Annotated in this window: 37 protein-coding genes, 2 tRNA genes and 2 pseudogenes; 30 read left to right on the forward strand and 11 right to left on the reverse strand. The window is 32.7% G+C overall.

Annotated features, from left to right (window positions below; genetic code table 11):
• Window positions 1-50: 50 nt before the first annotated feature.
• Window positions 51-881 (reverse strand): bifunctional 2-polyprenyl-6-hydroxyphenol methylase/3-demethylubiquinol 3-O-methyltransferase UbiG, encoded by an 831-nt coding sequence (locus F0000_RS18125; protein ID WP_149626145.1) that lies wholly within the window; start codon window positions 879-881, stop codon window positions 51-53.
• A 1,059-nt stretch (window positions 882-1,940) separates the two neighbouring features.
• Here F0000_RS18125 and F0000_RS18130 point away from each other — a divergent pair.
• The 4 genes and pseudogenes from F0000_RS18130 to F0000_RS18145 all read left to right on the forward strand — a co-directional run bounded on the left by F0000_RS18130 (window position 1,941) and on the right by F0000_RS18145 (window position 5,423).
• On the forward strand, window positions 1,941-3,281 hold the full coding sequence (locus F0000_RS18130; RefSeq protein ID WP_255452798.1) for a hypothetical protein: 1,341 nt from the start codon (window positions 1,941-1,943) through the stop codon (window positions 3,279-3,281).
• 354 nt (window positions 3,282-3,635) lie between these two features.
• Window positions 3,636-3,971 (forward strand): annotated as a pseudogene (trxA, locus tag F0000_RS18135) (thioredoxin); the annotation flags it as partial.
• A gap of 362 nt (window positions 3,972-4,333) precedes the next feature.
• Complete coding sequence (locus F0000_RS18140) at window positions 4,334-5,263, forward strand: DUF58 domain-containing protein (protein WP_149626147.1); 930 nt, start codon at window positions 4,334-4,336, stop codon at window positions 5,261-5,263.
• 86 nt (window positions 5,264-5,349) lie between these two features.
• Window positions 5,350-5,423, forward strand: a tRNA-Asp gene (locus tag F0000_RS18145).
• 604 nt (window positions 5,424-6,027) lie between these two features.
• On the opposite strand, the gene F0000_RS18155 is transcribed toward F0000_RS18145, so the two are convergent.
• Window positions 6,028-6,528: a DUF456 domain-containing protein gene (locus F0000_RS18155; RefSeq protein ID WP_149626148.1), complete on the reverse strand. Its 501-nt coding sequence runs from the start codon at window positions 6,526-6,528 to the stop codon at window positions 6,028-6,030.
• A gap of 499 nt (window positions 6,529-7,027) precedes the next feature.
• Between F0000_RS18155 and F0000_RS18160 the strand changes: the two genes are divergently transcribed.
• Both F0000_RS18160 and F0000_RS18165 read left to right on the forward strand, forming a co-directional pair.
• Complete coding sequence (locus F0000_RS18160; RefSeq protein WP_149626149.1) at window positions 7,028-8,824, forward strand: M56 family metallopeptidase; 1,797 nt, start codon at window positions 7,028-7,030, stop codon at window positions 8,822-8,824.
• A 122-nt stretch (window positions 8,825-8,946) separates the two neighbouring features.
• Window positions 8,947-9,315, forward strand: a complete 369-nt coding sequence (locus tag F0000_RS18165) for a BlaI/MecI/CopY family transcriptional regulator (RefSeq protein WP_149626150.1) — start codon at window positions 8,947-8,949, stop codon at window positions 9,313-9,315.
• 199 nt (window positions 9,316-9,514) lie between these two features.
• Here F0000_RS18165 and F0000_RS18170 read toward each other — a convergent pair whose 3' ends face one another.
• The 4 genes from F0000_RS18170 to F0000_RS18185 form a co-directional block, all read right to left on the reverse strand.
• Window positions 9,515-11,752 (reverse strand): Ig-like domain-containing protein, encoded by a 2,238-nt coding sequence (locus tag F0000_RS18170; RefSeq protein WP_149626151.1) that lies wholly within the window; start codon window positions 11,750-11,752, stop codon window positions 9,515-9,517.
• A 154-nt stretch (window positions 11,753-11,906) separates the two neighbouring features.
• The gene (locus tag F0000_RS18175) at window positions 11,907-13,769 is read right to left on the reverse strand and encodes an RICIN domain-containing protein (protein ID WP_149626152.1); all 1,863 of its coding nucleotides are present in this window, start codon (window positions 13,767-13,769) and stop codon (window positions 11,907-11,909) included.
• A gap of 976 nt (window positions 13,770-14,745) precedes the next feature.
• On the reverse strand, window positions 14,746-17,271 hold the full coding sequence (locus tag F0000_RS18180) for an RICIN domain-containing protein (RefSeq protein ID WP_149626153.1): 2,526 nt from the start codon (window positions 17,269-17,271) through the stop codon (window positions 14,746-14,748).
• A 103-nt stretch (window positions 17,272-17,374) separates the two neighbouring features.
• On the reverse strand, window positions 17,375-20,347 hold the full coding sequence (locus F0000_RS18185; protein ID WP_149626154.1) for an RICIN domain-containing protein: 2,973 nt from the start codon (window positions 20,345-20,347) through the stop codon (window positions 17,375-17,377).
• Window positions 20,348-20,942: 595 nt separating this feature from the next.
• On the opposite strand from F0000_RS18185, the gene F0000_RS18190 reads away from it, so the two are divergent.
• From F0000_RS18190 to F0000_RS18245, 12 genes are all read left to right on the forward strand, one after another.
• Window positions 20,943-22,676, forward strand: coding sequence for a lipopolysaccharide assembly protein LapB (locus tag F0000_RS18190; protein WP_149626155.1), 1,734 nt, complete (start codon window positions 20,943-20,945; stop codon window positions 22,674-22,676).
• Between the two features lie 98 nt (window positions 22,677-22,774).
• Window positions 22,775-23,254 carry a hypothetical protein gene (locus F0000_RS18195; RefSeq protein WP_149626156.1) on the forward strand — a complete coding sequence of 160 codons (480 nt, stop codon included), beginning with the start codon at window positions 22,775-22,777 and terminating at the stop codon, window positions 23,252-23,254.
• A 48-nt stretch (window positions 23,255-23,302) separates the two neighbouring features.
• Entirely contained in the window at window positions 23,303-23,860 is a 558-nt protein-coding gene (gene ruvC / locus F0000_RS18200) for a crossover junction endodeoxyribonuclease RuvC (protein ID WP_149626157.1), read from the forward strand.
• 388 nt (window positions 23,861-24,248) lie between these two features.
• Window positions 24,249-25,385, forward strand: coding sequence for a radical SAM family heme chaperone HemW (gene hemW / locus F0000_RS18205; RefSeq protein ID WP_149626158.1), 1,137 nt, complete (start codon window positions 24,249-24,251; stop codon window positions 25,383-25,385).
• Between the two features lie 29 nt (window positions 25,386-25,414).
• A complete protein-coding gene (locus F0000_RS18210; RefSeq protein WP_149626159.1) occupies window positions 25,415-26,203 on the forward strand; it encodes a class I SAM-dependent methyltransferase in 789 nt (262 codons plus the stop codon).
• 6 nt (window positions 26,204-26,209) lie between these two features.
• Complete coding sequence (locus F0000_RS18215; RefSeq protein WP_149626160.1) at window positions 26,210-26,962, forward strand: cyclase family protein; 753 nt, start codon at window positions 26,210-26,212, stop codon at window positions 26,960-26,962.
• 52 nt (window positions 26,963-27,014) lie between these two features.
• Complete coding sequence (locus F0000_RS18220; RefSeq protein ID WP_149626161.1) at window positions 27,015-27,371, forward strand: DUF4260 domain-containing protein; 357 nt, start codon at window positions 27,015-27,017, stop codon at window positions 27,369-27,371.
• A 1-nt stretch (window position 27,372) separates the two neighbouring features.
• Window positions 27,373-27,987, forward strand: coding sequence for a DUF4230 domain-containing protein (locus tag F0000_RS18225; protein ID WP_149626162.1), 615 nt, complete (start codon window positions 27,373-27,375; stop codon window positions 27,985-27,987).
• On the forward strand, window positions 27,988-28,395 hold the full coding sequence (locus tag F0000_RS18230; RefSeq protein WP_149626163.1) for a GNAT family N-acetyltransferase: 408 nt from the start codon (window positions 27,988-27,990) through the stop codon (window positions 28,393-28,395).
• Between the two features lie 6 nt (window positions 28,396-28,401).
• On the forward strand, window positions 28,402-28,761 hold the full coding sequence (locus F0000_RS18235) for an MmcQ/YjbR family DNA-binding protein (RefSeq protein WP_149626164.1): 360 nt from the start codon (window positions 28,402-28,404) through the stop codon (window positions 28,759-28,761).
• Between the two features lie 55 nt (window positions 28,762-28,816).
• Window positions 28,817-30,586 (forward strand): DNA mismatch repair protein MutS, encoded by a 1,770-nt coding sequence (locus tag F0000_RS18240; protein ID WP_149626165.1) that lies wholly within the window; start codon window positions 28,817-28,819, stop codon window positions 30,584-30,586.
• 269 nt (window positions 30,587-30,855) lie between these two features.
• Window positions 30,856-32,883: a carbohydrate-binding protein gene (locus tag F0000_RS18245; RefSeq protein ID WP_149626166.1), complete on the forward strand. Its 2,028-nt coding sequence runs from the start codon at window positions 30,856-30,858 to the stop codon at window positions 32,881-32,883.
• A 295-nt stretch (window positions 32,884-33,178) separates the two neighbouring features.
• On the opposite strand, the gene F0000_RS18250 is transcribed toward F0000_RS18245, so the two are convergent.
• The 3 genes from F0000_RS18250 to F0000_RS18260 all read right to left on the reverse strand — a co-directional run bounded on the left by F0000_RS18250 (window position 33,179) and on the right by F0000_RS18260 (window position 36,797).
• The gene (locus F0000_RS18250; RefSeq protein WP_149626167.1) at window positions 33,179-34,279 is read right to left on the reverse strand and encodes a DUF4407 domain-containing protein; all 1,101 of its coding nucleotides are present in this window, start codon (window positions 34,277-34,279) and stop codon (window positions 33,179-33,181) included.
• Window positions 34,280-34,413: 134 nt separating this feature from the next.
• Window positions 34,414-36,429, reverse strand: coding sequence for a M56 family metallopeptidase (locus F0000_RS18255; RefSeq protein ID WP_149626168.1), 2,016 nt, complete (start codon window positions 36,427-36,429; stop codon window positions 34,414-34,416).
• Window positions 36,426-36,797: a BlaI/MecI/CopY family transcriptional regulator gene (locus F0000_RS18260; protein ID WP_149626169.1), complete on the reverse strand. Its 372-nt coding sequence runs from the start codon at window positions 36,795-36,797 to the stop codon at window positions 36,426-36,428. Before F0000_RS18260 ends, F0000_RS18255 begins: the two co-directional genes overlap by 4 nt.
• A gap of 224 nt (window positions 36,798-37,021) precedes the next feature.
• Between F0000_RS18260 and F0000_RS18265 the strand changes: the two genes are divergently transcribed.
• From F0000_RS18265 to F0000_RS18300, 8 genes are all read left to right on the forward strand, one after another.
• Window positions 37,022-37,927 (forward strand): hypothetical protein, encoded by a 906-nt coding sequence (locus F0000_RS18265; RefSeq protein WP_149626170.1) that lies wholly within the window; start codon window positions 37,022-37,024, stop codon window positions 37,925-37,927.
• Window positions 37,928-37,934: 7 nt separating this feature from the next.
• Window positions 37,935-38,576: a hypothetical protein gene (locus F0000_RS18270; protein WP_149626171.1), complete on the forward strand. Its 642-nt coding sequence runs from the start codon at window positions 37,935-37,937 to the stop codon at window positions 38,574-38,576.
• A gap of 99 nt (window positions 38,577-38,675) precedes the next feature.
• The gene (locus F0000_RS18275; RefSeq protein ID WP_149626172.1) at window positions 38,676-38,861 is read left to right on the forward strand and encodes a hypothetical protein; all 186 of its coding nucleotides are present in this window, start codon (window positions 38,676-38,678) and stop codon (window positions 38,859-38,861) included.
• The gene (locus F0000_RS18280) at window positions 38,858-39,514 is read left to right on the forward strand and encodes a hypothetical protein (RefSeq protein ID WP_149626173.1); all 657 of its coding nucleotides are present in this window, start codon (window positions 38,858-38,860) and stop codon (window positions 39,512-39,514) included. Before F0000_RS18275 ends, F0000_RS18280 begins: the two co-directional genes overlap by 4 nt.
• Window positions 39,515-39,670: 156 nt before the next feature.
• Window positions 39,671-40,666 (forward strand): hypothetical protein, encoded by a 996-nt coding sequence (locus tag F0000_RS18285; protein WP_149626174.1) that lies wholly within the window; start codon window positions 39,671-39,673, stop codon window positions 40,664-40,666.
• Window positions 40,667-40,726: 60 nt separating this feature from the next.
• Entirely contained in the window at window positions 40,727-41,500 is a 774-nt protein-coding gene (locus F0000_RS18290) for a hypothetical protein (RefSeq protein ID WP_149626175.1), read from the forward strand.
• Window positions 41,500-42,489, forward strand: coding sequence for a hypothetical protein (locus F0000_RS18295; RefSeq protein WP_149626176.1), 990 nt, complete (start codon window positions 41,500-41,502; stop codon window positions 42,487-42,489). The genes F0000_RS18290 and F0000_RS18295 overlap by 1 nt, the downstream gene beginning before the upstream one ends.
• A 1-nt stretch (window position 42,490) precedes the next feature.
• A complete protein-coding gene (locus F0000_RS18300) occupies window positions 42,491-44,776 on the forward strand; it encodes a S8 family serine peptidase (protein ID WP_149626177.1) in 2,286 nt (761 codons plus the stop codon).
• 47 nt (window positions 44,777-44,823) lie between these two features.
• Here the strand turns inward: F0000_RS18300 and F0000_RS18305 are convergent, their stop codons facing one another.
• Window positions 44,824-46,227 carry a dipeptidase gene (locus tag F0000_RS18305; RefSeq protein WP_149626178.1) on the reverse strand — a complete coding sequence of 468 codons (1,404 nt, stop codon included), beginning with the start codon at window positions 46,225-46,227 and terminating at the stop codon, window positions 44,824-44,826.
• Between the two features lie 172 nt (window positions 46,228-46,399).
• Between F0000_RS18305 and F0000_RS18310 the strand changes: the two genes are divergently transcribed.
• Complete coding sequence (locus F0000_RS18310) at window positions 46,400-46,897, forward strand: hypothetical protein (RefSeq protein ID WP_149626179.1); 498 nt, start codon at window positions 46,400-46,402, stop codon at window positions 46,895-46,897.
• A gap of 155 nt (window positions 46,898-47,052) precedes the next feature.
• Window positions 47,053-47,134: transfer RNA gene (locus F0000_RS18315), tRNA-Leu, on the forward strand.
• A gap of 246 nt (window positions 47,135-47,380) precedes the next feature.
• On the opposite strand, the pseudogene F0000_RS18320 reads toward F0000_RS18315, so the two are convergent.
• Window positions 47,381-47,533, reverse strand: a pseudogene (locus F0000_RS18320) (recombinase); the annotation flags it as partial.
• Between the two features lie 308 nt (window positions 47,534-47,841).
• On the opposite strand from F0000_RS18320, the gene F0000_RS18325 reads away from it, so the two are divergent.
• Both F0000_RS18325 and F0000_RS18330 read left to right on the forward strand, forming a co-directional pair.
• The gene (locus F0000_RS18325; protein WP_149626180.1) at window positions 47,842-48,045 is read left to right on the forward strand and encodes a hypothetical protein; all 204 of its coding nucleotides are present in this window, start codon (window positions 47,842-47,844) and stop codon (window positions 48,043-48,045) included.
• Window positions 48,046-48,050: 5 nt separating this feature from the next.
• Window positions 48,051-50,084, forward strand: a complete 2,034-nt coding sequence (locus tag F0000_RS18330; RefSeq protein WP_149626181.1) for a hypothetical protein — start codon at window positions 48,051-48,053, stop codon at window positions 50,082-50,084.
• The last annotated feature ends 1,061 nt before the right edge of the window (window positions 50,085-51,145 follow it).

Raw genomic sequence — 51,145 nt, forward strand, 5'->3', positions numbered from 1 at the left:
AAGTAGTTTATCTTTTTTTAGAGCACAATAATATTTCTCCTTGTTCCTCATCAGTTATCTTTTCTCTGTACTGCAATCATCATATGCGGGCTAAAGGATAAGAGGTTACTGTCATTCTCTGTTACCTCTATAAGTTCTAGTAATGTTTTTCGCCCGTTATCATTCCACATATTAGTAAAATAATCTTTATCCAACCAAACCATTCCTTCTACTGCATATATATTAATATGGATTAAATCTTGATCTGTAAACTCTTTTTTTAGTTCTTCAGGTTTATGGTAATATGCTTCTGCCAAAAGCCAGGGAAACTCCTGCGGTGGATTGTGGATTCCGGTTATAAGTTCTTCTTTACACATTTCAAAAAATGGTTTTTTATGAATGAGTCCATTTAAAAGACCTACCAGAGTTGATGCTGTATAATTAATTGCAAAACCCAAAATAATTCCGCCATTCTTAAGAACACGCTTCGCTTCTTTTATAGTTTTGTCTCTATCCTCTTTTTTCTGAAGATGATACAGCGGTCCGTGAAGAATTATTAAATCTGCAAAATTATCCGGGAACTCCAGTTTTCGAGATTCACCCAAGTAAACAGAAAACGTATTATTCAGTTTAGCAGCTCTCTTTTGAGCTATTTTTATATGTTTAGAAACTGGTTCTACCAAATGTACCTCGTGCCCTTTTTCAGCCAACCACTCAGAATACTTACCAGTTCCTCCTCCAACATCAATTATTTTTGAACATGAAAAAGGAATATATTTCTCTATGAGTGTTTTAATTCTTTCAAATTCAAACACACCCATTCCTTGATCAAGCCTGGTTTCTTCTGATGCATTACTATAAAACAATTCTATATCTTTACTTATTAATTGTTTATTATTCATTTTTAATATTTAATTTATTATCGATTATTACATTTTGAAATGCTGAATTCATTTGCATGTGATGAATTAACTGACTTATACGATTTGTGATTAAAAAATTCGTATAAATTCATTGAATTATTTTTTCTTTATGCAAGGCAAAAAAATCAAGCATAGCTATAGCTACGGTTTATTTTTTAAACGAAGTAGAAAGGAAAAAGAAACGATGAATATGCGAAATTTTTAGTTATAAATCGTATTATTACCTAATCCCTCTCCAAAAAAACAACAAAATAACTCCAAATATCGTCAAAGGCTTTTCTAATTATAAAAAATATTCATTCCTGATAAGACACCGGTTGATTCTGTTTCATAGCAGTATTCAAAAAAATTGGATATAACCTTATATATCTTAAAAATCAGAAGATTTTAACACATGAATTACTCACCTTGTTGAGCACTTATCTTTTTAAAAAAGATGTAGATATATTTAGATACAATGTAACAGATTGTAAAGATAGAAATTCCACATAATTCTTTCCCGATTTATTTACTCCAAATATTAATTAGATAAGGAAGTGGTTTTAAACTTTTCTTCAATTCGCTATAAAAATGCTCTTTTTGACAGAATCAAAAAAGTTTGAATCACTTCGAAATTTTATTTATTCTGTTTTTTAATTCTAACAAAATTAAATAAACCTTTCTTTAAAAAAGATACCTGAAATTGCAGGTTTTGATATATTAGTCCAAAATAAAAAAACATACTATGTTAGATATCTAACACTTATAATGCTGTTTTTTTAACATTAAACTAAATAAGTTGTTAATTAATTACGAAATTCTCTTTTTTATAATTTTATTTAGACATTTCAATTCTTCCCTAAACACCTGTAAAACAAGACCTTTAAGACCTACAAGCATTTTAAATCAACACATTTTACAGGTATTTTGAAAATTCTCCTCTGTAAGTATGAAATATTCCTGTCGTCTCAATACCCATCAGATAATATTTATTATATCTAAAAATGATTGGCCAATTGTTTTTTTTAAATACATACAAAAATTTAAAAATCACAAATCATGAAAAATTTAAAAATCACACTCTTAAGCATCTTTGCTGCCTCACTATTTACAGCCTGTAGCACTGATGATTCTGTAGCAACAGAAGACCTACCAGTAGCAGAAAAATCTTTCAACTCACAAACTTTTAGATCCTTGAAAGAAGCCAAACTACTATTAAGAAGTATCAAACAAGACGGCGGAGTTCCATTTAATGTATTTAATCCTGCACTTAGATTTACCTCAGAACAAAACGTATTTCTACCTAGTGTATTAGGAATTGATTATAGAATAGACAGATCTGTAGTTCCAGCAGGACCTACTGCAAGATTTCCTATGTTTCAGGGTTGGGAAACACTACCTGATGGAAACCGCAGAAAATTATATTATGTAATCACAGAGGCTTCTAATAAAAAAATGGCTAAAAAACTTGGTGTTATTTTTGCGCCCAGAATGGCTGAGGCAATAGGATCTGGTGGTGAGCAAAACGCATATTGGACTCGTCGCGGACGACTTGTTTTTGAAGGTTCAGTAGATTTTTCACCTAAACGATCGCTAGTAGCGGGAGGACAAGACGGATTATTATTCGGTTTTCCACCAGCAGAGGCTAATCCTGGAGCAATTGCAGATGCTAAGTGGTCTTCATATGTAGTTTTACCTAGTGGAGTCGTTATTAATGCGCAACCAGTAGCTAATAGCACAGGTATTCATGATAGAATCCCTCACCCTGATGGAAATGGCCCTGAACAGGAAGATGACTTAAATAACCCTAACTTAGCAATCGATCAAGCATCTGTTGTAATGCAACTATTAGATGGATGGCAAGATGGCAAACCTTACTACTTCCATATTGTTACTGATACTTCAGACCCAGGACCTGCCACTATCGAACTAGGTGTTTTTGCTCCAAGATTGGCTGAGCTACCAACATTTGGCTTGTTCCCAGGAGGATCTATGTTACCTTTTAGCCCAACTGCTAATGGGAGAACAACAGATACAGATGGTTTTGGAGTACAAGGTTTAAACACCGCTTCACTAAGTAACAGACAAGTACAAGACCCTACTAATACCTTCCCTATTGATCCTAGCGATGAGCGATATGCTCCGATGTGGGACGCTCATATTACTGAATTTACAATCCCAGAAGCAGATCGTCCAATTTTAAGAAGTTTTGATCAGATAAATGAACTTTTAACAGATGGAACTTTAATCCCTTTTAGAGGAAATGCAAACCCAAACCCTTTAGCAAACTCATTATCTGATTTGTTAACTGCAACTGGAGCAATCATTAACTGCCCGGTAATTACACAACCAAATGCAAGTGTAATTGGTACTCAAATTGGATTACCAAGAAATCGATAATCAGAAGTTTAAATAAAATAATTTAGGCCTTTTTACAGATCGCTTAATTTTTAAAAAAAGCTTAGTAAACATGTTTACTAAGCTTTTTTTGTACATCCATATTTTATAATATAGCCGAAATAAAATTTATATAGCCTAAAATTTTTGCTTTTTTCATCTAATTTATTGCACAAAATTCTATTCAAAAAGAACCCAGAAAGCAATAGATATAGCATTCAATTCATCCCCAAAAAAAATAATATTATATTTGAATATCAGAAAACTTGATCTCTTTATAGTCAAAACAAATATCAGGATTGTAAGCTTTGGAATAATTATTGACTAATTTTGTGAAATTAAAATAAACAAAAAGAATTTAAAACAATAAATATGGCACTAGAAATAACAGATGCTACTTTTGATGAAGTAGTCCTCAAAAGTGATAAACCTGTACTTGTTGACTTTTGGGCAGCTTGGTGTGGACCTTGTAGAATGGTTGGCCCTATCATAGAACAAATAAGTGATGAATACAACGGGAAAGCAGTAGTAGGAAAAGTAGACGTTGACGCAAATCAAGAATTTGCAGCAAAATATGGAGTAAGAAATATCCCTACAGTATTAGTTTTCCAAAATGGAGAAGTTGTAGGTCGCCAAGTAGGTGTTTCTCCTAAGAATACATATGCAGAAGCACTAGACCAATTATTAAAATAGTCTAAACAAATTATAAGAAAAGGCTTGACTTAACTGTCAAGCCTTTTTTGTTCCGCCTAATAACAAAATTTTTAGATCAATATTTCTAACTCGTTATAATTTTTATAATTCTCTATAAAACATTCTTTTGCATATAAAATCACTTTTTTATTATTCTATAGTGATGTTATGTAACACAAAAAATCTTCTTCTTGGTAAGATTAAAAACATTAAGATCAGTTTTTGTCTAAAAATATTCAGTATAGAAGGTAGTCTCGTTTTATTTAAAACATAACTACAAAAGAACAATTTAAAATTGGTAATTTTAAAGACATAATATAATGTATACGACGTTTACATTTTGTACCTAAAACCAAAGGGAAATGAATATCCAAAATGAAATCAATAAAACCAAAGGGTTTACTAATTTAGAATTACTGGCAAAACAAGTTGTTGAAGGGTTTATTTCTGGGATGCACAAAAGTCCTTTTCATGGGTTTTCCTCAGAATTTGCAGAGCACAAAGTCTACAATAATGGAGAAAGCACCAAACATATTGACTGGAAATTATATGCTAAAACCGATAAACTTTTCACCAAGAGATATGAAGAAGAAACAAATCTAAGATGTCATATTATTATTGACAACTCCTCTTCTATGCATTATCCCGTAATAAAAGAACATCACCTGGGATCCTTAAATAAAATTAGTTTCTCTGTTCTGGCAACTGCCTGTCTGATGAATATCTTAAAAAAGCAAAGAGATGCAATTGGACTTAGCATATATAGTGATGCATACGACTACTACGCCCCAGAGAAAGGAAGCGAAAGACACCACCAGATGCTGGTCAGTAAATTAAGTGATATTGTCACAAATACACCAGATACTAAGCATACAGATACTTATACTTTTTTACATCAGGTTGCAGAAAAAATTCATCGTAGATCCTTAATATTTTTGTTTACTGATATGTTTCAGTCCTCGTCCAGCCCCGAAAAATTATTTGAAGCATTAAGACATCTTAAGTACAATAAGCACGAAGTAATACTATTTCACACTTTTGATAGTAGTAAAGAAGTTCATTTTGATTTTGATAATCGTCCGGCACGTTTTATTGATGTAGAAACTAATGAATTTGTAAACCTATATGCCGACAACATTAAAGAAAATTACCAAAAAGCAGTTGCAGAATATTTTCATGATCTTAAAATGAAATGCTCCCAATATAGAATAAAATATGTAGAGGCAGATATCACAAAAGATTTTGATAAAATACTTACAACATATCTAGTTGAAAGACAGAAATTTGTATAAACCCAAAAAAATTAAATCAAAAAAAACCTAAAAAACATTTGTGAGTATTAAAATGAGACGTATATTTGCATCCGCAATAAGGCAATGGTCTGGTAGTTCAGTTGGTTAGAATACCTGCCTGTCACGCAGGGGGTCGCGGGTTCGAGTCCCGTCCAGACCGCAAAATTGCAAAAGCTTCAACTAACATTGAAGCTTTTTTTGCAATTAACAAAGTTGTGTTGTCCTACGTCTATTACGTAGGTGGTTTGTAGTAAACCAATGAGAAGCTTTTCCTGAAAATGGAGAGGCTTTTTTTAATTCAAGAATTCGCAATAATTGAAGATCCTTTTTATGGGATCAAACTCAATTGTTGTGATTATGCAAATATTCTTGTTAGCCTAAAGAGGAAAAATTCTACATTTTTGACACCTGTAAACACTTTTATTTTAGCATTAAATACTTCTACTAGTACATTTCTTAATAATTTGTAGTAAAAAACTTACTTTATTTGCATTTATTGTTTTTTTAAAACGTTAAAAAGCTTTTTTTTTGGATAAAATACACTTTTTTGTTTGGTAGAGTGAAAAATACTCGTATCTTTACAGTGTAATAATGAAATAGTTCTTTCATTTCCCCCAAGATGAAAGTTATTATAAAAAGTGAGTTTTAAGTTTAGAATAAGCCCCTAAATTAAGATGATTTGTGTGAAGAAAAAGAGCGTGGAGACGCTCTTTTTTGTTTCAATACATTACAACAAAAAAATAATGCCTTATACTCCACTAGTCTTATAAAAATTCTCCCCAGTTCTTCCAGGCCTTCTGCACATATAAAATAATAAAACCAATAGATACTATAAATTTTAGAAAAGTTCCTGCAAGAAAACCTATAAAAGACCCGAAAGCCGCTTTTAAGGCTTTTGAAGAATCATTATTGTCCTTTATTAATTCTCCAAGAAAAGCACCTGCAAATGGACCTATTATTATCCCAAAAGGTCCTAAAAAGATCAACCCTACAATAAGCCCTATAGAACTTCCGATCATACCATACTTAGTTCCTCCAAATCTTTTGGCACCTATTGCCGGCACAAGATAATCCAGTACCCAGACAAGTATTGATATTCCTAAAGTAATCCCTAAAAAAGTCCAATTCTGAGGAATAGCGTTTGTAAAATGAAGTACCAACAATCCAATCCAGGAAGTAAATGGTCCTGGTAATACCGGAAGAAAACTTCCTATAATACCAATAACACATAAAACAAAACCAAAAATTAATAATACTAAATCCATATCTACATAATTAGACTACTATAATCACATTTTGTTACTCAAAACAACATAAAAAAAGTAATACCATTCTCGTTTTATCCTTCATTATTTATTGGCTCATTTTCAATTTTACAATATAAACCCGAGTTTCGATTATTAATATAATACGATTTATAACTAAAAATTTCGCATATTCATCGTTTCTTTTTCCTTTCTACTTCGTTTAAAAAATAAACCGTAGCTATAGCTATGCTTGATTTTTTTGCCTTGCATAAAGAAAAAATAATTCAATGAATTTATACGAATTTTTTAATCACAAATCGTATAAAAGATTAAAAACCTCAAACTAATGCGCTTGGGATTAATCGAAACTCAGGTTGTAAGTGGTTAACAAAATTTTATTTTTTTTCAACTAAATAATTAGTTAATTCAAAAAAAATAGTATATTTGCAATTCAACTAATTATTTAGTTGCACAAATAAGAGCCCTATTAGATTTATCAATATTTTAGAAAAATAATATGATTCATTATTTACTCCAAACATTAATATTTCAATTATTATTTTTGATCATATATGATCTATTACATAAAAAAGACACCTTTTTTACCTTGAATAGATTCTATCTTATTATCACACCTCTGCTATCTCTATTATTACCATATATCAAAATAGAAACTTTAAAGACCAGGACTTCTGAAGTCTATATCACCCAAATAGAAAACATCATTTCCTTAACTGCTACTCCTGAAAGCATTACTACGCTACGTATTATTGAAAACACAGGAGCTTCTATAAACTGGTGGTCGGTCTGTTATTATACAGGAATAGGCATAAGCCTTCTATTACTGATTCTTAGACTTCATAAACTTCATGTCCTGAGTAATATCTCAATAAAGACACTTACGGGGAAAAACAAAGTAATCATTCTTAGTAATAGTGCTCAGGCATTCTCTTTTTGGAATACTATTTTTCTTGGTGATTTGTTAAACGAAAAAGAAAAAGCACAAATAGTATCGCATGAATTAGTACACATTAACCAGAAGCATTCTTTAGATCATCTCCTATTTGAACTATTAAAAATAATACTCTGGTGGAATCCTCTGATCTATATCTATCAATCCAGAATGACTTTACTACATGAATATATTGCCGATGAGGTTGCTTCTAATAATTCAGATAAAAAAACATATATACAACAATTACTAAATACAGCTTTTCAAACTCAAAAAATCACATTTGTCAATCATTTCTTTAATCAATCATTAATCAAAAAACGAATACTTATGTTACAAAAAACTAAATCTCAGTCTACTGCCAAATTTAAATACCTGCTTCTTATACCATTAATCACAGGAATACTTATATATACTTCTTGCGAAAAAGAGGTTAATTCAACCAACGCAAAAGATACAATTAATGTAAATAAACGCGTATCCGATGAAGATCCCGAATCTATCTGTATTAATACCTATTCTGTGCACGACGAAAGTCTTGATAATTACTTAAAAATAACTACAGGATCATCTGCAGAAGTATTAATTAGCGTTGTTTCTATAAAGACTTCAGAAATAATAAGAAGAGCGCGTATCAAAAAAAATAAAACACATCGAATACAAAACATACCCGAAGGAATTTATCGCGTTGATGTTGTATATGGCGAAAACTATATAGAACAGGAAATCAATGGTTCCTGTACAGGTTCTTTTGCCAAAGAAATACTATCCGAAACCGGAGAAGATACTCTTGATTATAATGTTATAATTACAGATAAAGGCAAAAATGTACCATCATATAACTTAGCATTGGATCTAATCCTTCAGGAAGAAAAGGAACAACTTTCTAGTGACAATAATTCTAAAATAAAAGAAAAAATAGTGACAGGGCACACATCCTCTGATGATCAAAACAAAAGTTTGGCAGAGCCTCTTTGCGCGAATCAAAACCAAGCCTGGTATGATTATTCCCTAAATAATTATTTAAAAATCAATAATGGGAAAAGCGCAGAAATAATTATTACTATTATTTCTAAAGAGACTTCACAAAAAACACGAATTGTGCATCTGACCAAAAATTCTAGTTATTTTATCAGGAATATTCCTCAAGGAGTCTATAATTTGGATATTGATTATGGCGAAGGGTATGTAGAAAACATGGTAGACGGAAAATGTATTCCTTCTTTTGAAAACAAATTATTACGCGAAGAAGGAACAGATTCGCTCAACTTTAAAACTAGCACTATTAATGGTAGCTTTAACATTCAATCCTATGCTATGGACATAGACCTATCAGACGCGCAAAATCCTACGGAGAAATAATAACTAATACGATGTCTCAAAATATTTTAGAAATATTACGAAATGAACTATAACAGCTAAATTGATTTAATCGAACTGTTCTATGGCGATTTCTATATGATATACCAGAAAATAAAAAACAAATGAAACAACTGACAAAGGCAGAAGAAGAAGTGATGCAACTTTTATGGGAGTTAAAAGAAAGTAATGTAGCCTCTATCATAGATAAAATGTCAGAGCCAAAACCTGCCTATAACACGATATCAACGATTATTAGAATTCTGGAAAACAAACAATTTGTATCTCATCGCAAAAAAGGCAAAGGATATATTTATTTTCCACTAGTCAAAAAAGAAGAATATAGTAATCAATCTCTTAATAAATTAATGAATAACTATTTTAATGGATCCTTCAGGAATATGGTTTCTTTCTTTGTAAAAAAGAACGATATGAATATCAAAGACCTAGAAACTATCCTTAAAGAAATTAATAAAGATGAGCCTGATAGTTGATTAAAGCCAGCACCTTTGTTTTCTGCAAAAAATTCTTATCAGAATTTCACTCTTGGGATTAATCGAAACTAGGTTTGTATGACCAAAAATGAACTGATAAAAAAAACAGCCAAACGAGACTACTTCGTTTGGCTGTTTTAAAAATAAATATTATACCATTTATCTTTTGAATCTGCTGCAGATTCAAACAATAATTGTTTTACTGTTTTATCATTCTCATGGTTTGTTTTCCTGCAATAGATATAATATACATCCCTGAAGAGAACGAAGCAACTGGAATTATTTCTTGCTCTGACCTTGCTTTTAGGCTAAGAACTTCTTTTCCCAAAAGGTTATAAATTTCAATTCTATCTCCTTTTGCTACACCACTTACAGTTACAAAATCGCGTATTGGGTTTGGATACAAACTAATATTATTATCGGCCTGGATTTCATTCCCTGATGCTCTTCCAGAGGTATACGTAACGACGAGTTTTGCTGATGGATTACCTCTGTTCTCTTTTGAAGCAAATGCGAAATCATTACCAGAGGTTGCTCTGAGTAAAAGAGACAATGTATTCCCCGAAATCTCATTCGCCCGAAGATCAATAGTTTCTGTTGCACTCAGTGCATATGTCTTATTAGCAGTACCTAATAGAGCTCCGGCATTAGGTTTGTTACTATTTGACAAATTGGTTTCACTCCAATTATCAGAGGTACCACGATGCACAGTAAGGTTCCCACTTCCGGCATCACTCGTAATGGTTAATTTTAATTGAGCATCAGTAATAGTGCCATTGATCTCAGAAAGGTCAAACATCAGATAACCTTCTCTAGTACCAGCTTCTATTCTTACCAAATCATTATTTTGATTAGTTCCTCTTTGCATATAACTATCCTGTACAGGAGACAATGTAACTTTTTGTGAGGTACCTCCTCCTCCATTACCACCTATTCTCTTCAATAGTATCTTATCCAAATTCCATTGCCAGGGATTAGACCCAGAAGCGACTAACCGTACGATATGCGTTCCTGAGCTCAAATTACTAATTGTACTTGAAGATACTAATGCAGAATACTGATCCCAATTCCCATTATTTCTCACATTGTCTGTTGCAACTACAGTACCGTCAATTAATAATTGAACCTGTGCATTATCCGAAGGAGTTGATATCTGATAAGTGATGCTATACTTACCAGCAGTACCTACATTAATACTATACTCTGACCAATCACCACTATTTACATAATTAACACCAATGGCTGTAGCATTCATACCTAATCCAGATCCTCCAGCACTAGCATCATTAAATGTACCACTTGTCTTTGTAAAAGTTTCTGCTTCTATTACAATATCTCCACCTGATGGAGGTGGGGGTGGAGTATCACCTTTTACAGAGATATTACTAGTGGCTTTTTTATTACCATCCTGAGTGGTCACCGTAATTATTGCTGAACCTTTTGATACTCCAGTCACGAGTCCATTTGAGTTTACTCTGGCTACTGTATTATTATTAGAGGACCAGGTTACGGTTTTATTACTAGCGTTATTAGGGCGTACAGTAGCATCTAAATCTCTGGTTTCACCAACATTTAATGTCACATTCTTATCTGATATATTTACTTCTGTAACTGTAACAGTATTACCACCGCCATTGTCGTTTTCTAACTTATATGTATGTACCCAATCTATCAACCCGGTATTCTTGCTATTATCTTTTAAAGAAGCTTTGGAAGGAAGCCCTATCCCCCAAGTAAATGTTTCTGTGTCAAAAAACATATACTGGTCTTCGTTAAAATCTCCTTTGGGAGTCGTAGTACGTACTTTTTTTCCATTTAAGTAAAAAATTATGGTTCTACTATCTTTCCACCAAACACCATAGGTATAATACGTATCCCCTACAGGAGGAGAGAGATCTGTTTTTTCCCAGGGAGTAAATTGGTCATTTTCAAAACCTCCGGGAAAATAGTGAGTATTTGTTTTCATATGGGTGTTATGTGACTTATATCTTGATGCAGATGGCGCTCCAAAATTCTCTATCACATCAATTTCAGTCTTACTCCCCTGAAACCAAAATGAAGTAGTCATAGACAACTTAGAACATTTTACCCTAGCTTCAGAATAATAGCCCTTTTTCATGGCTTTAGTATTAGACGTAGTACACGCTGCCCATACCCAATCACCTTTTTGATTTTCAAATCGAACCGTGGATTTCAACCTTAAATCTCCTCCGGATACCGATACATTTGCCTCATTGAATTTACTTGGTGATCGACCACTCCAATACGGATGTTTTGGTTGCCACTTACTCCTATCCAGAGAATTTCCATTAAATTCATCAGTGAGAGCTTCTACTGTAACCCATTTTTTCCCGTTAGGAGGAGTGGGCTGTGCGAACGATTGTTGATATCCAATACATAATAGTATTGTAACCAATAATTTAGTTATATTTCTCATAATTAAGATACATTAATAATTATCTACTAATTTATAGTATTGTAACCAATAATTTAGTTATGTTTCTCATAATTAAGATACATTAATAATTATCTACTAATTTATAGTTCTAAATTTCTAGTCCTTCTAAAAATTTAGCGTGGTCAATATGTTGTTATCTTTTAATAACAGGAATTTTTGTTTTTCCAGAGACTGATATGATATACATTCCCGGAGAAAGTAAATCAGTAGAAATAACTTCTTTATCAGCAGTAGCCTTAATATGAAATACTACATTTCCTAAAACATCGTATACATTAACAATGTCTCCTTTTGCTACACCTGTTACCTCCATCATATCCTGAACTGGATTAGGATATACCTGAACCGTATTTCCTTTTATCAATTCATCATCAAAAGATCTATTGTTTATAGGCTCTATTTTCCATTTTTGGTTTTTATTACCAGCTTTAAACTCCCAAACTTGAATATTGGCATCAATTGCTCCTCCTGCTCTATCCAAAGCTAATTCGGTACAATGCATCGGTTTTAAACTATAAACACCACTACCATTTCTAGCAATTTTCCATTTTTGATGCATCTTACTCGCAGCTGTCCATGTAGTCACATTTTCTCCATTAGCACATTTTGCATTTGGAACTTGCAAATACCTATTAGTTCCCACATTTTTTATAGTATAGACATTATCTTCCAGATGACTAAAGCTCCATCTCTGATCATTAAAACTTAATGGATCGTGCATGACAGCGCTATGTCTTTCTATACTTCTTGACAAAATACGCTGATTACTTTCTGATGAAATAATGAAAAATGTTCCATTTGCTATTAATTGGTCATCGGGTACACTTAACTTGACATGAACATTATTGACCTCATCATCATCCAACGCTTGTTGCCAGGTAGTTCTTACTGGGCGAATATGTGCTTTATAGCCATATCCATTCCCAACAGCTGGTGCTGATGGCAGACTCACAGTGATTTCTTTTGTTCCGGAGCCTCTTGGGACAGTAACCTTATTGCTGGCTACCCACTCATTATTTTTCCAAAAACTTACAACTATATCTCTATTGACTGATGCTGTATACTTCATATTAAAAGTATATGATTTTTTAGGGGTAATCGTTATCTTTGGATTATTAAAAGATACAGTATCATCTAGAGAAGGTCCACTGGTGCCTTCTACCAATTTATAGGTTCTTACCCAGTCAACTTGCATGGTGTTTTTAGAATTGTCATTCAGGTTTGCTACTTTGGGTAACCCTATATTAGGTACTCCAGCTTGAGCAAATGGAAAAACTTCTGTATCAAAAATCATTTTTAGATTTTCTGTAAGTGGCACTCGAGGAACAATTTTCATCACTTGTTGACCATCATAGTAGAATAACAATTCAGTTGGACTTTTCCACCAGAAACCATACGTATGAAATCCATCTCTACCGCGAGTTGGCATTTTCCATTCTGCGGCCAGGTTACGTTTTCCTGCATGAGGCCCGTAATAATGGGTATTTGCATGATACTGAAACGGAAGATCATCCTGACGGTTTGCTCTCGATGGATTACCGATATGTTCAATTACATCTATTTCTGAAAACTGACCTACTCTAAACCAAAAAGACGATGTCATAGATAGTGAAGAGGCTTTAAACCGTGCCTCATAATAATAACCTGGCTTTGCTGTTTTTCCTTTGGATACACAGGCTGCTGAATTTACCCAGATATCTTTTAATGGATTATCGACTCTAGATGGGTTCTTTAATAATGTAGATCTTAATTTTAGGTATCCTCCTTCTACAAAGGCATTTCCTCTTTTGAATCTACTTGGAGGTCTACCGGACCAATGTGGATGATAATCATCCCATTTACTGGCATCTAATGAATTGCCATTGAACTCATCAGAAAGAACCTGAACTTTTTCCCATTTCTTACCATTAGGAGGAACAGGAGTTTGTGCTTGTATTTTTAGAAACCCTGCACAAAGGATTGTAAAAACGATTACATAAAGCTGCTTTTTTTTCATGATTTAATTTGTGTTAGATATAAATTTATAGTTGAGTTTTTAAATTTTTAAATCATTCAGCTAATTCTAATTAGTAATAAATCTAATTATCAATAGCTTAACCGGTTGGATGAATTTAGTATTCATAATGATTAGACTAGAATTTCAAGAAATAAGAGCTAATTCTTATACAGTTTTACTTCATTCCTTTTTCGCCAAAACTTGTTGTCTACTTATTAGTATCTAGTAAATCTATTGTTCTGCCTTTATAAAAATCCAGATTCTGTAACAAATACGATATTCATTTTTTATGATACTTCTTTTATAAGGGTCATAAATATCCATAATCCCGTTTTAGTCAATAGTTATTTTATACTTTATAAAAGTGCCCCAAAACTTCCTTTAGCTAATTTCTCAGGCTTACTTCCCATAGACCAAAAATTAATAATTACAGAAGCCTCGGAACACTTTATTTTTATTCTTGTTATTTTTATATGATAACTGAAGAAATTATTATTTAAAAAAAAATCGGATTTGTAGTTTTTTTGATTTGATAGTGATACGATTTGTGATTAAAAAATTCGTATAAATTCATTGAATTATTTTTTCTTTATGCAAGGCAAAAAAATCAAGCATAGCTATAGCTACGGTTTATTTTTTAAACGAAGTAGAAAGGAAAAAGAAACGATGAATATGCGAAATTTTTAGTTATAAATCGTATGATTCATTGAATGTCATTTTATGATCAAAAAAACCAAAGGTCTTAGCAAATTACCTCGGGGCAAGCCCACGAGGCATTTACTGAAAAAAACATTTTGATTTCGATGCAAGCCTCGGAGCATTTAACTCTCGATTATCGAGTAATACCATTTCTCAAATGAAAATATCTGCTAAAATCATTTCTTTTTGTTTCATACTTCGAATTAAAAAATAATTTGATTCAGTTTACGGTGATTTCACCTAAGAACTGGTATAAACCTATTCTTTTCTTATTCTTCTATTTTTTAACAAATCTTATTTTTTCTTTTCCTGGTACAGAAATAATATAAAGTCCGGATTCGAGATCTGAAATATTCAAAATTTCTTCAGAACTATCCGCAATATTATGTATATTGACTTTACCTAATATATCATAAACCAATAGTCTATCTCCAGATGATATCCCTTTGACAGTTATCATATTTTTAGCTGGATTAGGATAAACTCTTACGACATCTTCTTTGGTAATATCTCCTTCAATTGCTCTATTACCAGCAGGGATTACTTTCCATTTTTGATTCTTATTACTTTTGTTAAAATTCCAAATAATTGTATTGGCACCATCACCTCCTCCATCTCTATCCAATCCTTTATCCTGGCAATGCAAAGGTTTAAATCCATAAATTTTATTACCATTAGAAATTATTTTCCATTTCTGATGATCACCAATTACAGAAGGCCCGGTTGCCACATTTTCTCCATTTTCGCATTTTTCAAAAGGAACTTCTAGATATCTATTTGTCTTCTGATTTTTGATGGTGTATATATTATCCTCAAGGTGAGTGAATACCCAACGCTGATCTATATTATTACCAGGGTCTATCATTTTTACATTATGATTTTCCTGAGCATTAGACAAAAGCCTTTGATTAGAAGTAGTAGAAACTATGGTATATACTCCATCAGAAATTAGCTGACTGTCTACAGGAGGATTGACAATGATCGCCTTATCTAATCTATCAACTGATAAAATCAGAGAACTAATTCTACCTCCATTATCAGGAAACTTAATGGTAATTGTATTATTTGTTTTTAAAAGTTCAGCATCAAAAGGAATATCTATTGTTCCAAAAAAATCTTTTCTGTTTCTTTGATCATATCCTTTCCAATTAGAAGGTATATCTATACTTGTTCCATTTACTTTAATAACTGGTGTTTTAGATCTGTTGTGTTTTCTTCCTATAGCCATTTTTAATGATGCAAAACCCTCACCTGTTTTAACATTATTAAAAACAAAAGAAATCTCAGCATTTTTATTGATTTTCTGAAGATACTTTTTAGAGTAATAATTTGTATTATGAAGGGTATTATTAAATGACAAAGCCTTAGAAAATGTATATTCTAACACTACAGTTTCAGATTCTATTAATTCAATAGCATCCAGCATACTGTTATTTTGGGTTACCTTATACTTTGGATCAGCATTATCAAATATTTTTAAACTTTTAATTTTTAATTTCTGAAAACCTGATATATCAGACAGCATATTCAATGACAATTTATGTGTTTTACTGTCTAAGTTATTTAGAGCTATATACACTTTATTATCGTCAATAAAACCATGTGTTTGTATATCTGGGTTATTACTTTTTACGAATATTCTTTTTCCTTTTACATCTGACCATAATTTATAGAATTTGATTTTTTCTGTAAAAGTCCAATCTCCCAGGATCGGTTTATTAGGATTATTTGTAGGTGTAATAGAGAGCGGTCTCCACAATGCAGGCGTATAAGGCTGATAATTGTTTGATGCTGTTAGACTAAACGTTGATTTAGGAGTTATAAATGGTATCGTAATCGCTATTCTATTCTCTCTATCCAGTAAATTGAATAAAATACTATTGATTGATTTTATAGAGATTGCACTTTTGGCCTTACTATAGTTATCACCATATCCTTTTTCGATACCTCCATATTCGGTGATCGCGTGAGGTTTGACAACCCCCCATTTCTTAAAGCTATATGTTTCCATTAAGTCTAAAATAGCCTCAGAATTACTCCCGGAACGTTTATTATCTTGTCCGGTAACATTGATCCCATCGTATAAGTGTACCGAAAAAGCATCTATATTTTTTCCGGCCACATCCATAAACATTTTCATACGGCTATTCCAATGACTAAAATCTCCTAACTCCATAGAAGGCCAGGCACTGGCATATCCAATAACTTTCATTTTTGCCAGTTCGGGTGTTTCATCAATTTTTTTACCAATTGCTCCAAACCACTCTGCCATTCTTACCCTCACTTTTTGAGCATCTGGTTGTTCTGAACTAAAAACATCATCTCCAGAACGTATAAAAGGCTCATTCATGGGCTCATAAAATTCTGGTCTCCCAGAATCATTTGTTACATTTTTATAGTATTCTACGGTCCAGTTTGCTGCTTTATTTTTGTCCAGATTATATCTGAATACATTTTTTGGATGATCCGTCGCCACAGAACGATTCACTTTTCTAACTCTCGTATTATTAGAGTTAGAAAAAGCGGGATACCTACCTACCGATCCTGTCTTACTTTTTGCATATGCAAAAGGACTCCAAAACCCTCTTCCGGGTGATACGTTAAATTCTTTAAAAAATTTCGCTACGTCTGCATCATTTCCTCCTCCACTATGCAGTGTAAAAAATTTAGTTCGATCAAGGCTTGATACATTTCCTATATATCGTTGTGTAGACACATCTATATCAATTTGTACTTGTGCGTTTACAGATTGCATTAAAATTATAATGATCCCACACGTAATGATTTGTTGTAAAATTCTCATGGTTAAGTTTAATCATTAGATGATTATCTGATTATTAATTACTAAAATCCAACTAATTATTGAAATTTTTATTAGCTTTTGGATATTCTAAATTCCAATATTTCTAGTTTTTAACGAATCTTATTTTTTCTTTTCCCGGTACAGAAATAATATAAAGTCCGGATTCCAGATTTGAAATATCTAATACTTCCCTAGTTTCATCTACAACATTATTATGAATAACTTTTCCTAATAAGTCATAAACCAATAAGTAATCTCCAGATGATAATCCTTCAACGGTTATGATGTTTTCAGCTGGATTAGGATACACTTTTACGATACTTTCTTCGGTAATACCATCTTCAAAAGCTCTATTTCCAGTAGGAATTACTTTCCATTTTTGATTTGCATTATTTTTATTAAAAGTCCAGGTTATAACGTTAGCATTGTTTTTCCCTTCTGTTCTATCTAATGCTTGTTCCTGGCAATGAAGGGGTTTAAATCCATAGATATTATTACCATTAGAAACTATCTTCCATTTTTGGTGATCACTTGTAGCAGAAGTCCAGGTAGTCACATTCTCTCCGTTTTTACATTTTGCATATGGAACTTCTAAAAATCTATTTGTTTTTTTGTTTTTAATCGTGTAAATATCATCATTCAGGTGTGTAAAAATCCAATCCTGATTACTATTAGTAGTAGGGTCGCTCATTCTGGCATTATGCGTTTCTCCAGCCAGAGATAAAAGATTTTGATTGACAGTTGTAGACTTTATATTATAAATTCCGTCAGCAATCAATTGTGTACTTTGAGCCTCAATGGTAATATCATTGACCTGATCTCTATTCAGGGCATCATTCCATGTTCCTCCTACAGGTCTGATATGTGTTTTTAAAACATATCCAGTTCCTAATTCTGGTACAGATGGTAATGTTACTGTTATTGATTTGATTCCCGAACCTGCCGAAACCGTTTCTTTCTTACTACTTAACCATCCTGTAGAAGACCAGAACTCTACGACAATTTCTCTATTTATGGAAGCTTCATATGCTACTTGAAAAGTATATGAAATCTTTGGATTAATAGAAGAAGGTGCATTTCTAAAAGCTACTTCATCATTCTCTCCTGTTGGAGGATTAGTAGTACCATTACAGTTTTCTCCCGGAAGACCATAACAAGTCCCTGATGGTCCAGAAGTAATTGGCCAATTAACACCTGTTTTAAATTTGGGTGCTCCAAACTCATATGCCCCTGCATCTGGCTTTGATCCTTTATAACCATCAGTATATCCTGCTATTACTCTACCATAGTTAATCGCCCTAGCTCCTGATTTTAATTGATAATCATTCTTATTCCAATTTACAAAAGAAGCTTTACTCACTAAGTTATTTTGTTTATTAGATTGAGGCTCCCAAGTGCTTTCGCTTTCCTGGTTTCCTTGTTGATCTACGGCCTCTTTGTCTGTGATATTATTCCACACCTGTACATTACTAAATCTTGTTCCTGCCTTATGCCATGCTCCCATAGTGGCCGAACCTTTTGCAAAAGTGTTGTTATAAATTTTGAGGTTGGTTCCGTTCCAATTGATTTGAATGTTAGTCCATTTTGTATTCCAAACTACATTATTATAAACATCCCAGTTTTTTGAGTCATTGTCTAGATAAATTCCTGTTCCTTTAAACCTACCATTTCTTGCTTGCGAGTCGTGAAAAGTATTATGATGAATACTTGATTTCGTTGCTCTCGCATTGGTAGTATATAGTAATCCGCCATCATCGGCTACAAAATTATTCAGGCTGATATCATTGTAAGCAAATTCACCACCATCAACGTATGCCTGGATAATATCTTTTCCTGATCTGGTGAGTGTATTGTTTCTATACGATCCTCTTTTTGCTCCACGAGTGTTTAATACACAATCATAATTTCCTAAATAATTAAAATCGTGAACATAAGAATTCAACAATTTGTTATCATCTCCTTTGTCATATACTCCATTACCAGCACCCCAGGCGATTTCACATCGTTCTATTGTGTTTTTATTACCAGTAATCAATACACTCTGTCTTCTGGAGTCAAATCCATTAATCACACCTAATGTATGATTCCCATAAAAACTAGATACTCTGGATAACTTATTGTTATTACCACTAATATCTATGGATCCACCAAAAACAGCTAAGTTCTCAATATGGATATAGTTTTTATTCAATTTAATGGTCTGGGTTCTTCTTCTAAAACGAATAGAATTAGTCGCCGGTGCACCGCCTCCATCAATTTGCACATAGAGTGTTTTGTTATTTTTATCATAAAACCACTCATTTTTATAATCCAGGGCTTCTTTAATCCCCTGAAGGAAAAACTCACCTTTTTTAACTCCATGGCCCGTATATCCAGGGTGATGTCTCAGTTGAATCCAATTCTGTGCTCTTTGTAATTTGAAATCAATTCTATTAGGAGATGAATTGGTTATAAAATCTGTCCACGCTAAAAAACCTGCTCCTCCATAAAAATGAATAGAACCCCCGTTTTTCCATTTATTAGCATAAGGAATCTTTTTGGCATGACCATTTGATTGACTACCATTATAATTCATCCAGGTTTTTCCACCACCAGCAGCTCCTCTGTTACAGGCTGGTAAATAATCGCGTTCAAATAAGTTTTGAGGTACATTATTTGGCCACCTTGCAAGATCCATAAGATTGTCATTATGAAGCGCCATATTATCCTGACCTAAGTCCCAATTGACAGTTGCCTTATAAATATTACCTTGATCAACGGTCCAGTTGTTAACAGCTTGCATAGCTGTAATAATTACTTTTTCTCCTGTTTTAGCTCTATAAACTATTGGATTACCGGGTGTTCCTGATCTTGCAGGTTCTAATAACTCTTCGTAAGTTCCTGCACCGATGATGACAATATCTCCAGCTCGGGCAACGGATGAGGCTTTTTTGATGGTCTTATATGGACTCGTTTCAGAACCAGAATTAGAATCTTTTCCATTTTTTGATACATAAATGTTTTTAGCATCAACAGTCGTACAGAAGAATAGAAAAGTAATAAAAAATAAGTGAATTCGATTTTTAAAAAATTTCATGATAAATAGGTGAGTTTGTTTAGTGTTTAGTTTTCTAAAATTTGGGCAATTAAAATCCTTCCCTTTGAACTAAATAGTATAGAACAAGGAATATAAAGTACAATGGAAAAATTGATAAAAACAGATAGATTTTACATACAAAAGAGATAATACAATACTTTTTAGAATACAATCATTCTAAAACAGGATTGAAATACTCTAATACATTTTTCACTCCTGTGCTATATTCAAAAATTGAATGCATAACAAAGAATAAATTCTTTAAGACAAAGAGAAAAAATAGGTTTATTAAAAACGTATCTGTTATAGTTAGTTAAGCTAAATAGGTTCTGTTTTCATAAAAATTGAAGAATTTAAAGTTGGTTTGTGTCTAATAATAGTTTTTTTTATGCTAAAAAAACAATTTTTTAGATAGAAAATTGTTTTAGTGTTGAGTAATAAATATATGTGTAAATTTGCAACAAATGCCAGATAAGCTACTAAAACCAAGGGGTACATTAGGGGTACATTTTAAAAAACAGGGGTACATATAGCATACTGGCAAAAAAAATTACAGATTTTTAATTTTTTAATTCATTAATTGACCCAAATCACAATGAAACCTAACAAAATAAAAGTCCTTTGTTTTTTGTGCTTTTGTTTGTTTTATAGCAATCAAGTTTTCCCTGCCCAGGAACAAAAAAAAGAAGGTCTAAAAAAACAGATCGATAGTCTTTCTGCTATCGCAGGTAATGACCTAATTGGCAATGGTGACTTACTTAAAAAACTTATTAATCTTTCTGAAGAAGCAAACTACCCATTGGGTACAGTAAAAAACTTACTCAATCTGGGAATTTATTATGCAAACAACTCTATGATTGATAGCTCTAATGCAGTCTACGACAGGAGTGAGTTAATCGCAAAAAAACATCCTGATCTGGAATACACACTGTCTTATGTTTATAACAATAAGGCAGTTAATCTTACCAATCAAAATTTTCACTATCAAGCCTTAAAATATTTTCATAAAGCCCATGCTATCAATCTGAAATATATTGATAAAAAAATGGCAATAATTGCTAAAATGAATATGTTAGGATGTCATTTGGAACTAGGCGAACCCGATAAAGTTCTCATATATTCAAAAGAGCTCATCAAAGATTCTACCGTTATCAATCAAGAAGACTTACAAGAAAGATTATACGCTAATCTTGCTAAAGCCCATTTTCAGAAAAAAGAATATCTAAAAGCTATTGATTGGTGGGATGCAAACCTGAAGATTGTTAGAAAAAACAATAACAAAGGCGAAATAAGTTATATACTTTCAAAAATAGCAGAATCCTATATACATATAGGAAATCACAAAAAAGCATTAGAAAAAGTCATAGAAGGTCAGAAAATTCTTGAAAACGAACCGACACTAAGGTCTTACAAAGCCACGAATGAATTAATACTAGGTAAAGTGTATGCTTCTATTGGCCAACCCAAAAAAGCTGTTATCCATTTTAAGAATTCTATCGCACAAGACCCTTATGATCCAATCGATGTTGCTCTGGCCTACAAAAATCTCGGTAATTCTTACAAAGCACTAGATGATTTACGTGCTTCTTCTGAATCTTATAAACTTTATGGCTCCATAATCGATAGCTTATACACTATAAGAAATAAGGATATATCAAAAATATCAGAAGGCAAAATTGAACTTATAGAAGAAGAATATAGAAATAGCCTTCTTAAGAGAGACTATGATATCCTTACCTACAAAAACGAAAAGCAAAAATGGTATATTATATCACTCTCTATTGGTCTAAGCAGTCTGTTACTTGTAGTAATATCAATCGTTTTATACAAAAAGTATGATTCTCGTACAAAACAGGTAGAAGAACTTAGAGAAAAGGAAAAGAAAATATTAAGAAATAATCTAAAAAACAGAGAAGAAGAGTTTTTGGCAACTATGATATCCGTAAATGAAAGACTCAATAAATTATCTTCTATAAAACAATATCTCTCTACTGCCATTAAATATGAGAATAAAATTGAAATTTTAGAAGTAGAAAAACAATTAGAACAATTTATTACTTCTACTTCTGATCTCAATATCCTAAAGGATAGGATCGAATCTAAATATCCGGGAATTACTTCAAAAATTAACACCTTATACCCAGATCTTTCTATTAATGATATAAGGCACTGCCTTCTGGTCAATCTTAATATGTCTATAAAAGAATCCGCCCAGCTCCTTAATGTTTCTACCCATGCAGTAAAAATGGCAAGAAAAAGAGTAAAGAAAAAAATTGATATTCCAGAAGACGTATCATTAAAAGATCATTTACAAGCTGTTATCTTATAAAACTAAAGATAAAAACTTTGAATTCATACACATCTATATACATTATCTTGTATTTTTACATTTGGAAAAATTATATGCTTGACGGCTAAAAATCGTCTATGAATACTAGAATTTGGTTAATTTATATAGGAATTTTTACATTATATTCTTGTGATACTATAATAGTAAAAAAGGAAAGCCGTGAAGCTATCCTGAAGGAAAAATGGAAAGAAATTGATAAAAATGAAGTTGGAGAACCTCCCTTGTTTACATCTTGTGAGAATATGTCTCAAGAAAAATTACAAGAGTGTTTTAATTCTATAATTATAGATCATATCGGAAGTTTTATAACAGAAAAGACGATCCTTGTAAAGGAAAACATTAGTGATACTATTTGGTTATCTTTATTAATTGATAAGAAGGGGGACATAATACTTGAAGATTTTCAAATTCCAGAGTACTTAAAAAAACAGGTGCCCGATTTCAAAGATTTAATAGATAAAGGAATTAATACTTTACCAGCGCTAAAACCTGCCCATAAGAGAGGATATCCTACTAATGCAAAATATAGATTACCTATTATACTCCGTTCTAATTGATGATTTGCTACTATAGAATTCATTAGCTTTGTAGAAATTTATTGCTATTTGGAAAACGAAAAAATTATATTGGGTATTGATCCCGGAACAAGTATTATGGGATTTGGACTTATTAAGGTTGTAAAAAAGAAGATGTCATTCTTACAACTTAACGAGTTACAACTTAGCAAGTATGATGATCATTATCTGAAGCTAAAATTAATTTTTGAACGTACAGTAGAACTCATAGATACGTATCATCCTGATGAAATTGCTATTGAAGCACCTTTTTTTGGAAAAAATGTACAATCTATGCTCAAATTAGGACGTGCCCAAGGGGTCGCTATGGCGGCAGGATTAAGCCGGGAAATACCTATTACAGAATATTCTCCAAAAAAAATAAAAATGTCTATTACCGGGAATGGCAATGCTAGTAAAGAACAAGTAGCTAAGATGCTCCAAAATCTGTTGCAATTAAAAAAACTACCAAAAAATCTGGATTCTACAGATGGATTGGCTGCAGCTGTATGCCACTTTTATAATATGGGAAGGGCCGATATTGTAGGAAAAAGTTATACAGGTTGGGCTTCTTTCGTAAAGCAGAATGAGAAACGACTAAAGAAATAATACCTATTAATCGATAAGTCATGTTTTAGAATTAATATCTCTGTAATTTAACCTAATCTGAACGCTCTCATAAAAAAAACATTTTTGCTTAAGCGAAAAACAGCAGTTCATTATAACTTTTTTTGTGACATCAATAAAACAAACTACCTCGAGGTAAGTCTAGGAGTCATTTGTTGAAAATATTTAAATTTCGATGCAAACCCCGGAACATGTAAATCTCGATTATCGAGTAAAAAAAAACAATTTTATCAAAATAATACAAGTTGATATTAGTATTCATCCTTATTGCGCTTTACATTCATAGAATATTCTATATTTTTACCTGATAAAAGAAGTTTTGTTCTAAAAAAGCGATACTACCTTATTTTCTCATATAAATAAAACTAATTTGTCTGGTATCTATATCCATATTCCGTATTGCAAGCAAGCCTGTCATTATTGTGATTTTCACTTTTCTACTACCTTAAAAAATAAAGATCAAATGGTTTTTGCTTTATGCAATGAAATCAAATTACGCAGATCAGAAATTGATGATTATGAAGTAATAGAAACTATTTATTTTGGTGGAGGAACTCCAAGCATTTTATCGACAGCTGCACTAAAGTTTATTATTGATACTATTTATGAAAACTACCTGGTATCTGATACTGCAGAAATCACAGTAGAAGCCAATCCTGATGATCTTACAGAAGAAACAATAACTGCGCTATCAAACACTCAGATAAATCGTTTAAGTATTGGCATACAATCTTTTTTTGATGTAGATCTAAAACTTATGAATCGAGCTCACAATGCCGGGGAAGCATTAAGATGTTTATCGATTGCAGCTCAATATTTTGAAAATATATCCATTGATCTGATTTATGGAATCCCGGGAATGACCTCAGAACGATGGACAAAAAACCTAAAAATAGCATTGGATTCTGGAATCCCTCACATTTCTAGTTATGCCTTAACAGTAGAGCCTGATACTGCTTTGTTTTCTTTTATAGAAAAAGGAATTATTGCTCCGGTCGAAGATACACTTGCCAAAGAACATTTTGATATTCTTGTTACAACCATGGAGGGCGCAGGTTTTGAACACTATGAATTCTCTAATTTTGGAAAAACAGGATATTTTAGTAAAAATAATACTGCTTATTGGCAAGGCAAACACTATCTCGGCATTGGCCCCTCTGCGCATTCTTATAACGGAAATCAGCGTAGTTGGAACATAAATAATAATAGTAAATACCTTAAAGCTTTACAGCAAGATGAGCTTCCTGTAGAGATAGAAGAACTGTCGACTACAGATAAATATAATGAATATGTAATGACAAGATTACGAACTACATGGGGACTTTCTTTACAAGAAACAGAAAATAACTTTGGAGATACTTACAAAAAACATTTGCTCAATCAAGCTCAAAAACATCTTGATGAACAGCTACTTTTTCTCGATGGAGATACACTTAGTGTCACCAAAAAAGGAAAGTTTTTAAGTGATGGTATTGCAAGTGACCTTTTCTTGTTAAATTTAAAGTAATTATTTACAATCTATTAAATTTTAAGGTGATGCAAGAAAAATATGATCTTATTGGAGCTGGGTATAATACAACTAGAAAAGCAGATCCTTACCTTTTTAATCGATTACACGACCTTCTTTCTCCATCAAAAGAAGGCACTTATTTAGACATTGGATGCGGGACTGGTAACTATACCAAACTGTTTGATAAAAAAGGATATCAATTCATAGGTGTTGATCCTTCTCAGGAAATGCTTAAAAAAGCAAGATCGGGAAATCATTCTGTCTCATGGAAAATTGGAAATGCAGAAAATTTAGACCTCTTACCCAATAGTATCGATGGTAGTATTGCAAGTTTAACACTTCATCATTGGCATGATCTTACCCAAGGATTTGCATCACTGCGCAGGGTATTAAAACCCGAAGGAAAAATAGTAATCTTTACAGCGACTCCGATTCAAATGAAAGGGTATTGGATAAATCATTATTTTCCTGAAATGCTTCGGGATTCTATACGTCAGATGCCTTCTTTGGAAACCATCAAAAACAGTTTAAAAAACAATCAATTATATATAGAAAAAACAGAAAAATATTTTGTTCAACCAGATTTAGAAGATTTTTTTTTATATGCCGGAAAACACAATCCAAAACTATATTTTGAACCCAAAATAAGACAGGGGATATCTTCATTCTCATCGCTCTCCAACGCTTCAGAAGTAACAATAGGATTAGATAGTTTACAAAAAGACATCCAATCTCATAAAATAAACGATATTATAAAAAGCTATGAGAACACAAATGGAGACTATATCTTTCTCGTAATCAAAACCATAGATTAGAACCGAATGATTACAATCATACACACTAACAACCAAGAATATACCGTGGATTTATCTCGGCCACTGGATATATCAATACCGCTACAATCCAACGAAGAAAATGTCAATGCCTGGTATATCCCTGCGCCAAAAATTGAACCTGTAAAAGAAGGAAATTGGATAGGAAAAGTTTCTGAAGGCGCTTCGACCAATTTTAATTCTATATTTTTTAACCCTCACGGACACGGAACGCATACGGAGTGCGTTGGTCATATTACTTCGGATTTTCATAGTATTAATAAGGCATTAAAACAATTCTTTTTTATGGCTGAACTTATTAGTGTTCTACCTGAAAAACAAGGCGAAGATTTTGTAATTACTAAAAATCAAATCAAAACTGCCATACAATCAAGTCCGCAAGCTCTAATCATACGTACACTTCCTAATAAAAATGAAAAGCTTAGCAAGCAATATTCTCATACCAATTGGGCGTATGTATCTGAAGCTGCTGCTACATATCTCAAAGAACAAGGAATCAATCATCTTTTAATTGATCTGCCCTCTATCGATAAAGAAAAAGATGAAGGTAGATTACTGGCACATAAAGCATTTTGGGATTATCCAGAAGCAACCAGGCATGAAGCAACCATTACTGAAATGATTTTTGTACAAGATGATATAGCAGATGGGAACTATCTTTTAAACCTCCAGATTGCCTCTTTTGAGAACGATGCCACTCCTAGTAAACCTGTTTTATATGAAATTAAGGCTTCTAACTAAATCCAAATATTTATTAATGAATTTCTATCTGAATCCTAAAAAACGTGAATAGATGAAAACTCTTATACAATTAGAAGAATTGGCTATGTTAGGTCTTGGGATTTATCTATTTAGTTTATTACCTTTTTCCTGGTGGATATTTCTGGGCTTATTTTTAGTTCCAGATGTGGGAATGTTAGGATATAGTATTAGTAATAAAATTGGCGCTCTTACTTATAATATATTTCATCATAAAGGAGTAGCTATTTTTTTTTATTTAGTAGGAATATATACTAATAATGAATTGCTAGAACTATCCGGGATTATATTATTTTCTCATGCCTCTTTTGACAGAATTCTTGGGTATGGATTAAAATTAAAAAAAGGGTTTAAATTTACACACCTCGGTGAGATAGGTAAAAAAGATTAATATGGAATTATTATTTGTAGGGCTTATTGCAGGAACAATTCTTGCTTATTTTATTTTTGCAAGATTCAGTATCGCAAAAAAACGTGCAGGCATACAGACACAATCCACTGTATTAATGGAAAAAATTCGTAGTGTATGCAAACTTGTAACAGTAGAAGGCGATTTTGCAGAAATTTACCATTATGAAAGCGTAAAAGAGAAGTTTTTTAGTCTACTCAAAGGAAAGAAAAAAGCATTGATTCTTATTGATGCCAAGGCACATGTTGGATTTGATTTATCTCAGGTAAGATTAGAAAGCGATACCAAAAACAAACGTATCATTTTATCTCATTTCCCAAAACCAAAACTGCTGACAATAGAAACTGATTTTAAATATTATGATAAAAAAGAAGGTTGGCTCAATCCTATGACTTCTACTGATCTTACTGAAATTAACAAAGAAGCAAAACAATATATCATTGATAAAATTCCTCAAAGCGGATTGTTAGAGTCTGCAGGAAAAGAATTGCTCAGTGCTATTTCTTTAATGGAAACAGTGGCACAATCTATAGGGTGGACATTGGATTATTCTTCACTGGAAGTAACTCCCATAAATGATAAAAACATTTTAGAATAAATGAATATTATTATTTCTACAGAAAAAGAACGTCTTGATATCGATTTTATTCATCAATTTTTAACCGATGCATATTGGGCAAAAGGAAGAACAAAAGAAGAAGTAATAACAACTATAGAACATTGTCTTAATTTTGGCGTTTATATAGACAATACTCAGATTGGTTTTGCCAGAGTACTAACCGATTATGCCGTTTTTGGGTATTTGATGGATGTTTTTATTATTGAAGAACACAGAGGGAATGGATATGCTAAAATGCTAGTAAAAACTATTATGGAGCATAAAGACTTACAAAGAATCAAACGATGGATGCTGGCAACATATGATGCACACGGATTATATAAGCAGTTTGGTTTTGATGCCATACCAGACCCTACTATGATTATGGGAAAACTAATTAATAATTAAGACCTAATGGATATTGAAGCTTTCAGAACATATTGTTTATCAAAAAAAGGAGTTACAGAAGAGTTCCCTTTTGATGAGACTACATTGGTTTTTAAGGTTATGGGAAAAATGTTTGCATTAGTAGGATTAGAAAGAATTCCTTTTAGTGCCAATCTGAAATGTGATCCTGATCGTTCTCTAGAACTTAGGGAATACCATCCAGAAATCCAGCCTGGATACCATATGAATAAAAAACACTGGAATACTATTAACTTTTCCGGAGGTTTAGCTACTAATATGTTATGCGAATTAATAGATCATTCGTATGACTTAGTTGTCAGTGGTTTAACCAAAAAAACAAAAGAAGAATTAAAAAATTTAAAATAAAAGAGATAGATAACTAGTTGACTCCTATCTCCATATTTGCCTTTAAAGTTTACTAATGAACAATCCTTTAGAATTTTACGGATCACAAATTGATCTTCATAGTACATCTCTCAAAAAAATAAAAAAGCAACTAACCTTTTCCAGTATGCTAAGGCTCGTTGTATTTTTGAGCATAATCGCTGGAGTTTATCTGGGGTATCCCAATATGCAAATAATTATTGGCAGCATACTCCTTGGCATTATAATTTTTATAGTAATGATAAGTCGCCATAGTAATTTATCTTATACTAAAAACAGACTCCAAAAACTAGTAGAAATCAACCAATTAGAATTAGATGTTTTTAAAAATGACCTAAGCAAACTAGAGTCTGGAAAAGAATTTATTGACCCTACCCATCCGTATAGTCATGATATTGATTTGTTTGGCGACCGATCCTTTTTTCAATACATCAATCGCACCAAAACACGAGCCGGCAAATATACGTTGGCTTCTATTTTTAGAGATAATGAAATTGAAGATATCAAAAGAAAACAAGAAGCCATTAAAAACATATCAGAACTGCCGGAATGGAGACAAGAATTCAGTGCTATTGCATCTCTTGTGGATACAACAGTTTCTGTATCTGTTATCAAAAAATGGCTACAAAACTACGCCCCTTTTGTTCCTAAGATAATGAAAGTACTCCCTGTAATTGTATCTGCGATTTCTGTGCTTATGATTACGCTATTATTCTTAGAATTAATAACGTTTCAATTATTTATTATTTGGTTTTTAATTGGGTTAGGAATTACCGGATCACAACTTAAAAAAATAAATACGCTTTATAGTCACGCCAACAAGGTAAAAGACACATTTGAGCAATATTATAGACTGGTTGATCGTATTGAAAAAATCAGTTTCTCTTCTGATTTACTAAAAGAAAAGCAACAAAATGTGATCAATGATGCAGAAAAAGCTTCTCAAACGCTGAAGCAATTTGCTAAAATTCTGGATGCTTTTGATCAAAGAAATAATATGATGTACGGAATCTTCGGAAACGGATTATTACTATGGGATATTAGACAAAGTTACCGTGTAGAAAAATGGATTGCCACCAATCATAACAAAGTAGAACAATGGTTTGAGGTAATCGCCTTTTTTGATGCTTATAATTCGCTGGGTAATTTTGCTTTTAATAATCCTGATTATATCTACCCAAAATTAACTACAGAAGATGTGATCATAAAAGCCCAGGATTTAGGGCATCCAATGCTTGACACAAATAAACGTGTAGACAATGATATCCATATCAAAAAAGATGAGTTTTTCATTATTACTGGAGCCAATATGGCTGGCAAAAGCACATTTTTAAGAACAGTTGCTCTTCAAATTGTAATGTCGAATATCGGACTACCCGTTTGTGCAAAATCTTGTCAATACAGACCTATCATGCTTATTACAAGTATGAGAACCTCTGATTCTCTAAGTGATGATGCTTCTTATTTCTTTTCAGAACTTACACAGCTTAAAAGAATTGTAGATGTCTTAGATAAAAATGAATACTTTATTATTCTGGACGAAATATTAAAAGGTACAAATAGTAAAGACAAAGCGGCGGGATCCCGAAAGTTTGTTGAAAAGCTAGTTAAGGCAAAAGCAACTGGAATTATAGCTACTCATGATCTAAGTTTATGTGAAATCGCTACAGAGCTACATCAAGTAAAAAATAGGTTTTTTGATGCCCAGATAATAAGTGATGAATTATATTTTGACTATAAATTTAAAGAAGGTATTTGTCAAAATATGAATGCTTCATTTCTCTTAAACAAAATGGGGATTGTATAATATCCCTGCATGCAAGCTAAGTAGTCAATATTTGGTATCCTTAAAAAATCATATACTCTAATACACAAACGATATAGATATCAGAAAAATAAAAATTCATGTTCAAATTCACAACAAATACTAGATCAGTTGTTACAAAAAATAGTTTAGGTCTAGATATTTGTCAAAAATATACTTAATTGAAAGTCAGAAAAAAAAAGCGTATTTTAAATTTAACACAAATTGGTATGCTGATACAAGTATACTAACCAAATCAACTTTTTTTACTCATGAAAAATACATTTCTTTTACTAGCTACTTTTATCATTTTGATAATTAATCCTTTTTATTCACAGGTAAAGTATATTGATGCGGAAAATGCTCAAATACTTAATGATGGTGATATGAGGGATAACAATGTTCTTTATCAAATGAAAGAACAGGGAGACAATATAAGTAAGCCTTGGTTTACCAATACAAACAGAAAAGGACAGAAGGCCATTGCATATCAGCTCAATGGAACCACCACCGGAGAAAGGGTACAACGTTCAGAACATCATATCGTACATTGGAAAACTCCAGAGGATATAAATGTTGGAGACACAAGATATACAGGATTCAGTGTCTACTTGCCAAATGAATGGACAAATCCCGATGATTGGTTATTGTTTCATCAGGTTCAGCAAGTTGCAGCACCAGGACAAAAAGGTAATTTTCCTTTTTTGGGAATCTATGTGAATGGTAGCCGCCCAAACCTTACTGTAAGAAGTGGAAAAAATGGAAACACGGTAAGAAACCCTTCTCCAAAAGGAGTAAAGTTTGAGATGTTCCCTCTTAAGAAAGGAATATGGTATGACTTCGTTGTTGGGTATAAGTTTGAGCCTCATCAAGGAAAAGGTTGGGCATATTGCTGGGTCAAAGAAGCTTCTCAGAAAGATTGGAAAAGATTTGGACAAAAAGACATGAAAGTAGGGTATTCTGAACCAGACTCAAAACTCCTTAATAATAAAATCGGTCTTTATAGAGGTAAATCAAAACTAACTACACGATTATACTACGATGAAATAAGATATTCTAATACTTTTTGTAAAGTTAACATCCCTGGATCTAGTCAACCGGCAGATATACAAGATAATTGTGATGGAAATGGCGGCGGTAGCGGTGGCGATGGTTCTACTACAGATATCAAATTACCAGGCAATTTCCAGGCAGAATCTTATGTTAATAAATCAGGTAGTGTTAAAACCGAAAACACCCCTGGTAGTTCAGGAAAAAACCTTGGATTTATTCGTAATAATGATTACGTAGAATATGATGTAGATGTTACTGAAGGAGGAGATTATATATTTGACTTTATGGCTTCTAGTGCAGGCTCTGGAGGTACTATTGATGTATTAGAAAATGGGAACAAAAGAGGCTCAATTAGTATACCAGTAAATGGTCAGTGGCATTCCTATAAAAAATACAGTACTACAATTCGTTTATCATCAGGGAATAAAAAACTACGATTGATATTCAAAGGTTCTGGTGGATATTTAATGAATCTCGATAGAGTAGTGGTTTCTAAAAAAAGTACTTCTGGCGATGGAGGCAATAGCAGTACCCAAACTACACTTACCCCAATACAGGATGCTTATATACAGGGCTCTTCTCGATATAATAATACCTTAATACGTATAGAGAGAAACAACCGCAATGGATATCTAATGTTTGATCTTTCATCAATAAAAGGGAACATAAAGAAAGCTGAACTTAGTTTTACAATTGCTTCTGATGCTGGAAATGGTAAAGTAGATGTATATAAAGGAAGTACTACTAATTGGACAGAACAAAACATTTCTAATAGTAATAAACCTTCCTCGCAGAATTTATTAGGAACTATAAATGGAACAATGAATATTGGAGACAGGAAAACCATTTCTTTAAATACCAGTGCTATAAACTCAGGGAAGTTAGCATTGGTAATGAGCGCAGCATCTGGTAATGATTTTGCCTTTGCTTCAAAAGAACATAGTTCTGTAAAAAAACCGCAATTAGTTATAACATATGAAAGTAATAGAGCAAATGATATTCAAGATCAAAATGTAATAGCGTATCCTAATCCTTTTACTAATCTATTGATAATAGATCTACAAAATGGACATCGTTATTATCAAATGGATATTATTGATGTAAAAGGACAAAGAGTATATTTGAGAAAAGTTGATGAAAATGATGATGTACTAGAAATGGATTTGCGTACTATACCAAAAGGAATATATTTTGTTCGTTTATCAGGGATTGACAATAATAAAAATCTAAAAATATTAAAGCAATAAAATGAAAAGCTAAGAAACATATAGTCTTAGATAAACTTTTACAAAAACCTCAGCTAAAATGTTAAGTGCAACTTTTAGATGAGGTTTTTTATTTCTTCTTACCACATATAAAACTGATTTATAGCAAATTATCTCGAGACAAGGATACGAGGCATTTATTGAAAAAAAACATTTTGACTTCGAGGCAAGCCTCGGAGCATTTAAATCTCGATTATCGAGTAAAATACAACTTCTATTAAGTTGTAGAGTTATACGATTTATAACTAATCAGTCTCTATTTTAAGAAGAAGTCTAATTACAAGATATCCGTTTGCCTTTTATAAAAAGCATTTTGCTGCTTTTGCATTAGTTCTCTGGCAATCTTCTTTTTATATTGATATAATTCATCTTCTTCTGCAATATCATTGTATACCCTATCATTAATTGTATGATCTGTTTCTAACAAAATTTTGCGCTGGTCAGCTTTCTGCGCTACCCAAGTTTTTATTTCTCCCTCAGCATCTTCAACCTTAAAATCATATTCTCCTTTTGGAGATAATAGTTTTGCAAAAATAGGAGATGTCTCTATTGCTAAAAATAGTAAAAAGATAAAAAATGAAGGAAGCCAGGGTAATGTATTCAGCGCATTGACACGTGCCATCAATCCACCAAAATTGTCAATTATTGGCTGAGAGGTATCTACCTGTTCAGCATACGCTGCCGCTAATTCTGTCTTCTTCATTTCTAATCCTGTTATTTTTTCGGTATTTACTTTTTTTAAATCAACCAATTCTGCCAGCATAGCATCGTGTTTTTCTCTTTTTTCCTTATATACAGGTCCTTTTCCAACTAACTCAGTGCCTTTACGACCTTCTGCTTCAGCTACATATGTCTCATACAATGTATTTACTTCAGTTTCTTTAGCACTTATTTCTCCTTTTAATGTAGCTACTTCATCGTCTATTGCTGTAATTACCGGAGTATATTGCGTTGCTATCTGTTCTTGATTTGCAAGTGTTAAATCATTCTTTTGCTCTAATAAAACCTGATCAATTTCTTTTTCAAAAATTTTTAGTTCCAGAGGTTTAGAAATAACGACTGCAATAATCACTGCCAGAATGATCCTAGGTGTAGCTTGCAATAATTCATCCAGAAAATTATCCTTTTTCTTTATTGTTGAAACTATAAAACGATCTAAATTGAAGATTAACAATCCCCATACGATCCCAAAAAAAATTGCGGTAATATAATTATCGAATACGGTATATAACGCATAACTAGCAGCCAGAAAAGCCATGAATGCAGTAAAAAAAACAGTAGCACCTATACCTGCATATTTATTTTGTTCTCCGTTGGAACTCTGTGCCAACACATCTGCATCTGCTCCAGAGCAGAGAATAAAAAATCTTTTTAACATTATCTAAGGGTTTTTGATTGAATATACATAGAACGCTGATTAACAACCAAATGTTGCACAAAAAACCTCACAATTGTGAGGTTTTGGCTAATTTTACATTTAATAATCGTAATTTATAAAATGACAAATCATTTTTAATTCTTAATTTTTATGATCGTTTTCCCATTCTTGGTTTTTGCATTAATTGACAAGTTATTAGAAGTATTCATCAATCTTTTTGCTTCTTTATAAGAAATACGTTTTCCTTTATAATAAAACTCTGCATTACCTCTTTCTTCCATTTTTTTTACAAACTCAATAGGTGAAGCTGGTTTTGGTCTGGATCTCATAGCTTCTTTTCTTGCAGCCACAGCAGCTTTGTGAGCTTCTTTTCGGGCTTTCATCGCTTCTTTTTTTGCATTCATCATAGCACTGTGCGCATCTTTTGACGCTGCCATAGCAGCTTCTCGAGCTATTTCAGCCGACTTTTTTGCTTCCCTGTGATATTTTCTTTTGATTTCTGCATTTCTTCTAGCCGCTTTTCTAGCTTTTTTTTCTGCATATTTTGACTGCTCCAAGGCCTTTGCAGAAACAGCATATGCACGTTCTTCTGCTCGTATTCTTGCAAGCGCTGCGAGTTCTATAGATTGCTCTCTGGCCAATGCCGATTCCTCCATTGCTATCGCTCTTTGTTCTTCTGCTCTCATTCTGGCTAGTGTTGCTACTTCCATTGCAACGACTCTCTGTTCCTCTGCTTCGTCAAGTGCTTTTTCCGCCATAATCTGTGCTTGTTCTTCTAGGTGATGTATATTTTCGACCGCTTCCATCATTGCAATCTCTGCTGCTTCTTGCTTTTGTATAGCTCGTTCATTTTCTTCCTGTATCCTCTCTTCATAATCAATAATTGACTCTGGCTCCTCTGGAGTCGGAGGAGAAGGTATATCACTTTCTTCATCATTCATGACCTCAGGAACTTCTGGCGGTGGCGGTATATTTATTTGAGGAAATTTCTCGGCTGTTTCCAACTGACTAGAAGATAAATTTTTATAGATATATTTCATTCTATCTAATTCTTTTTTTCTAATAGTAATTCTTTCGTTATTTTTTATACTACCATTTAGATTTTTTGCCCATATATTATATTCTGCTACCATTTCATCAGTAACCCCATCCTGAAATCTTTTAACAGCAATAATATTTTCATCTGCTGATCTATTTTTTGAAATGGTTAATAATGGTTCATTAACAGAAGAATCCATTACTGGCATTCCTCTAATGAATCTTGGTTCTTTTTCTATTTCTTTTGCTACAATCTCATTATTAAAAAATAAAGTGCATACTACTAAAAGAGGTATTAAAGCCATTAATTTTAAGGCTACTCTTTTTTTTGAAAATTCTTTTGTCATCATCTGTAATCGTTTTTTGGTTAATGAATAATTTATAGAACTCGATAATACAGCTTGATTAGGGCTGTTGGGGTAATTAAGGAGTAGATTAAAATAATTTTGTATCGAAAATTGTTGTTTCAACACACTTTGGTCTGCAAGAAACTCATGGTTTAATTTCATTGATTTTTTAATTAAAATAAACAAGGGATTAAACCAAAAAGCAATCTGCAACACCTCTACAAACAGTATATCTAATGTATGTTTTTGTACTACATGTGTTTTTTCATGAAGCAAAACTTCTTCAGGAATATTTCTTTGTTGAAATTCTTTTTTAGGAACAAAAATATAGGTTAGAAATGTATGTGGTACAATAGAATTACTTACTAACACATTAATATGTGAGTGTTCTTTTAATTTCTCATTTCTCCTGATTTTTTTAGATATATCGATCAAATTACGAATAAACCTAAAGCCAAAAACGAATACCCCGACCAGATATAAGCTCCATAAAATAATAGGCACGTAATTAGTAGATTCTTCTGCTACTGGTATATCCCCTGATTGCATTATTATTGGCTTCATAGTCTCCGGAATCATTTCTGATTCTACTGCAATCTCAGTCTCATATGTAAATGTAAGTAATGGTACTGTTAATGCAAACAGTAAGCTAAAAAGGAGATAAAACCTCTTTATACAGTGTATTCTTTCTTTTTCTAAAACCAACTTATAAAAGCTCCATAAAAGGAACAAGCATAGAGAAAATTTTAATAAATAGAGTATCATTTTTTCTGTTTTTGGATTTGCTTATCTACTATTTTTTTAAGTTCTTCTAATTCTGAAGTAGAAAGATCTGTTTCAGAAGTAAAGAATGATGCAAACTGCGACGCAGAGTCGTTAAAAAAGTTTTTGATTAATCCATTAACGTGCTTAGAAAAATAGTCTGTTTTTTTTACTAATGGATAATATTCCCTGGACTTTCCATACAATGTATACGTTACAAAACCTTTATCCGTCATTCTCTTAAGTAAGGTAGCTACGGTAGTAGTTGCTGGTTTGGGTTCTGGAAAAGCATCCAATAAATCTTTCATGAAGGCTTTCTCTAATTTCCAGAGATATTTCATTAATTGTTCTTCTGCTTTGGACAACTGCATTACTCTACATTATTAGAATTTACTCTACAAATGTAGAGTAAAAAAATAATATATGCAATTACTTTTGATTTATAGGCCCTAAAAATCGAGTACAAAAGATCTAATCAAATACCACAAAAAACTTATTTTCAATAATTTAACATTTTTTTTACACTCAAAAAAAAATATAGAACGGGGAATTTGTAACTTTAATAGCATAAAATATAACCAGTAAATATCACACAATGAAAAAAACTCTTGTATTAATAGTGACCTTTTTGGGCACTATTGGATTGTGGGCGCAACACAACTATGACAATCAAAACACTATTTACAGTTTAAATGGAAATGTGGGAATTACAACTACAGCTCCAGAAGCCAGATTACATGTAAATGCTTTAGAAAGAAAGGCATTTAGAATCTATCGCGAAAACAGAACCGACAAATACCTGAGTATATGGCATGGTACAGGTGGAGCCGTAATTGAACCCATACGTACCGATAACTCAACAGGAGTATTATATCTGGGAGGATATGACACTCCTACTAATACATTCTTTGCTAGAAAAGGAGGAAACGTTGCTATAGGAACAACTGATGTAGAGGCCAAACTACACGTAAATGCCTTAGAAAGAAAGGCATTTAGAATCTATCGCGAAAACAGAACCGACAAATACCTGAGTATATGGCATGGTACAGGTGGAGCCGTAATTGAACCCATACGTACCGATAACTCAACAGGAGTATTATATCTGGGAGGATATGACACTCCCACAAATGTGTTTTTTGCCCGACAAGGAGGAGATGTTGGTATCGGCACTACAAACACCAGAGGCTATAAACTAGCCGTAAATGGAAATGTTAGAGCAAAAGAAATTGTAGTAGAAGCTTCACCCTGGCCTGATTTTGTTTTTAAATCTGAGTACCACCTCCCTACATTAACAGAAGTTGCAGAGCATATCAAAACTAAAGGGCATTTGCCAAATATTCCATCTGAAAAAGAAGTAACAGAAAATGGAATTAAACTAGGGGAAATCAATTCAAAACTATTACAAAAAATAGAAGAACTCACCCTGTATACTATCCAGCAACAGGAAGAAATTAATGAATTAAAATCATTAGTTAATACATTTCTAAAATCAAAAAAATAATACAGAAATGAAAATAATAATATTTATTATTCCCATTTGTTTTTTATCAGTACAATCTTATTCTCAAATTCTTACTTCAGAAATAGCAGTAGAACCAACTGGAAACAAAACAATAGTTTCTGGTTTGCTTGAAGTAAAAGCACCATATGATGGTATTTCTCAATTCACTGTAAATACCACCTCATCAAACGCAGAGTTACGGTTTAGTAAAAATGACACAATCAAAGGTTTTATCTGGTATAATGCATCTAATAACTTAATGGCTTTTGGAAGAGGAAGTGCAACCAATAGTTTCTTTACCACTACCGACGGGAAGTTTGGAGTAGGGACTACAACTCCACGTGGCAAATTAGAAATAAAAGCACCATATTCTGGAGATTCTCAGCTTATCATCAATACAACCTCATCAAATGCAGAGTTAAGATTTAGCAAAAATAGTACAACCAAAGGTTTTGTCTGGTATGATGCGTCTAATGATTTAATGGCTTTCGGAAGAGGGAGTGCAACAAATAGTTTCTTTACCACTACCGACGGAAAGTTTGGAGTAGGGACTACGAATCCTACAGAAAAGTTGCATGTAAATGGAAATATTAGAGCAACTGCCCCAGTATGGGCTGATTTTGTTTTTGATAAAACATATGAACTATAAACTCTTGAAGAAGTTGAAAACTATATAAATAAACATAAGCACCTTTCAGAAATACCAACAGAATCTGAGGTAGCCAAAAATGGTATCAACTTAGGTGAAATGGATGCAAAACTTCTTCAAAAAATAGAAGAACTTACTCTTTACACTATTCAACAAGAAAAAGAAATTAAAGCACAAAAAGAAGTTATTATGATACAACAAAAAGATATTGAGAAATTAAAGAAACTATCTTATCGATTATCTAGACTGGAAAATATTTTAAAATTAATATCTAATAAAGAATGAAAAAAACAATACTTACAATGTTGCTAGCAACTACTTTTATAGGAGTTAAAGCACAAAACACCTTTCCTACTACTGGGAAAGTAGGAATAGGAACTTCAAGCCCATCTGCTCCTTTGGAGATAAATCAAACAGAGAATTCTAACGCTGATAGGGCATTATTAATATCTGAACCTAACAATAGCCAAAAAATCTATTTACACCTCGCTGATAATGCAAATGGAGAATATGGCTATTTCCACTTAGGAGGAACAACCAATCTTAGAGGTAATGGACAGCATTCTTCATTTGATGGTTCTTTAGGAATAGGAACTTCAAATCCTGGAGTATGGAAACTAGCAGTCAATGGCAAAATTAGAGCAAAAGAAATAAATGTTGAAACTAATTGGTCTGATTTTGTTTTTTACGATGATTATATATTACCTACTCTTCAGGAAGTTGAAAAACATATTACAGAAAAAGGGCATTTAAAAGATATCCCTAGTGCCAATGAAGTAAAAGAAAATGGGGTGTTTTTAGGCCAAATGGACGCTAAGCTTCTCCAAAAAATAGAGGAACTTACACTATACACTATCCAGCAGGAAAAGCAACTAATCACACTTCAGAGAACTCTAAAATCTGTTCAGGAAGAATTAAAAAATATAAAGAAGAAGTAATACTATATCAATTCATCTTATATATGAATGAATAATGCTTATTAAAGTATTCTTTATCTATACCAAATTAGCATGTATTGAATATTCATAAAGCCTTAGAAAACACATTTCTTATTTTAAATAGTATCAATCAATTAACCTTCAAATTTTATTCAAATGAAAAAAATATTGTACACTGCTGTTATTATACTGATAACATTTCAATTTTATGCTCAAGACCAAACCGTTAATGGAAAACTTACCGTTACAAAACAAGTAAACTGGGGAAGTACCGGAGCTGTATTGAAGACAGATCAAGGAGCATCTATAGAGCTTCGGGGAACCGGAATTCCATATTTTGACTTTTCTAATGATGCCGCTATAGATTTTGATATGAGATTAATCCTTATGAATGATAATGAGCTTTCAATCCAGGGAGGAAATGTCAAAATGAGCAATAAACTTAGCACCGGTCAAAGTATTAATTGGGGAAATACAGGCGCACTCCTAAATACAGATCAAGGAGCATCTATAGAGCTTAGAGGAACTGGAGTTCCTTACTTTGATTTTTCTAATGATGCCACCACAGATTTTGATATGAGATTAATCCTTATGAATGATAATGAGCTTTCAATCCAGGGAGGAAATGTCAAAATGAGCAACAAACTTAGCACAGGTCAAAGTATTAATTGGGGAAATACAGGCGCACTCCTAAATACAGATCAAGGAGCATCTATAGAGCTTAGAGGAACTGGAGTTCCTTACTTTGATTTTTCTAATGATGCCACTACGGATTACGATATGAGATTAATTCTAAGAGACAACAATACATTAGGAGTTTCTGGAGGAAATCTGGCAGTGGATGGAACAATAAAGACTAAAGAGGTTGAAGTAAAAACAAATGTATGGGCAGATTTTGTTTTTAAAAATGATTATAACCTCCCAACATTAAAAGAAGTCGAACATCATATCCAGGAACATGGTCACCTTTCTGATCTTCCTTCTGAAGAAGAAGTAATCAAAAATGGAATTAATCTAGGTGAAATGAATGCAAAACTCCTTCAAAAAATTGAAGAGTTAACCTTATATACCATCCAGCAAGAGAAAGAAATTAGAAGGTTACAATCTATAGAAAAAAGGCTCGATGATATTGAAAAACTGGTAAAAAACTAAAGAATAGCATATGTTCATAAAATCAAATTTTAATTAACTCTTTTAAAACTAAAATCAATAATGAAAAGAATTTTAAATAGTTTATTATTAGCTGTAATAATTCATGTGAGTTGCTATAGCCAGCAAACGTTTGAGGATCAAATAAAAATCAATCAATCAGAAAACAAATACCCTTCCTTAAGAATTACTACCCGACAAGGCTTGTTTAATGGAGGGCATCCTCATCTCTACTTTCTGAATACGGGAGGAGACTTCACAACTCCTGCCTCTACTCCGGCTGGCAGGTTATTAGGCACTATAATTTATTCGGGTTATGACGGAGCATCAAATGTGCAAATAGGTAGAATAGCAGTTGCTACTACCGGAGAATTTTCACCGGGGAATTATCCTGCCAGAATGGATTTCAAAATAGGAGGAACAGGCACTTGTTGTGGAATCACAAGAATGTCTATTGATGGAGTTACAGGAAATGTTGGAATTGGCACCACAAACACTGGATCCCACAAGCTAGCCGTAGAAGGATCCATAGGTTCTAGACAGGTAGTAGTACAAACAGGCAACTGGTCTGATTTTGTTTTTGAAAAAGAGTATCAACTTCCCTCATTAGCAGAAGTCGAAAATCATATTCAGGAACATGGACATCTTTCTGAGATTCCTTCTGAAGAAGAAGTGATCAAAAATGGGATTGATCTGGGCGAAATGGATGCAAAACTTCTCCAAAAAATTGAAGAGCTAACCTTATATACCATCCAACAAGAGAAAGAAATAAGAAGATTACAATCTGTAGAGAAAAGATTGGATGACCTTGAAAAGCTACTTAAATCTAAAAAATAATGAAAAATCGAATTTTTACTTTGATTCTTGTTAGTACAGGACTCATTATCAATGCACAAAACACTTTCCCTTCTAGTGGAAATGTAGGAATAGGCACAGTAAGTCCTTCAAAATCTTTAGAAATTAACGGCGACATTCTTTTACGCAATAGCACCGGGTTAAAACAAATTTTCACCTGGAATCCCACGGATACTAACTGGAGAATAGGAATGAATGATAATCCTGGGTTTACCAGGTCTATGTTGACTAGACATGTACAGTACTTAACGTATGCTGCAGGCACTAGACAGGGCTTTGCAATTGGTGTTAATGGAGGGGATTCTAGCCTCGAAGTAAGAGGCTCTGACCACGCTACCTTTTTTAGAGGTAATGTGGGAATAGGAACCCCTAATCCATCAAAAAAACTGGATATAAATGGAGATATTCTATTACGTAACAGTACTGGATTAAAACAAATTTTCACATGGAATCCCACGGATACTAACTGGAGAATAGGGATGAATGAGAATCCTGGGTTTACCAGAGCCATGTTGACCAGGCATGTACAATATTTAACCTATGCTGCAGGTACTACACAAGGATTCGCTATTGGTGTTAATGGAGGGGACTCAAGTTTTGAAGTAAGAGGATCTGACCACGAGGCTTTTTTTAGAGGTAATATTGGAGTTGGAACTACTGATACAGGGTCACACAGATTAGCTGTAGAGGGGTCTATAGGTTCCAGAGAAGTAGTAGTACAAACAGGTAGTTGGTCTGATTTTGTTTTTGAAAAAGACTACTATCTACCTAGTCTGGAAGAAGTCGAAAATCATATTCGGGAACATGGACATCTTTCTGATATTCCTTCTGAAAAAGAAGTAATTAAAAATGGAATCAATTTAGGCGAAATGGATGCTAAGCTTCTTCAAAAAATTGAGGAGTTAACATTATACGTAATACAACAGAATAAAAGAATTAGAACTTTAGAAAGCCAACTTAAAGAAAAATAAAATGAAACAATCATATAAAACCGTAAATCAAAATAATAAGATAAAAATTATATGCTTATTTATCTTATCACTCATCTTTTTAATTTTACCTCTAAACATTTTTGGACAAGATCAATTAGACAATTTTTATTATTACGAAGGGTCTAAAGTGTACCTTGAGGTAAATAAACAAAAACTCTCAATTTCTTTTAAAGGAGAAAATGCAATTAACACATTTAATAGTATTCGCGCTTCAAAATCTGAAATTATTGAAGACAAAACCAAAACTAGCGTTATTCCATTAAAAGAAAATTCCAACAATAATAATCATTCAGAAAAGATTTATTATATGGAATTGAATACCAATCCTTCATCAATTAGAGATTATAGATCTTTAATCGAAAATTACAAAAAGTTATCAAATGTATTAATGATATCTCCTACCTATAAAATTAATGGAGGCGAGTTTGGGCTTTCGAATAATTTTTATGTAAAACTAAAACATGCAGAAGATCTAAACTTACTCAGACTAAAAGCCAAGGAAATGAACCTACAAATATTAGGGAAAAATAAATTCATGCCGCTTTGGTTTACCCTCTCAATTCCTTCTCCTAGAAGTTTAAATGCTTTAAATTATGCTAATCTTTTTTATGAAACAGGTCTTTTTGAAAGTACAGAACCTGCTTTTATGTACCATAACCTTCTTAATACCAATGATCCCTATTTTAATGATCAGTGGACGTTGAAAAACACTGGACAAAGTGGAGGAAATGCTGGAGTAGATATAAAAATAGAGCAGGCTTGGAATATTGCTACTGGCAGCAATATTAGAGTTGCTGTTATAGACCAAGGCATTCAACTTAATCACCCTGATCTTCAGAGTAATATATCTGGAACAGGATATGACGCTCAAACTGGCACTTCACCATCACAAGTCAGAGGGGCTCATGGTACCGCTTGTGCTGGAATTATTGGAGCTGTTTCAGAAAATAATATAGGAGTTGCTGGGGTTGCCCCTGATTCTGAATTGATGTCTATAAGTGTAGGTTTTGGATTTGGCACAACTATTCAGATGCTTGCAGATGGTATGAATTGGTCCTGGCAAAATGGAGCAGATATAATCAGCAACTCTTGGGGAGGTGGAACTCCTAGTAATTTGTTTAATAACTCGGTAACAAATGCATTGACCAATGGTAGAGGTGGACTTGGTAGTATTGTCGTTTTTTCAAGTGGTAATAGCAATGTAAATGGAGCACAATATCCATCTAATTCTAACCCTCTTATTTTATGCGTTGGCGCCATAGATCGCTGCGGTGTGAGATCTGGAAGAATTGATATTGTGCCAGATTCCTGTGATCCCTGGTGTTCTAACTGTCTCCCTGGAAGTAGTTTTGGAACTCCTCTCGATGTTGTTGCTGGAGGAACTAGTGTGCCTACGACCGATCGAACAGGAGATGTTTCCGGGAGCGGAGATTACAACCCTTCTTCTACCAGTCCTCCTAATAATTATTCTAATTTTGACTATGACAGATGGTTTGGCGGTACTTCTGCTGCCTGTCCTTTTGTTTCTGGAGTAGCAGCATTAGTATTGAGTGCAAACCCAAATTTAACTGTTCAAGAAGTTAATACAATTATTGAACAATCAGCTCAAAAAGTGAGAACAGATCTATATAACTATTCTAATACGGGAGGAAGACCTAACGGAACCTGGAATAATGAATTGGGCTACGGGTTAGTCAATGCATATCAAGCATTACTATTAGCTCAGGATTGTCCAGATAACCTTACTATTATTCAAAATGTTTCTTCTGGACAAACCGATACCCAAAAAGCGGCAAATACCTTAACAGCAAGCAATACAATTGCTAGTGGAGGAATCGCTACTTATACTGGTGGTCAAAAGGTAGTTTTAACAACTGGTTTTAAAGCAAACAATGGTTCCAGTTTTGTAGCAAAAATAGAAGATTGTGGTAATACTATTACAGAAACCATAGCTAATTTAGAAACAGAAAGTATACAAGTAAAAAGTGAGTCAATTACTATAGATATAGGAGATAAAAATCGTTTTGCCTTGCATCCTAATCCTACTGATAAGACTTTTACTATAACTGCAAATCATTTATTTGTCAAAGACGGTGCTATTTCTTTGAAAATTTATAATACAATAGGAGTACTTCAATCACAAAAAGAAAATCTGGAAATAGATACAGAAATTGATGTTAGATCACTGCCAGAAGGGCTTTATTATATTATAATTACTGATACTAATGGAACATCCTACTCAAAAAGACTAGTAATCAAAAAATAAAAACCAACTAAGTGGGTATGTTAGACCATACCCACTTATTATTTATTTTAATAGTATTCATTTTCTGCGGAATACTCTGTGAAATACTTATAGAAGAGTGGAATGGTTTCAATTCCTTTTAGATAATTCCAAATACCAAAATGTTCATTTGGAGAATGAATTGCATCACTATCTAAGCCAAATCCCATAAGGATTGTTTTACTTTTTAATTCTTTTTCGAATAAAGAAACAATCGGAATACTTCCTCCGCTTCGCTGTGGTATAGGTGTTTTTCCAAAAGTGTCTTTATAAGCCCTACTTGCTGCCTTATACTCTATAGTATCTATCGGGGTTACATATCCTTGTCCTCCGTGATGTGGCGTTACTTTTACAATCACAGCATCTGGTGCTATATTCTCAAAATGGTTTTTAAATAATTCTGTAATTTCTTTCCAATCCTGATTGGGTACTAAGCGCATAGAAATTTTGGCACATGCCTTACTTGCAATCACCGTTTTAGCTCCTTCTCCGGTATATCCTCCCCAGATTCCGTTTACATCTAGTGTAGGTCTAATAGAATTACGTTCATTTGTTGTATATCCTTCTTCTCCGTAGATATCATTGATATCCAAAGCTTTTTTATAAGCCTCTATAGAAAAAGGTGCTTTTGCCATTACTGTTCGTTCATCTGCGGATAATTCTTCCACTTTATCATAAAAACCCGGTATTGTAATTCGATTATCCTCATCATGTAGCGAAGCAATCATTTTGGTCAATATATTAATTGGATTAGCCACAGCGCCTCCATATAATCCACTATGCAGATCTCTATTGGGGCCTGTCACCTCTACTTCTACATAACTTAAACCTCTTAATCCAGTAGTTATAGAAGGTACATCTTTTGCAATCATACCCGTATCGCTAATCAAAATGATATCATTTACTAATTTCTCCTGATTTCTTTCTACAAACCAGCTTAAACTATTACTTCCTACTTCTTCTTCTCCTTCGATCATAAACTTTATATTGCACGGGAGTTGATCCGTTTTAGTCATTAATTCTAATGCCTTTACGTGCATATACATCTGTCCCTTATCATCACAGGCTCCACGAGCAAAAATGGCTCCATCCGGATGCAATTCGGTCTTTTTGATTACTGGTTCAAAAGGTGGACTATCCCAAAGGTTAATGGGATCTGGTGGTTGCACATCATAATGCCCATAAACCAAAACAGTAGGAAGTTTGGAGTCTATAATCTTCTCTCCATAGACAATAGGATACCCTGGGGTTTCACATATTTCTACCAGATCACACCCTGCTTTTTCGAGGCTTTTTTTTATCTCATCAGCTGTTTTAATCACATCTTTTTGGTAAGCAGAATCAGCACTGATAGATGGAATTTTTAATAGTGTTATAAGTTCATTAATAAAACGATCTTTATGTTCATTAATGTAGGATTGAGTATCTTGCATGGGATTGAGTTAATTTTGGTCTAAAAGTAATGAAAATGAAATAATTTGATACTAAAAAAAGATCCATATCCAATTTGATCCAATGCATAACATACCTATAAAATACAACGGATGATTTTATTTAGTATTACGATTAATTACAGTAAATTTATAGGATAAAGAGTAGTCTCTAATGGATAACAAATGCAAAAGGGATCAGTTTTTACAACGGATATATATCTTTCTGGACTCTCTACCTATTTGTTATACATTAACACCAATGACAACAGAAACATTTTTACCCGGAATCAAGATCCAGCACGGTACATTATTGATCGATACCAAAAAGCTTGTATCTCCTGGTGACATTCTACATGAAGCAGGGCATATTGCTGTATCATTACCCGAAGACAGAAGATGTCTGAGTAACAATATAACTACAAATAACAAATCAAAAAATGGAGAAGAAATAGCTGTGATGTTATGGTCATATGCGGCAGCTTTGCATATTGGGATACAACCAGAAGTTGTTTTTCATAAAGAAGGATACAAAGGTGAACATATATGGATTTTAGAAAAATATCGTCAGCAAACCTTTATGGGGTTACCCTTACTACAATGGATGGGGCTTACCTATATGGATAGAGAGCAATCAAATTTTCCTAAAATGAAAAAATGGTTGCGGATATAAACTACCTTGAGGCAAGCCTCCTTTAATTTAAATCTTGAGTATTGAGTAAATCTTTTTTTTTTCAAAAAAACAATATAAGTGCTTTGAGTTTTATACATATTGTTTATATTTGCACTCGATTTTACAGATAGTCCTAAGTTTCTGTAAAAAATAATGCGGGCGTGGTGGAATTGGTAGACACGCTAGACTTAGGATCTAGTGCCGCGAGGTGTGGGAGTTCGAGTCTCCCCGCCCGCACAGCAAAGGATAAGCTGAATCGAAAGGTTCAGCTTTTTTGTTTTCCTAAAACAAACACTTATTTTAGCCACCATCCTAATTTTACCCTCTCTGTCTCATATTCTTTGTCATTGAATCATATTACAAAACACTCTCTATTCCACTCACTGACCATTGCAAATATAGCCGTTCGCCTTTGCGCGCTTGCAAGGCAGGCTAAAGAACGCTTATATTTTTTTCGTGAGGTGAGGGCGCGTTCTTTGATGTTTAAAAATTAATAACACTATCAAGTGCGTCATCAGCCTCTTTGTGTATAAAGTTGGCTTGATAATTAATTGTGGTTTTTAAATCACTATGTCTGTAAAGTTTTTGTAGCATCAAAGGGTGAATTGACTCTCCAGCAATGTTGCCAAATGAATGAGAAGGGGCAACACTACTGTTACCACTATTTTTTGGATGCTCATATTTAGACAATCGTAATTCCAGTTCTTTGACACGGCTAGTCAAGATGATAACTTGTTCCAGAAGTTGGGCGATAAATTCCTTGTCTGTCATTAGGATTACTAAAATCTGAAATTTTAAACTAAATTCCAAATAATCAAAGGATAACAATACAATCCGGTGAATAGTTACGATTTCTAATCATGCAAGCTTCTAAATTTAATGAAAAAATCTTGCTAAATATTAATCAATATTAGTTAGTTTTATTGAGGGAAAATTTCTAATACATGCAACAGCTTATCATCCAATTAAAACGGTTAGGAAAAAAGAAAATATTCACTATCCCAGTATATAGCCAGCATAGAGGTAGAATATTTCTTCCTTTTATAGATGATGCCCCTAAATCAACAGAAATTATTTCTAAAATGAAGTTGCTGTCAGAAGATAATAACATAATAGACCCTACCATTTTAGCTAAAATTAATAAATAGTCATTATGAAAACTAAAATTATAATGGTTCTCTTTTTATGTAGCAGTTTTATAAGAGCTCAGCACTTACACTTAGAGAAACATATAGACCTGTTAAATCAAAAAATAGAAGGCTTAAATGTCGAAAATCGTAAGACCTCAAACCTGTCGTATAATTCACTATCACAAACATCAGCTCACTATTTCGAAATCCAAACAGAAAATCCGAACAAGTTCATTGAACGTCTTTTGGAAGTAAACGATTTACAAATATTAATTACAGAATACCCTAATTTAATTACTGATTTTGATCTTTTATTAGTCCGGAATATATATAAGGATTATGATGATAAAAAAATCATTAAGTTCAGAACTTATGAGATTGGTAATGGGCAGGATCACGAGATTTCTTTTCCTATTAAGAAAAAGTGGCAAAAGGACAACCTTAAAACCATCTATAAAATTAGAACTAATAAAAAGAAAGGAAATACTACTGTTTCCGGTTTCTTGTTAAGGAACAATTTTATTACTAAAAAAATCCCCCTAAAATATAAGAGCTATATAGCCTATACAGATAAGATTATTGATCCCGATTTTAATTTATTCATTAAAAGCGATAATAACAATACTTCCAATTTTGCAAGCACTAAAGTTTTTGATGATCTATCAAAATATTACCAACGAGCTACAAACAAACCAGTATACGACAAAGATAAATATGATGCATATCTGGATCAACAGAAAAAATGGCTGCAAAAAAAGAGATTCTTTTCTGATAGTTTGTTCAAACATGATACTATTTTCCAACAAAAACTTTTTGCTGCTATTGATTTTGCCAAGGAAAACAAAACATCTAATACAGATTTAGAATTTTTTATAGGGCAATTGATTTCCAAGAAAACAGCAATCAATTTTATGAGAAAAAATCCGCGTATCGGTAGTTGTAGCTTTGACAACTCTCCTAGAGCACAACTCGCAGAAATGGCTAGAATATCTGCATCTATTGCTAATTGGGATGTATTTATAAAATCAAGTATGAATTTATTAAACGATCGTGCCAATCGAATTGCCAGTAGTAATATAGCAACCAATAGTAGAGATACATATATTAATCAATTAGAATTGCTCAACCTAGATATACCCATGCTATTAATAGGGTCTGGCATAAAAATACAGGCTCCAAGAAAAGGACATTACTTTTCTGATTCAAATAAAATAGGCCAAGCATTTGCCAATTCCTTTAAAGAGAATAAAAATAGGTTTGAAGATATTGTAGGAGATATCATAAGTAATCCCGAAATGGATACTTTTAATAAATTACATTTTTATAATACCTATCAAAACTATAAACACTTTATAGTAGATTCTATAGAAAAACAAAGGATACAACGTCATCTTGATACACTTATCAAACAAATGCCTTATGAGTTAAAATCAAGGATAGAAAGGCCTGATAAACAATTAGAGGATTTATTGATTCGTGAAAAAGAATTAATAGACAAGTATGATATTACAAAATCTGTTATTGCACATGTGAGTTCTTACAGCTTTAGCGGATATAGTTGGAATGCTACTTTAAATGAAAAAAATGAAAATGAAAAAATTTTCTATAACCTCAGAATGAGTTTGGAAGATAGTTTGACTCCTTTACGAAATTTTGAAACTCACAAAAAAAGAATTCTTAAACGTATAAAAGACCACAATTTTCTAATGAAACTGGCAGAAGATGGATCAATAAATAGTATCCATATAAATTTTACTAACAATAAATCGTTTGTAAATCATCGAGGTAGAGAAACTGAAGATATGCCTATAGAAATCTTAGCCAAGATAGATCTTAAAGATGCGATCTCGTTTTATACATTTTCTGATAAAAGAAAAAGTCTCAGATGGATTCTCACAAAAGATGGAAAATTAATCTTGTTAAAGATTTTTAAAGACATTAAACTTGCGAACTATACTTTTGAAGAGCTGTTGACCAAAACAGAAAAATCTGCTTTATTTTCGACAAAATATTATAGTTATAGAGGTTTCGATAGCTCTGGGAATCTAATTTTTTAATAATGTTGAAAACTGGAAATAACAGCTTATAATCTTTACAATTACAAGATACTGATTTACATAACTATACAAACACTGGAAGTTAGAAAAATCATATATAAGCGTGTTTCTAACTTCCATCATATACTTTTCTTATAGAAATACTCTAATACGATTTGTGATTAAAAAATTCGTATAAAATATGATAAGCAATATTAACTTAGGTTAATTTGGTTTCATCTACAAAAATTCAATGGCACTATAACTCCGAAATCAGTGGCACAAATCGAAACGAATTAACCAGCTTATATTACCATTAAAAATTATGGAAAGAAACAGAAAGAACATCCCTAGAAATCCCTCAAAAAAGAGAATGCAACAGAATATTCATTAAAAAACTTACTAAGAAAAGTGAACCTTTAAAAAAAAACTATTGTAAAGACATTTGTGATTAAAAAATTCGTATAAATTCATTGAATTATTTTTTCTTTATGCAAGGCAAAAAAATCAAGCATAGCTATAGCTACGGTTTATTTTTTAAACGAAGTAGAAAGGAAAAAGAAACGATGAATATGCGAAATTTTTAGTTATAAATCGTATTAATACTATTGTGATCAGTAGAACTATTTTTGGAATATTATATCTCTCAAAATACTTCTTTTAGTGCTACTGTAAAAATGATCAGATCGTTTAAAAAAGTAAGAGATGCTTGCAAAGAGTAAACAATTTATAGTAACGAATCAATTCAAAATGGATAAAACATTAGGTAATACTACTAAAAAAAGATACTACTACAAATGTACTGAAAATTGTATCTGCCATTTATCTTGTAATGAACACCATAAGGCTAGGCAAGGAATTGCAGGAAAAAATTACCAAAAAACAATACATTAAGAGAAAAAAGAACTTGGAACAAGAACTAGACTCTAGACATTAGTATTACAGTTATCCCTCGTTGAGAGTGTAAATATAACCTTGTCTGAATACTAAATTTTTAATTTATACATTATTCAGATAAGATGACAAAGACAGAACAGCAAGAATTAGAAAAGAAAGCTCTAGAACAGTTTATGACTGGCAAG

Origin of the sequence: Aquimarina sp. RZ0 (assembly GCF_008370685.1) — a bacterium.
In the GTDB taxonomy this organism is placed as follows: Bacteria; Bacteroidota; Bacteroidia; order Flavobacteriales; family Flavobacteriaceae; genus Aquimarina.

Coding starts and splice junctions, on each gene's coding strand:
- F0000_RS18125 (WP_149626145.1), bottom strand. CDS start 881: ATGAATAATAAACAATTAATAAGTAAAGATATAGAATTGTTTTATAGT.
- F0000_RS18130 (WP_255452798.1), top strand. CDS start 1,941: ATGAAAAATTTAAAAATCACACTCTTAAGCATCTTTGCTGCCTCACTA.
- F0000_RS18140 (WP_149626147.1), top strand. CDS start 4,334: ATGAATATCCAAAATGAAATCAATAAAACCAAAGGGTTTACTAATTTA.
- F0000_RS18155 (WP_149626148.1), bottom strand. CDS start 6,528: ATGGATTTAGTATTATTAATTTTTGGTTTTGTTTTATGTGTTATTGGT.
- F0000_RS18160 (WP_149626149.1), top strand. CDS start 7,028: ATGATTCATTATTTACTCCAAACATTAATATTTCAATTATTATTTTTG.
- F0000_RS18165 (WP_149626150.1), top strand. CDS start 8,947: ATGAAACAACTGACAAAGGCAGAAGAAGAAGTGATGCAACTTTTATGG.
- F0000_RS18170 (WP_149626151.1), bottom strand. CDS start 11,752: ATGAGAAATATAACTAAATTATTGGTTACAATACTATTATGTATTGGA.
- F0000_RS18175 (WP_149626152.1), bottom strand. CDS start 13,769: ATGAAAAAAAAGCAGCTTTATGTAATCGTTTTTACAATCCTTTGTGCA.
- F0000_RS18180 (WP_149626153.1), bottom strand. CDS start 17,271: ATGAGAATTTTACAACAAATCATTACGTGTGGGATCATTATAATTTTA.
- F0000_RS18185 (WP_149626154.1), bottom strand. CDS start 20,347: ATGAAATTTTTTAAAAATCGAATTCACTTATTTTTTATTACTTTTCTA.
- F0000_RS18190 (WP_149626155.1), top strand. CDS start 20,943: ATGAAACCTAACAAAATAAAAGTCCTTTGTTTTTTGTGCTTTTGTTTG.
- F0000_RS18195 (WP_149626156.1), top strand. CDS start 22,775: ATGAATACTAGAATTTGGTTAATTTATATAGGAATTTTTACATTATAT.
- F0000_RS18210 (WP_149626159.1), top strand. CDS start 25,415: ATGCAAGAAAAATATGATCTTATTGGAGCTGGGTATAATACAACTAGA.
- F0000_RS18215 (WP_149626160.1), top strand. CDS start 26,210: ATGATTACAATCATACACACTAACAACCAAGAATATACCGTGGATTTA.
- F0000_RS18220 (WP_149626161.1), top strand. CDS start 27,015: ATGAAAACTCTTATACAATTAGAAGAATTGGCTATGTTAGGTCTTGGG.
- F0000_RS18225 (WP_149626162.1), top strand. CDS start 27,373: ATGGAATTATTATTTGTAGGGCTTATTGCAGGAACAATTCTTGCTTAT.
- F0000_RS18230 (WP_149626163.1), top strand. CDS start 27,988: ATGAATATTATTATTTCTACAGAAAAAGAACGTCTTGATATCGATTTT.
- F0000_RS18235 (WP_149626164.1), top strand. CDS start 28,402: ATGGATATTGAAGCTTTCAGAACATATTGTTTATCAAAAAAAGGAGTT.
- F0000_RS18240 (WP_149626165.1), top strand. CDS start 28,817: ATGAACAATCCTTTAGAATTTTACGGATCACAAATTGATCTTCATAGT.
- F0000_RS18245 (WP_149626166.1), top strand. CDS start 30,856: ATGAAAAATACATTTCTTTTACTAGCTACTTTTATCATTTTGATAATT.
- F0000_RS18250 (WP_149626167.1), bottom strand. CDS start 34,279: ATGTTAAAAAGATTTTTTATTCTCTGCTCTGGAGCAGATGCAGATGTG.
- F0000_RS18255 (WP_149626168.1), bottom strand. CDS start 36,429: ATGATACTCTATTTATTAAAATTTTCTCTATGCTTGTTCCTTTTATGG.
- F0000_RS18260 (WP_149626169.1), bottom strand. CDS start 36,797: ATGCAGTTGTCCAAAGCAGAAGAACAATTAATGAAATATCTCTGGAAA.
- F0000_RS18265 (WP_149626170.1), top strand. CDS start 37,022: ATGAAAAAAACTCTTGTATTAATAGTGACCTTTTTGGGCACTATTGGA.
- F0000_RS18270 (WP_149626171.1), top strand. CDS start 37,935: ATGAAAATAATAATATTTATTATTCCCATTTGTTTTTTATCAGTACAA.
- F0000_RS18275 (WP_149626172.1), top strand. CDS start 38,676: ATGGATGCAAAACTTCTTCAAAAAATAGAAGAACTTACTCTTTACACT.
- F0000_RS18280 (WP_149626173.1), top strand. CDS start 38,858: ATGAAAAAAACAATACTTACAATGTTGCTAGCAACTACTTTTATAGGA.
- F0000_RS18285 (WP_149626174.1), top strand. CDS start 39,671: ATGAAAAAAATATTGTACACTGCTGTTATTATACTGATAACATTTCAA.
- F0000_RS18290 (WP_149626175.1), top strand. CDS start 40,727: ATGAAAAGAATTTTAAATAGTTTATTATTAGCTGTAATAATTCATGTG.
- F0000_RS18295 (WP_149626176.1), top strand. CDS start 41,500: ATGAAAAATCGAATTTTTACTTTGATTCTTGTTAGTACAGGACTCATT.
- F0000_RS18300 (WP_149626177.1), top strand. CDS start 42,491: ATGAAACAATCATATAAAACCGTAAATCAAAATAATAAGATAAAAATT.
- F0000_RS18305 (WP_149626178.1), bottom strand. CDS start 46,227: ATGCAAGATACTCAATCCTACATTAATGAACATAAAGATCGTTTTATT.
- F0000_RS18310 (WP_149626179.1), top strand. CDS start 46,400: ATGGATAACAAATGCAAAAGGGATCAGTTTTTACAACGGATATATATC.
- F0000_RS18325 (WP_149626180.1), top strand. CDS start 47,842: ATGCAACAGCTTATCATCCAATTAAAACGGTTAGGAAAAAAGAAAATA.
- F0000_RS18330 (WP_149626181.1), top strand. CDS start 48,051: ATGAAAACTAAAATTATAATGGTTCTCTTTTTATGTAGCAGTTTTATA.